General features: G+C 54.0%; 46 protein-coding genes (1 of these 46 running past the window's edge). 18 read left to right on the forward strand and 28 right to left on the reverse strand.

The annotated features are described in order from the left end of the window. Window positions 1-155: 155 nt before the first annotated feature. The 9 genes from ptrA to rppH form a co-directional block, all read right to left on the reverse strand. Complete coding sequence (ptrA, locus tag AC0Z7K_RS17420; protein ID WP_485615306.1) at window positions 156-3,041, reverse strand: pitrilysin; 2,886 nt, start codon at window positions 3,039-3,041, stop codon at window positions 156-158. 274 nt (window positions 3,042-3,315) lie between these two features. After that, window positions 3,316-3,675 carry a prepilin-type N-terminal cleavage/methylation domain-containing protein gene (locus AC0Z7K_RS17425; protein WP_413530873.1) on the reverse strand — a complete coding sequence of 120 codons (360 nt, stop codon included), beginning with the start codon at window positions 3,673-3,675 and terminating at the stop codon, window positions 3,316-3,318. Next, window positions 3,668-4,105 carry a YgdB family protein gene (locus AC0Z7K_RS17430; protein WP_485615308.1) on the reverse strand — a complete coding sequence of 146 codons (438 nt, stop codon included), beginning with the start codon at window positions 4,103-4,105 and terminating at the stop codon, window positions 3,668-3,670. The genes AC0Z7K_RS17425 and AC0Z7K_RS17430 overlap by 8 nt, the downstream gene beginning before the upstream one ends. Window positions 4,106-4,161: 56 nt before the next feature. Beyond that, window positions 4,162-4,743, reverse strand: a complete 582-nt coding sequence (locus AC0Z7K_RS17435) for a prepilin peptidase-dependent protein (RefSeq protein WP_413530875.1) — start codon at window positions 4,741-4,743, stop codon at window positions 4,162-4,164. Beyond that, entirely contained in the window at window positions 4,740-5,234 is a 495-nt protein-coding gene (locus AC0Z7K_RS17440) for a prepilin peptidase-dependent protein (RefSeq protein ID WP_485615309.1), read from the reverse strand. Before AC0Z7K_RS17440 ends, AC0Z7K_RS17435 begins: the two co-directional genes overlap by 4 nt. A 240-nt stretch (window positions 5,235-5,474) precedes the next feature. Continuing rightward, window positions 5,475-6,269 carry a thymidylate synthase gene (thyA, locus tag AC0Z7K_RS17445; RefSeq protein WP_485615310.1) on the reverse strand — a complete coding sequence of 265 codons (795 nt, stop codon included), beginning with the start codon at window positions 6,267-6,269 and terminating at the stop codon, window positions 5,475-5,477. Between the two features lie 6 nt (window positions 6,270-6,275). Further along, window positions 6,276-7,145, reverse strand: coding sequence for a prolipoprotein diacylglyceryl transferase (gene lgt, locus AC0Z7K_RS17450; protein WP_112165953.1), 870 nt, complete (start codon window positions 7,143-7,145; stop codon window positions 6,276-6,278). 181 nt (window positions 7,146-7,326) lie between these two features. Next, a complete protein-coding gene (ptsP, locus tag AC0Z7K_RS17455; protein ID WP_485615311.1) occupies window positions 7,327-9,573 on the reverse strand; it encodes a phosphoenolpyruvate--protein phosphotransferase in 2,247 nt (748 codons plus the stop codon). An 11-nt stretch (window positions 9,574-9,584) separates the two neighbouring features. Next, window positions 9,585-10,112: an RNA pyrophosphohydrolase gene (gene rppH / locus AC0Z7K_RS17460; RefSeq protein ID WP_112165949.1), complete on the reverse strand. Its 528-nt coding sequence runs from the start codon at window positions 10,110-10,112 to the stop codon at window positions 9,585-9,587. Window positions 10,113-10,808: 696 nt separating this feature from the next. Here rppH and mutH point away from each other — a divergent pair. From mutH to AC0Z7K_RS17475, 3 genes are all read left to right on the forward strand, one after another. Next, window positions 10,809-11,495: a DNA mismatch repair endonuclease MutH gene (gene mutH, locus AC0Z7K_RS17465; protein WP_112165947.1), complete on the forward strand. Its 687-nt coding sequence runs from the start codon at window positions 10,809-10,811 to the stop codon at window positions 11,493-11,495. A gap of 138 nt (window positions 11,496-11,633) precedes the next feature. Next, window positions 11,634-11,852 carry a YgdI/YgdR family lipoprotein gene (locus AC0Z7K_RS17470; protein ID WP_413530942.1) on the forward strand — a complete coding sequence of 73 codons (219 nt, stop codon included), beginning with the start codon at window positions 11,634-11,636 and terminating at the stop codon, window positions 11,850-11,852. Window positions 11,853-12,028: 176 nt separating this feature from the next. Then, window positions 12,029-13,069 (forward strand): NADP(H)-dependent aldo-keto reductase, encoded by a 1,041-nt coding sequence (locus AC0Z7K_RS17475; protein ID WP_485615312.1) that lies wholly within the window; start codon window positions 12,029-12,031, stop codon window positions 13,067-13,069. 67 nt (window positions 13,070-13,136) lie between these two features. Here the strand turns inward: AC0Z7K_RS17475 and lplT are convergent, their stop codons facing one another. The 3 genes from lplT to AC0Z7K_RS17490 form a co-directional block, all read right to left on the reverse strand. Continuing rightward, a complete protein-coding gene (gene lplT / locus AC0Z7K_RS17480) occupies window positions 13,137-14,345 on the reverse strand; it encodes a lysophospholipid transporter LplT (protein WP_485615314.1) in 1,209 nt (402 codons plus the stop codon). Beyond that, window positions 14,342-16,507, reverse strand: coding sequence for a bifunctional acyl-ACP--phospholipid O-acyltransferase/long-chain-fatty-acid--ACP ligase (gene aas, locus AC0Z7K_RS17485; protein ID WP_485615316.1), 2,166 nt, complete (start codon window positions 16,505-16,507; stop codon window positions 14,342-14,344). Before aas ends, lplT begins: the two co-directional genes overlap by 4 nt. Window positions 16,508-16,832: 325 nt before the next feature. Then, the gene (locus AC0Z7K_RS17490) at window positions 16,833-19,103 is read right to left on the reverse strand and encodes a molybdopterin guanine dinucleotide-containing S/N-oxide reductase (protein WP_485615317.1); all 2,271 of its coding nucleotides are present in this window, start codon (window positions 19,101-19,103) and stop codon (window positions 16,833-16,835) included. Between the two features lie 252 nt (window positions 19,104-19,355). Here AC0Z7K_RS17490 and galR point away from each other — a divergent pair, with 252 nt between their 5' ends. Next, window positions 19,356-20,363 (forward strand): HTH-type transcriptional regulator GalR, encoded by a 1,008-nt coding sequence (gene galR, locus AC0Z7K_RS17495; protein WP_413530883.1) that lies wholly within the window; start codon window positions 19,356-19,358, stop codon window positions 20,361-20,363. Here galR and AC0Z7K_RS17500 read toward each other — a convergent pair. The 5 genes from AC0Z7K_RS17500 to AC0Z7K_RS17520 form a co-directional block, all read right to left on the reverse strand. Beyond that, window positions 20,356-20,808, reverse strand: a complete 453-nt coding sequence (locus AC0Z7K_RS17500) for a GNAT family N-acetyltransferase (RefSeq protein WP_485615318.1) — start codon at window positions 20,806-20,808, stop codon at window positions 20,356-20,358. The genes galR and AC0Z7K_RS17500 overlap by 8 nt on opposite strands. A 5-nt stretch (window positions 20,809-20,813) precedes the next feature. Further along, window positions 20,814-21,587, reverse strand: a complete 774-nt coding sequence (locus tag AC0Z7K_RS17505; RefSeq protein ID WP_112165934.1) for an FCD domain-containing protein — start codon at window positions 21,585-21,587, stop codon at window positions 20,814-20,816. A 94-nt stretch (window positions 21,588-21,681) separates the two neighbouring features. Further along, window positions 21,682-21,999: a PTS sugar transporter subunit IIB gene (locus AC0Z7K_RS17510; protein ID WP_413530885.1), complete on the reverse strand. Its 318-nt coding sequence runs from the start codon at window positions 21,997-21,999 to the stop codon at window positions 21,682-21,684. 14 nt (window positions 22,000-22,013) lie between these two features. After that, the gene (locus AC0Z7K_RS17515; RefSeq protein ID WP_485615319.1) at window positions 22,014-23,450 is read right to left on the reverse strand and encodes a glycoside hydrolase family 1 protein; all 1,437 of its coding nucleotides are present in this window, start codon (window positions 23,448-23,450) and stop codon (window positions 22,014-22,016) included. 35 nt (window positions 23,451-23,485) lie between these two features. Further along, entirely contained in the window at window positions 23,486-24,823 is a 1,338-nt protein-coding gene (locus AC0Z7K_RS17520) for a PTS sugar transporter subunit IIC (protein ID WP_112165928.1), read from the reverse strand. Between the two features lie 286 nt (window positions 24,824-25,109). On the opposite strand from AC0Z7K_RS17520, the gene AC0Z7K_RS17525 reads away from it, so the two are divergent. After that, window positions 25,110-25,427: a PTS lactose/cellobiose transporter subunit IIA gene (locus AC0Z7K_RS17525; RefSeq protein WP_112165926.1), complete on the forward strand. Its 318-nt coding sequence runs from the start codon at window positions 25,110-25,112 to the stop codon at window positions 25,425-25,427. A gap of 128 nt (window positions 25,428-25,555) precedes the next feature. Here AC0Z7K_RS17525 and lysA read toward each other — a convergent pair whose 3' ends face one another. Then, window positions 25,556-26,815 (reverse strand): diaminopimelate decarboxylase, encoded by a 1,260-nt coding sequence (lysA, locus tag AC0Z7K_RS17530; protein ID WP_485615320.1) that lies wholly within the window; start codon window positions 26,813-26,815, stop codon window positions 25,556-25,558. A gap of 134 nt (window positions 26,816-26,949) precedes the next feature. Here lysA and AC0Z7K_RS17535 point away from each other — a divergent pair, with 134 nt between their 5' ends. Continuing rightward, window positions 26,950-27,879, forward strand: coding sequence for a LysR family transcriptional regulator (locus AC0Z7K_RS17535; protein ID WP_485615322.1), 930 nt, complete (start codon window positions 26,950-26,952; stop codon window positions 27,877-27,879). Between the two features lie 54 nt (window positions 27,880-27,933). Here the strand turns inward: AC0Z7K_RS17535 and AC0Z7K_RS17540 are convergent, their stop codons facing one another. Continuing rightward, the gene (locus AC0Z7K_RS17540; protein WP_413530889.1) at window positions 27,934-29,097 is read right to left on the reverse strand and encodes an MFS transporter; all 1,164 of its coding nucleotides are present in this window, start codon (window positions 29,095-29,097) and stop codon (window positions 27,934-27,936) included. Window positions 29,098-29,433: 336 nt separating this feature from the next. Continuing rightward, on the reverse strand, window positions 29,434-30,351 hold the full coding sequence (locus AC0Z7K_RS17545; protein ID WP_485615323.1) for a LysR family transcriptional regulator: 918 nt from the start codon (window positions 30,349-30,351) through the stop codon (window positions 29,434-29,436). 116 nt (window positions 30,352-30,467) lie between these two features. Between AC0Z7K_RS17545 and AC0Z7K_RS17550 the strand changes: the two genes are divergently transcribed. Continuing rightward, the gene (locus AC0Z7K_RS17550) at window positions 30,468-31,343 is read left to right on the forward strand and encodes an MBL fold metallo-hydrolase (protein WP_413530891.1); all 876 of its coding nucleotides are present in this window, start codon (window positions 30,468-30,470) and stop codon (window positions 31,341-31,343) included. Between the two features lie 133 nt (window positions 31,344-31,476). Here AC0Z7K_RS17550 and AC0Z7K_RS17555 read toward each other — a convergent pair whose 3' ends face one another. Next, window positions 31,477-32,193, reverse strand: coding sequence for a tetratricopeptide repeat protein (locus AC0Z7K_RS17555; protein WP_413530892.1), 717 nt, complete (start codon window positions 32,191-32,193; stop codon window positions 31,477-31,479). A 130-nt stretch (window positions 32,194-32,323) separates the two neighbouring features. Here AC0Z7K_RS17555 and AC0Z7K_RS17560 point away from each other — a divergent pair, with 130 nt between their 5' ends. Both AC0Z7K_RS17560 and AC0Z7K_RS17565 read left to right on the forward strand, forming a co-directional pair. After that, the gene (locus tag AC0Z7K_RS17560; RefSeq protein ID WP_485615325.1) at window positions 32,324-34,078 is read left to right on the forward strand and encodes an ABC transporter ATP-binding protein/permease; all 1,755 of its coding nucleotides are present in this window, start codon (window positions 32,324-32,326) and stop codon (window positions 34,076-34,078) included. Between the two features lie 172 nt (window positions 34,079-34,250). Further along, window positions 34,251-34,991: a GntR family transcriptional regulator gene (locus AC0Z7K_RS17565; protein ID WP_413530894.1), complete on the forward strand. Its 741-nt coding sequence runs from the start codon at window positions 34,251-34,253 to the stop codon at window positions 34,989-34,991. Here the strand turns inward: AC0Z7K_RS17565 and AC0Z7K_RS17570 are convergent. Beyond that, complete coding sequence (locus tag AC0Z7K_RS17570; RefSeq protein WP_485615326.1) at window positions 34,988-36,589, reverse strand: PTS transporter subunit EIIC; 1,602 nt, start codon at window positions 36,587-36,589, stop codon at window positions 34,988-34,990. The genes AC0Z7K_RS17565 and AC0Z7K_RS17570 overlap by 4 nt on opposite strands. Window positions 36,590-36,980: 391 nt before the next feature. Between AC0Z7K_RS17570 and AC0Z7K_RS17575 the strand changes: the two genes are divergently transcribed. The 4 genes from AC0Z7K_RS17575 (at window position 36,981) to AC0Z7K_RS17590 (ending at window position 41,884) form a co-directional block, all read left to right on the forward strand. Further along, window positions 36,981-38,891 (forward strand): NAD(P)-binding protein, encoded by a 1,911-nt coding sequence (locus AC0Z7K_RS17575; protein WP_485615327.1) that lies wholly within the window; start codon window positions 36,981-36,983, stop codon window positions 38,889-38,891. Continuing rightward, window positions 38,888-40,066, forward strand: a complete 1,179-nt coding sequence (locus AC0Z7K_RS17580; RefSeq protein WP_485615328.1) for a c-type cytochrome — start codon at window positions 38,888-38,890, stop codon at window positions 40,064-40,066. Before AC0Z7K_RS17575 ends, AC0Z7K_RS17580 begins: the two co-directional genes overlap by 4 nt. 207 nt (window positions 40,067-40,273) lie before the next feature. After that, window positions 40,274-41,293 (forward strand): DUF6973 domain-containing protein, encoded by a 1,020-nt coding sequence (locus tag AC0Z7K_RS17585; RefSeq protein WP_485615329.1) that lies wholly within the window; start codon window positions 40,274-40,276, stop codon window positions 41,291-41,293. Window positions 41,294-41,359: 66 nt separating this feature from the next. Further along, window positions 41,360-41,884 (forward strand): hypothetical protein, encoded by a 525-nt coding sequence (locus AC0Z7K_RS17590; RefSeq protein WP_485615330.1) that lies wholly within the window; start codon window positions 41,360-41,362, stop codon window positions 41,882-41,884. A 61-nt stretch (window positions 41,885-41,945) separates the two neighbouring features. Here the strand turns inward: AC0Z7K_RS17590 and AC0Z7K_RS17595 are convergent, their stop codons facing one another. The 4 genes from AC0Z7K_RS17595 to AC0Z7K_RS17610 are packed head-to-tail and all read right to left on the reverse strand — an operon-like array spanning window position 41,946 to window position 51,007. Further along, window positions 41,946-43,394 carry an efflux transporter outer membrane subunit gene (locus AC0Z7K_RS17595; protein WP_485615331.1) on the reverse strand — a complete coding sequence of 483 codons (1,449 nt, stop codon included), beginning with the start codon at window positions 43,392-43,394 and terminating at the stop codon, window positions 41,946-41,948. Further along, a complete protein-coding gene (locus AC0Z7K_RS17600; RefSeq protein WP_413530898.1) occupies window positions 43,384-46,512 on the reverse strand; it encodes an efflux RND transporter permease subunit in 3,129 nt (1,042 codons plus the stop codon). The genes AC0Z7K_RS17595 and AC0Z7K_RS17600 overlap by 11 nt, the downstream gene beginning before the upstream one ends. Continuing rightward, complete coding sequence (locus AC0Z7K_RS17605) at window positions 46,509-49,718, reverse strand: efflux RND transporter permease subunit (protein WP_485615332.1); 3,210 nt, start codon at window positions 49,716-49,718, stop codon at window positions 46,509-46,511. Before AC0Z7K_RS17605 ends, AC0Z7K_RS17600 begins: the two co-directional genes overlap by 4 nt. After that, a complete protein-coding gene (locus AC0Z7K_RS17610; RefSeq protein ID WP_413530900.1) occupies window positions 49,715-51,007 on the reverse strand; it encodes an MdtA/MuxA family multidrug efflux RND transporter periplasmic adaptor subunit in 1,293 nt (430 codons plus the stop codon). The genes AC0Z7K_RS17605 and AC0Z7K_RS17610 overlap by 4 nt, the downstream gene beginning before the upstream one ends. 472 nt (window positions 51,008-51,479) lie before the next feature. Here AC0Z7K_RS17610 and AC0Z7K_RS17615 point away from each other — a divergent pair, with 472 nt between their 5' ends. From AC0Z7K_RS17615 to AC0Z7K_RS17625, 3 genes are all read left to right on the forward strand, one after another. Continuing rightward, the gene (locus tag AC0Z7K_RS17615; protein ID WP_485615334.1) at window positions 51,480-52,298 is read left to right on the forward strand and encodes a gamma-glutamyl-gamma-aminobutyrate hydrolase family protein; all 819 of its coding nucleotides are present in this window, start codon (window positions 51,480-51,482) and stop codon (window positions 52,296-52,298) included. Next, window positions 52,295-52,837, forward strand: a complete 543-nt coding sequence (locus tag AC0Z7K_RS17620; protein WP_485615335.1) for a M15 family metallopeptidase — start codon at window positions 52,295-52,297, stop codon at window positions 52,835-52,837. Before AC0Z7K_RS17615 ends, AC0Z7K_RS17620 begins: the two co-directional genes overlap by 4 nt. Before the next feature lie 184 nt (window positions 52,838-53,021). Beyond that, window positions 53,022-54,206, forward strand: coding sequence for a sugar transporter (locus AC0Z7K_RS17625; RefSeq protein ID WP_485615336.1), 1,185 nt, complete (start codon window positions 53,022-53,024; stop codon window positions 54,204-54,206). A 61-nt stretch (window positions 54,207-54,267) separates the two neighbouring features. On the opposite strand, the gene AC0Z7K_RS17630 is transcribed toward AC0Z7K_RS17625, so the two are convergent. Together AC0Z7K_RS17630 and AC0Z7K_RS17635 are read right to left on the reverse strand one after the other, a co-directional pair. Further along, window positions 54,268-56,097, reverse strand: a complete 1,830-nt coding sequence (locus AC0Z7K_RS17630) for a methyl-accepting chemotaxis protein (RefSeq protein ID WP_413530904.1) — start codon at window positions 56,095-56,097, stop codon at window positions 54,268-54,270. Between the two features lie 247 nt (window positions 56,098-56,344). Continuing rightward, window positions 56,345-56,761: a DUF2000 domain-containing protein gene (locus tag AC0Z7K_RS17635; protein ID WP_485615337.1), complete on the reverse strand. Its 417-nt coding sequence runs from the start codon at window positions 56,759-56,761 to the stop codon at window positions 56,345-56,347. Window positions 56,762-56,893: 132 nt separating this feature from the next. Here AC0Z7K_RS17635 and AC0Z7K_RS17640 point away from each other — a divergent pair, with 132 nt between their 5' ends. Both AC0Z7K_RS17640 and argG read left to right on the forward strand, forming a co-directional pair. Further along, window positions 56,894-57,361 carry an Lrp/AsnC family transcriptional regulator gene (locus tag AC0Z7K_RS17640; protein ID WP_485615338.1) on the forward strand — a complete coding sequence of 156 codons (468 nt, stop codon included), beginning with the start codon at window positions 56,894-56,896 and terminating at the stop codon, window positions 57,359-57,361. Window positions 57,362-57,566: 205 nt separating this feature from the next. Beyond that, window positions 57,567-57,671, forward strand: partial view of an argininosuccinate synthase gene (argG, locus tag AC0Z7K_RS17645; protein ID WP_015689414.1) — the 5' portion only. It continues 1,257 nt past the right edge of the window; the window shows 105 of its 1,362 coding nt (coding positions 1-105); the start codon lies at window positions 57,567-57,569; its stop codon lies beyond the right edge, outside the window.

Raw genomic sequence — 57,671 nt, forward strand, 5'->3', positions numbered from 1 at the left:
GCGATGCTAAAACTGCCCTCGAGGCGCGAGCGGGAATATACAAGGGAAGTGAGAGAAAAAAGGTCGAAATATCCCTTAAAAAACAATGCCGGTCATCTTAAGTGACCGGCATTACGCTAACGCGTCCTTTTTGCTTTCTGAGTTTTCAAATCACATTATTTATCAGTCTGTGATTTCAGGGTTTTCTGCAATGTTGAAGTATCAGCGTAGGTTTTGAAACCTTCCGGCGCAGCATACTGCGGCGTCTTGCTGTCACTGCCGGAGACCTGAGACAACATCGCCAGACCTTCCGGTTTAATTACTGCCTGATGGAAGTAATCCGCCAGTTGCGTTTGTGTCAACCCGGCAATCACACGGATAACATTGGTGCGCGTATCAAATTGCGCATTCCCCCGGCTGAAATCATTACCTAATCTGTCCGCTTCTTCATCCAGCGTTTGCGGGCGTTGCTGCATTTCATTTACCAGCCCTTGTTTATACTGATTAAACTCCGCGTCTTTCATTTCACGCAGACGTTTTTCGGCTTGTGGGTAAAAGGCCAGATAGCGCTGATACAGATAGTCCGGCTGCTTGCTGTTACTTTGCAGTAAGAAACCGATACCCCATTGTTTACCGACAGGAATGGGGAACGCAAATACCGCGTAACCGAGTTGCTCCTGCGTGCGAAGCTGGCTGTAGAACCACGGTTGAATAATTTGCCCGAGTAATGCGCTGTAGCCCATGCTCTGGACTTCGTCATAACCGGTCGGCACATACACGGCGGCCAGCGCCGAGTCAGAACTGCTGCCGACACGCTGGATGTTGGCTTTCAGAGGCTCAGTCACAACGGCCTGCGTGCCGCGCCACCAGTCTGTTCCGTGCGTACCAAGTTTGTGCATAATCTGCTGCGACATAGCTTTCACCTGATCGCCCGTCATATTGCCCACTACCATGATTTCCACAGCGGCGTGGTGAATAAGCTGCTCACGGTAAGCATTCACATCATCGAGTGTGATATCCGCAACCAGCCTCTCGCGTTCTGAACGCTCGGTATAAGGCACGCGCGAAAGTAACTGAACCGGCTGGAGTGCTAACTCGAAGGCTTTGCCTTTATCCGCAGAGGCTAATCGCTCCCGATACCATGATTTAGCCTGATCAAGCTGTTGCTGCGTGGGTTTGAAATCAGGATAGCTGTCCACCAGTGCGGCCAGTAAGTCCGGCAGACATTCGGTGAAACCGCTGGCGGTAAACTGCAGCCCGTTGTCAGGCGACGTACCAAAGCTCAATCCGCCGATAGAAGCCTGATAACTTAGCTGATCGTAAGCTACGCCGGTAAGATAATCCGTCAGGCCGTAAAGTACCTGATTTTTCGCCGTGCTTAACGCCTGTTCATTGCGAAAGGATACCGTCACGCTGGCTTTCGGTTCATCAGCGAAGAAGCGGCTTGGCATGTAAAATACCCGCAGGCCTTTATCTTCAACCAGCAGTTCAGGTTTTGTCGCTTTAGAATCTTTGGTTACCAGCGCCAGAGAGTTCGGAATGTATGGGTTCAACTCAGGCAGAGTGAGTTTGATTCCCTTCCCCAGGGATTTCCAGTACTCGAAGGTTTGTGGCAGGACTTTATCGACCTGATAAGGTGCATTCACAAAGTAAGCGACTTTATTGTGTGGCTCATTCGGACTGATGATCCAATAACGCGCATTTTGCGGCGTCATTTCATCCAGCCTGGATTCGATCGCTTTCGGATCGTATTGGTCCGTCAGATAAGGGGAATCCAGAACGTGCTCGACCGGCACTCGCAACATGGTATCCACCAGCCATTCGACGTAATCCATATCCCTCGTCAGCGCCGGATAGCGGAAGTCGAGCGCCATCACGTGGGCAATTTCATCGAAATAGGGTTTCTTTATGCCCTGCTCGCGCATTTCACGCAAATAACTGAAAATGGCGGCAATGACCGTATCGCGCTCGGCGAGACCTTTATCCGTCAACGAAACTGAAATATTAAACACGCCCTGATTCCGGTTGACCATCGGGTCCGCACCGGCACTAATACCGTCGGCGTAGCCTTGCTTTTGCAGCCAGTCAGACAATGTATTCAGACTGCGGTTACCAATCAGGTAGCTGATATAGGTATCCGTCTTACTGCGAAACGCGGCGCTGTTGTTATCAATGGCGAACTCAACGCGTAATTCTTTGCGCGGCTGTGCGGGAACAAAACGGATATATTCGCCTTTCTGTTTATCCGTTAAGGTCGGCACGGTAATCGGCGGTACGGCGGCATGATGATTGGCAATCTGCCCGAAAGTGTTTGCGGTCAGTTGCGTCAGTTCCGGCAAAGGTTTATTGCTGTAAATCACGCCGACCATCAGATTGGCAGAGTAGTAACGATGATAAAAGTCCGTCAGCTGATCGTGCAACTTGCTGCCCGGCTTGTCCTTTAGGGTATCGAGATTACCGCCTGAAAAGCGCGAACCAGGATGTTCCGGGTTCAATGTTTCAGCGCGTACCTGTGCCATACGCATTCCATCACGGGAACGCGCCATGGTCAGTTCAGCATTCACCGCGTTGCGTTCGCGGTCACCATTGGCGGGGTCTAACAGGGGTTCACCGATTGCATCGGAAAGGCGATCTACTGCTTCAGGAAGAGCGTCATTTTCAACTTCCAGATAGAATGCCGTGCGATAGGAAGCGGTGCTACCGTTATGGCTGCCGCCATGTTTTTTGAGAAATTCGGAAAGGCTTTCAGGCTGAGGATATTTTTTGGATCCCATCAGCAACATGTGTTCAGTGTAGTGAGCCAGACCTAACTGTGAGTCCGGGTCTTCCAGCGAGCCTACGGGAATAGCCAGAGCAGCGAGGGATTTAGGCGCATCTGGATCAGAAACGAGCAAAACCGTCATGTCATTCGCCAGCGTTATCGCCTGATACTGACGCGGGTCGTTCTGACTTTTATTGATAGCTTGTGCATAAGGCTGCCAACCGGCGGCACTTGAAACAACAGGGGCCCAAAAGGTCAATAACAACAGTAACCCTGTAACTCGGGTAACCTGTTTAAACATTGCCACTCTCCCTCAATCCAATAAACGTGCCACACGGGCAAAAATAACGGTTCATCCACTGATGAACCTCAACCTGCTGTTTTATGCCGTTGAGTCTTTTCAGACCCCGCAGTTGCAGGATAGTTGTCAAAAAATCAGTCTCGGGATGTACGTTCTGGTGCTGTTTCACATTTTGCACCCGGACACGACACTCCCCTCCCGGATAAATCACCTGTTTAAACCACTCTATGCAGTTGGGCTGCCATTGCAAGCGGCTTGACAGTATTTCTCCCGCCTAACCGGAAGATGTGGGCGTATCTGGCTCGCAAAGCAAACGCTGCAACTGCGCCTGATAGTGCGCCGGTGTACGGATAATCGCGCCGATCACTTTGCATCGTTGCCCGGCAGTAAAACCCGAGATCTGATACTCCCAGCCATTAATTACCGGTTCAGTGCCGTTTCCGCTGACCGAATAGGCTTCTAACTGTGAGTGCGCCTCTGACCACGCCTGCTGCACCTGCCACTGACGCATAAAACCCTGGCTCAGAGACTGAAAATAGTTGAGCAATCCTAGAACCGATACCGACAGCAGCAGCGCGGCGATCAGCGCCTCAGGCAGGCTAAATCCTTGCTGTTTGGCTTCTTTCTCAGTCATCACAGAACTGCTCATCGGCTTCGGGACAGAAATCCAGCCAGCCTTGCCTGAGTGGAAAAAAAATCAGCGAGCCATCGGCTTGTATTTGCGCGCTGACCTGCTGGTAAATGGTCATGGGCTCTCCCCCTTCCGACACTCTCCCTTCCCCGCGCACCACAAAAACATCTTCACGTAGTGAAGGGCGGACACAGGTACGTCCTGACCCCACAGCCAGGATCCCGGAGGTCAACGCCTGACATTGCCACTTCGTCTGTGCCGTTAATTTCCACCGTTCGCTGATTCCCCAGCTCAGTGAAGACGCGGCATTCTCCCAGGCAATCGCATACCGGTGCTGATGAGAAGTCAGTGCCAGCCCGGCAGAAAGCTGTTGCTGTAGCGAATTAAGGGCAATCATTCCCAGCCCCATCATCACCATAATACTCAAGATCATGGCACTGCCCTGCTGATGGTATTGAGAGGAATGCCTCCTGATTTTCGCCCGGAATTTCATAAGGAATGTCCCGCAACCTGGACAATAATTTTGCGGTGGATCAGGGGATCTTTGCTCCAGCTGGCCTCAAGTTCCAATGAGAAAAGGCGTCCGGCATTCAGGCCTGAATGTTCCGTCACAGCAAACTTCGTGACGTTAACTTCTGCCGGGTCGAGCAATTTCTCCCAGCCAGAACTGTTGCATGCATCTGTACCACGCTGGATTTCAATACCGCCCTGACGCAGGCGATAACCAAAGTATTCAGATTCTGCGCTACCCGGTTTTTCCCAATGCCCGTTTCTGTTCAGATCATAAATCGCGATAACACAGGAACCTGCGGTTTCTCCTGACGCATTGCCGAGAATGACCGTTTTACCATCACACACGCCATTGCAAAACCCAGCGCGTCGTAAATCCTTTTCGACAGTAAAGCTGGTCTGGCGCAGCAGTTGATCCAACTGATAATGTCGCCCGAGACTTTGGCTTCGCTGGCGCATCAGCGGATAAATTTGCGCCGCACTGAGCATCAACATGCTGCCGACGCCCATCGCCATCATCACTTCAGGCAGTGTGAAGCCCTGCGTCCGACGGGAAATCACTGGCAGACTCCGATGCCCAGCATCGGCTTATTTTCACTGCACAGACGCAAACGCCCTCTGGCTGATAGCACCACACGCAGACTCCCCGCCGCATTTTTTAGTGTCATATGCCCGGCCAGTGCGGCATTTCGCAGCCCGTAAAAACCCATCGCTTTGCCGGTAAAATCGATTAACTCCATATCCGGTTCACTGACCACAAACACTCTTCCGACCGCTGCACTGCAAACTGCCGGACGCGCACCTGCCCCAATGCACCCGCCGGTACCGTTTATCATCCACAATATGGCGGAACGGTTGTAATTGTTGGCTTCAGCCTGCAAATCATGAAGATACAATCGCAGATGCTGCGCCTGCTGTTCGAGTTTAAGCGCCTGCTGATACCCGCGCCAGCTGTGCAATCCCCACAGGATGCACATCGCGACCAGCGCAACGACCACCATCATTTCAATCAGTGACATTCCCTGCTCTCCTGAACGATCGGTTCTTTTCATACGCTCAGGGTAGGCATTTGAATTTTCACCACCAGTGGCAAAGTGGTTTTCTCCATGACATCCCCAGAATAAAAAGTGCAAAAGAATGCACGCGACAAAAATGTTGCGCGACGTCTCGCAAAATCAAAATGTGGGATGCAATAGCGGTGTGAATCGTTGAGGGGAAAGCGTAAAAAGTGTCGCAGAGGGAAGTCAGGATAATGGCTGCCTGACAAACGTCAGGCAGCAAACAGCGAAGAATCAGATAGCGACGGGCGCTTTTATTGCTGGGTGCGGATCGTATCCCTCAATCTCGAAATCTTCGAAGTTGTAGTCAAACAGGGAGGCAGGCTTGCGTTTGATAATCAGTTTAGGCAACGCGCGTGGTTCACGGCTCAGTTGCAGATGCGTCTGTTCCATATGGTTGCTGTACAGATGGGTATCCCCACCGGTCCAGACAAAATCGCCGACTTCAAGAGAGCACTGCTGCGCCATCATGTGCACCAGAAGCGCGTAACTGGCGATGTTAAACGGCAGGCCAAGGAAGACATCGCATGAACGCTGATACAGCTGGCAGGACAACTTACCGTCCGCCACGTAGAACTGGAAGAAAGCATGGCAAGGTGCCAGTGCCATCTGATCCAGCTCGCCGACGTTCCACGCAGAAACAATGATACGGCGCGAATCGGGATCGCTTTTCAACTGGTTCACGACGTTGGTCAGTTGGTCGATTTGCTTTCCATCAGCAGCCCCCCAGGCACGCCATTGCTTGCCGTACACGGGGCCGAGATCGCCGTTTTCATCGGCCCACTCGTCCCAGATGCTGACATTGTTTTCACGCAGATAGGCGATATTGGTTTCGCCTTTCAGGAACCACAGGAGTTCATGAATGATGGAGCGTAAATGACAGCGTTTGGTGGTGACCAGCGGGAAACCATCCTGCAAATTGAAACGCATCTGATGACCAAAAATCGACAACGTGCCGGTACCCGTACGGTCGGCTTTAGGGGTGCCTTCATCGAGCACTTTCTGCATTAAATCCAGATACTGTTTCATGTTACCTCACGACAATTGTTTCTGCGGACGGCGGTATGCCCAGACCATCATAATCAGGCCGATGACCACCATCGGAATGGACAGTACCTGCCCCATGCTGATCACGCCGTCGAACAAACCGAGCTGCGCATCCGGCTGGCGGAAATGCTCAACAATGATGCGGAATAAACCGTAACCGATCAGGAACAAGCCTGATACCGCGCCCATCGGGCGTGATTTGCGAATAAAGACGTTCAGGATGATAAACAGCACGATGCCTTCAAGCAGCAGTTCATACAGCTGGGAAGGATGGCGTGGAAGAACACCATACTGGTTCAGAAGCGGCTGCCATTTAGGGTCAGCGGCAGCGATGGCGATATCTTCCTGACGGGAGCCGGGGAATAACATCGCCCAAGGCACATCAGTGGTCACACGCCCCCACAGTTCGCCGTTGATGAAGTTACCCAGACGCCCGGCACCCAGACCAAACGGGATCAGCGGCGCGATGAAATCCGCGACCTGGAAGAAATTACGTTTGGTACGGCGGGCGAAGACCAGCATTACGACGATCACACCGATCAGGCCGCCGTGGAAGGACATACCGCCGTCCCACACTTTGAACAGATAAAGCGGATTGTCGAGGAACAGAGGCAGATTATAGAAGAATACGTAACCGATACGGCCACCGAGGAACACGCCAAGGAAACCGGCATACAGCAGATTTTCGACTTCGTCTTTGGTCCAGCCGCTGCCCGGCTTATTGGCACGGCGCACCGCCAGCCACATCGCAAAGACAAAACCGACCAGGTACATCAGTCCGTACCAGTGGAGGGATACTGGTCCGATAGAGAAAATCACCGGATCAAACTGGGGAAACGCCAGATAGCTGTTGCTCATCTATCACCACAAATTGTTTATTGTTTTAGCCCGGTTAGGGGTCAGCAGGGTGCGAATAGTAGCATAGCCGGGAGGATTTCCGGGGCTATGGCCGGGGAAAAGTTCTGTAAAAAAACGTCTCATTCTGCGCCGCATTGGGGGCAGGCAGGAATGACGCGGTGGTAAACGCCGCGCCTGAGTCCTATTTACCGCCGCGAATCAGCCCGCCCAGACCGCGCCTTTCCATGAATGCTGCCGTCATATGACGAACATCCGTAGTGAAATGTGCCTGCAAAACCCGACTGGCAAGCTCTTCGGCATCCACCAGATCGATACGGCGCAGCAAATACTTCACGCGCGCCACGCTGCGCCCGTTCATGCTCAGATTACGGTAACCCATACCGGTCAGCAGCAATGCGCCCATCGGGTCGCCCGCCATTTCACCGCACAGGCTGACGTCCAGCCCGATCGCTTCAGCGCTGGTGATTATCTGCCTGAGCACCCGCAGCATCGCCGGATGTAAGCTGTCATAAAGCCCGGCAACGCGAGTATTGTTGCGATCAACCGCCAGCAGATACTGAGTTAAATCGTTGGTGCCAACCGAGATAAACTCCACTCTTCCCGCGAGAGCCGGCAACATAAAGATCATCGACGGCACTTCAATCATCACCCCGATACGCGTGCGCGGCAGTTGGTAACCAAGCTGCTCCTGCACTTCACGTCCGGCGCGGTCTATCAGACGGCGTGCCTCATCTATCTCTTCGAGGCTGGTGACCATCGGCAGCAAAATACCCAGATTCCCCGTCGCCGCATTGGCACGCAGCATGGCGCGCACCTGAATCAGAAAAATTTCCGGCTGATCGAGCGTAATACGAATACCACGCCAACCCAGACAAGGGTTTTCCTCGCTGATCGGCATGTATGGCAGCTGTTTATCAGAACCGATATCCAACGTTCGCAATGTCACCGGCTTTTGCGGGAACAGCTGCAACATGCCCTGATACTGCGCCACCTGCTCCTCTTCGGAAGGGAAACCGCTTTGCAGCATGAACGGAATTTCAGTGCGGTACAGACCGACGCCGTCCACACGACTGCCGAACAGTTTTTCGTGATCGGCACTCAGACCGGCATTGAGCATCACCTTCACTCTTTCGCCGCTTTTCAGCGCCGCAGGCTGATCAACATCATCTTCAGCGCGCTGGCTCAGCTCCATTTCTTCGCTGATGAGCCGCTTATATTCAGCGACCAACACCGGTTCCGGGTCAATCAGCAGTTCGCCACGATAGCCATCAACAATCAATTGTCGCTGGCTGAGCAGCGCAGGTTGAATATCCGCGCCCATAATCGTCGGCACGCCCATCGCGCGCACCAGAATGGCCGCGTGGGAATTCGCCGCACCGTCGCGCACTACCACGCCCGCCAGCCGGTCCTGCGGGACTTCGGCCAGAAGCGTTGCGGTCAGTTCATCTGCGACCAGAATGAAACGCTCCGGCCACTGAGTATTGCCCTGAATGGTATCATCGAGATGGAAAACCAGCCGCTGCCCAAGCGCGCGCAAATCGCTACCGCGCTCGCGCAGATAGGTATCCTGCAGGCTGGCAAACTGCGCAGCAAATTCTTCAACGACCTTTTTCACCGCCCATTCAGCAACCGCACCCTGATCGATCTGCGCAAACAGTTCACGCTTGAGACGCGCATCGTTAAGGAGGTGGGAATAGAGGTCGAAAATTGCGGCACTTTCTTTTTGTGCGCTGGCGGTAAACCGTTTACTGAAACGGCGGAACTCTGCACCGGCATCTTCGAGCGCACGGGTCAGCCGCTCGCGTTCCCGCACCGTATCGAGCGTGGACGCCATAAAAACGTGTTCAAGGGATGGCTGTGAACTGTCCTGCCAGCCGATACCGATGGCAACACCCGGTGAAGCCGCCAGCGCGCGGACGCGGGTCTGGCGAAATCGGCCGTACAGCACGTTCAGCTGGGCTTGTGAAAGGATCGCCGCCAGCTGAGTCGCTAACGTAACTAAAAAGGATTCTTCACTTTCGTCGAACTGTCGATGTTCGCGCTGCTGAATAACCAGCACGCCGAGTAGCTGACGACGGTGAATGATCGGCACGCCTAAAAAGGATCGGAAAAGATCTTCTTTTACGGCTGGAATGTATTTAAAGCTGGGATGACTCTGCGCGTCGGCGAGGTTGATAGGTTCTGCCAGCCGGCCTACCAGACCGACGATCCCCTGATCAAACGCAAGCGTAATGGTGCGCCCGCGAGGTTTTTTCAAACCTCGCGTCGCCATCAGGTAATAACAACGACGGTCATTGTCAGCGAGATAAACGGAACACACTTCGGTGTCCATCGCCAGGCAGGTTTCATTGACCAGTACGTCCAGCGCATCATTCAGGCTGGCCGCCATTGCTACCTTTTCAACAATTTCTCGCAAACGCGTGAGCATCTCTTCGCGACTTAGCCTCTTTTACGACGATAAGCGGGCGATGTCTTGGGAAGGGAAATTTCCTGCATCGGCATAATAGTGGTCGAAAACTCTTTCATCACGCGACGATACACATCGCGCTTAAATGACACCACCTGACGAACCGGATACCAGAAACTCACCCAACGCCAGCCATCAAATTCAGGCGTACTGCTGCGCTGCATATTGATATCAGCATCGTTACACATCAGTTGCAGCAAGAACCATTTTTGCTTTTGGCCGATACAAACCGGCTTTGTGTCCCAACGCACCAAACGTTTTGGCAATTTATAACGTAACCAGTTGCGGGTGGACGCCAGAATACGCACATCTTTGCGGCCCAGACCCACTTCTTCAAACAGCTCGCGGTACATTGCCTGCTCAGCAGTTTCCCCTGGATTAATGCCTCCCTGAGGAAACTGCCAGGAGTGCTGACCGTATCGTCTGGCCCATAATACCTGGCCCTGCTTGTCACAGATTACGATACCAACATTCGGGCGGTAGCCATCATCATCGATCACCGGACTACCTCAATAGCTTAAAATCATAGATGTTCTGATTGTTTCACACTACCAACAGGCGGTAAACCACTGGTTAGCGCTGATCCACACGAATAAAAATGGGATAACTTTCACTAATTGGCAAAGTTATAAACAGATTCGGGCCAGCACTCGCGATTTTATTCACTTTTTCTGTGGATAGATGTGTGCAGAACTTAAGAGTAAGCAGGGTAAAACTCTCGTGAACTTATCCCCAGTCTGAAAATTAACATTTATAAAATACATATAAAGCATTCAGTTACGATGCATAAACCGCGTTATCACCCACCTAAAAAAGTGAGGTACGTCACACGCAGACATGATCTGGCGAAAGATCCACCAATGACGTTTTTATCCACAGCGATCGTCTAAAAGTTGACGTCGTCGGGGTAGAAATTGGATAAAACACTGTCCGTCAAGCCTGTAAATCGAACCAGTGATCGGATTTATCCAGGGTTATCCAAGAAATCTGTGGATAAGTAGGGGGAAGATCCTGTTCATTGTCGCCTTCAACAGGTGGTCAACCTAAAAAATGCTTGTGATAAACCGGCCAGAACCCTAAAAAAAACCAAATTAAATCATGCTATTATTCATCCATCTCACGGGTATAACTTTTTATGCACTGCATTACGCAGGGTGAGGTTAAAAATTAACCTAAATTCATGAGTGTTGTTTTTTATGTCTATTCCGTTACCTGCAACTGAACCGCCCCGTCACGAAGATGAGCTGCTGCACCGCGCGCAGTCGCTGGCCGGTCACACCTTAGGCGAGCTCGCAGCCCGCGCAGGGTTGCCGATCCCGGCCAACCTCAAACGAGAAAAAGGCTGGGTAGGAATGTTATTGGAAGTCTATCTTGGCGCGATTGCAGGCAGTAAGCCGGAGCAGGATTTCGCCGATATTGGCATTGAGCTAAAAACTATTCCCATTGATTCGCACGGCAAGCCGCTGGAAACCACGTTCGTCTGCGTTGCGCCGTTAACCGGTAATAGCGGCGTGACCTGGGAGAGCAGCCATGTACGCCATAAACTGGCGCGGGTGCTGTGGATCCCGGTTGAAGGCGAGCGCCAGATCCCGCTTTCTGAGCGCCACATTGGCGCACCTTTATTGTGGCAGCCCTCCAAAGAAGAAGATGAGCAGCTGCGTCAGGATTGGGAAGAGTTGATGGATTTGATCGTCCTGGGCAAAGTTGAAAGTATCACTGCGCGCCACGGGGAATTCCTGCAACTGCGCCCGAAAGCGGCTAACAGCAAAGCGTTAACCGAAGCGATCGGCGAATTCGGTCAGCCGATCCTGACGTTGCCACGAGGTTTCTATCTGAAAAAACGCTTTACCGGCGCGCTGCTGGCCCGACATTTTCTGCTCTGATGGCACTCATTTTAAAAATTTCACGCACCTTTTGTGCCACTTTTTCAACCCTTTGCTACGATAGAATGTGATTATGTCCGGACAGAATAATGTCAGACTTTCTAAAACGTCGCGTACACACAAGGAATGATAAAAATGATGAAGAAAACATTGATGATGACCAGCGCCGCGCTGCTGGTATTCGGGCTCGCAGGCTGCGCCAGTGATTATGTGATCTCAACCAAAGACGGCAATATGATCCTGACAGACGGCAAACCGAAGCTGGATAAATCTACCGGCCTGTTGAGCTATACCGACGAACAAGGCAACGAGCGTCAGATCAACAACGACAACGTCAGCCAGGTGATGGAACGCTAATTCAGACCTGCACCAACCGATAAGAGCCGGTTTTGGACTGGCTCTTTTGCTGCTTCCCCCGCTCTCTCTGATTATCGGCACTCTCTGCCACTTCCACCTGATGTTTCCCTTGTATATAGTCAGATAAGGCACTTTTTCTATCAGCCTGACATTCTCAGAAGAAAGGAAGACCGGCAATGCAATATCACCGTATACCCCACAGTTCTTTAGAAGTGAGCTTACTGGGTCTTGGCACCATGACTTTTGGTGAACAAAACAGCGAAGCCGACGCCCATCAGCAGCTCGATTACGCCGTTGCAGCGGGCATCAATCTGATTGATACCGCAGAGATGTATCCTGTTCCGCCACGCCCGGAAACCCAGGGTCTGACCGAAAGCTATATCGGCAGCTGGCTGAAAGCCCGTGGTAACCGCGAGAAGATCGTGCTGGCGAGCAAAGTCTCCGGCCCTTCCCGTGGCAGCGATAATGCGATTCGTCCGGCGCAAATGCTGGATCGTAAAAATATCCGCGCGGCGCTGGATGCCAGCCTGACACGTCTGAATACCGATTATCTGGATCTCTATCAGCTGCACTGGCCACAGCGTCAGGCCAATTTCTTCGGCAAGCTGGGCTATCAGTACACCGAAGAGCAATCTCCGGTGACGTTGCTGGAAACGCTGGAAGCGCTGAACGAACAGGTTCGCGCCGGTAAAATCCGCTACATCGGCGTTTCAAATGAAACGCCGTGGGGCGTGATGCGCTATCTGCAACTGGCCGAGAAACACGATTTACCACGTATCGTTTCCATTCAAAACCCGTACAGTCTGCTGAACCGCAGCTTTGAAATCGGGCTGGCAGAAATCAGCCAGTACGAGGGCGTTGAACTGCTGGCCTACTCCAGCCTGGCGTTCGGTACGCTGAGCGGGAAATACCTGAATGGTGCGAAACCGGCCAATGCGCGTAATACGCTGTTCAGCCGTTTCACCCGTTATTCTTCTCCACAAGCTGAAGGCGCAGTGGCGGAATACGTGGCATTGGCGAGGAAACACAATCTGGATCCTTCGCAGATGGCGCTGGCCTTCGTGCGTCAGCAACCGTTCGTTGCCAGTACTTTACTGGGTGCGACCACGCTGGAGCAGCTGAAGATCAACATCGACAGTCAGGATTTGACGCTCGATGCCGAAATCATGGGCGAGCTGGAAAACATCCACAAACGCTTCACCATACCTGCACCGTAACTGCGTATTTCAGACATAAAAAAGGGCGCTCAGCGCCCTTTCGTTTTTTCGGGTAATGCAAAACGCCTCAGATCTGACGGCGCTTTTGCATGACCTGCCAGATCCACAGCGCAGTAATGGCCAGCGCGAAGACCACACCGAAGCCAATACCGATCGCAACGACCGGCGCACCCGCCATCACGACCAGCGAATACAGGCCAAGCATCAGCAGCATCGCGGTATTCTCGCCGAGATTTTGCACCGCAATCGCATTACCGGCACCGACAGAGGCTTTCCCGCGATGCTGTAACAGCGCATTCAGCGGCACCACGAAGAAGCCACCGAGAACCCCCACCAACACCAGGACGATATACGAACTCAGCATGCTGGTTTGCAGCGCGAAGACTATTACGGCGATACCAATCGCTACGCCCGCTGGCAGGCAACGCTTGACGGTTTCGAGACGGATCAACTTCGCAGCCGCACCGGCTCCGAAGACAATCCCGATGGCCACCATTGCGTTGAGTAACGTCGGCGTTTTGTTATCGGTAATCCCTAACGCCACCGGCACCCACAGCACCAGCAGGAAACGCAACGTCACGCCTGCGCCCCAGAACAGGCTGGTACCGACCAGCGAAAAGCGGGTTTCACCATCATTCCACAACGTTTTACACGCCGAGAAAAACGTCCGCGTCATTTTAGCCGGATGCCACGACTGTCCGGCGCGCGCCGGAGTCAGTTTTGGGATAAACCAGTTGGCTATCACGGCAGCTCCGTAGGCAAGAACGCAGATGCCTAACGCCGCCAGAATATTCCAGTCTGCCAGCGCGCCACCCGCTACTGACCCGAGCAGGATCGCCGCAATCGTCGAGGCTTCCATCAGACCGTTGGCTTTAACCAACTGCTCGCCGCTGGCGATTTCCCCCAGAATGCCGTACTTGGCCGGTGAATAGGCGGCAGCACCGATGCCAACCAGCGTGTAGCCGAGGAACGGATTCAGACCGGCGCAAATCACCGCCGCACCGCCGAGCTTCAGCAGGTTGGCGACCATCATCACGCGGCCTTTGGAGAAGCTGTCAGCGAACTGCCCGACAAACGGCGCGAGAATGATGTAAGTCGCGACAAACGCCATCTGCAAAACCGGCTGGCTCCAGTCGGGATAAAGCTGTTGTTTGATCAGCGCCAGTGCGGCAAACAGCAGCGCGTTATCGCCGAACGCCGACAAGAACTGCGCGACGATCACCGCCGTCATGCTTTTTGACATCAGCGGCGATGCCGCCACTAAAGGTTTACTCATGCCTCAGTCTCCGGTTTTTCTGCCATCTCGCGCAGGGTGACAAAATCAGGTTTACCGCTGCCGAGCAACGGCAGGGCTTTGACCAAGCGAATATCACGCGGCACGGCAAGTTCCGGCAGTCCCAGTTCGCGGGCGGCTTTGCTCAGCGCATCACGACGAAGTTCTGCATCGGTAGTAAACAGTACCAGCGCTTCACCTTTGCTGCTGTCGCTGCGCGACGTCGCGGCATGCTGGCCGTCTGGGGAGGCTTTAATCGCCAGCTGTTCGACGCTTTCCAGCGACACCATTTCACCGGCTAGTTTGGCAAAACGCTTCACGCGGCCACGAATGGCGCAGAACCCTTTTTCATCCAGCGTGACGATATCGCCGGTGTCATACCAGCCCGCCTGCATGTCGCCGTCGGCATTTTCAGCCTGTGGTGTTTCGAGTACGCCCGGATTTTCGACGCGCAGATAGCCTTTCATGATGTTCGGGCCGCGCAGTTGCAGGCGCCCCCCCTCTTCAATACCCGGCACCTTCATCAGACGCGCCTCCATCCCCGGTAAGATCTTCCCGACGGTATTCACCCTGGTCGCCATCGGCACGTTGATTGCCACCACTGGCGCACATTCGGTCACGCCGTAGCCTTCAAGAATGCGGATACCAAATTTGTTCTGCCAGATTTCCTTGGTGCTTTCCGCCAGTTTCTCCGCACCGGCCACCACGTAGCGCAACCTTGCAAAATCATAAGGATGAGCAAAGCGGGCATAGTTGCCGAGGAAGGTCGAGGTGCCAAACAGCACGGTACAGTTCTGGTCGTACACCAGCTCCGGTACGATGCGATAATGCAGCGGGCTTGGATACAGGAACACGCGCGCACCGGTCAGCAGCGGCGTTAACAGGCCGACGGTCAGACCAAAGGCGTGGAACAGCGGCAGTGAGGACATGAAGCGGTCACGCGGCGTGAAATCCGCCACGGTGCGGATCTGCTCGACGTTTGCCAGCAGGCTGGCGTGTGAATGCACCACGCCTTTTGGATTGCCTTCTGATCCGGAGGTGAACAGCACCAGCGCGGCGTCGTCAGCCTTTTGCGGCAGCATCGCGCGACGCGGGAAGATCAGGTGGAACAAGATCCACAGCTTGTCTTGCGTGGTGACCGTGTCCTTTAAATCTTCCAGATACACCCAGTTGGCTTCCGGCACGTTCTCCGGCAGAGGGGTCAGTTTGCCTTTCTCAAGGAACTGGCGGGAGGTGATGATGGTTTTGATCTGCGCCGCTTTCATCGCGCTTTGCAGGCCCTTCGCCCCGGCGGTATAGTTGAGCAGCGCCGGAATACGGTTACGCATCGACGCGCCAAACAGCGCAGCCGCCATGATCGTGGCGTTCGGCAGCAACATTCCGACGTGCTCACCTTCGCGGGTAAACCTTTGCAGGATCCGGCTCACGCCAAGGGATTTTTTCAGCAGCCCCTGATAGGTATCTTCTTTAAACGCGATATCAGCGATGCAGGGTTTGCGGCGGCCATAACGGGTTTGCGCGGACAGCAGCGCTTCATACAGCGTTTCCGGCTCGCGGGTGGCCATGCGCGCCTGCATCATCACTTTATGCAGTTGCTCACCGGCCAGGATCCGGCGGTCTCGTGAGCGTGGCGCATCCGGCATCGGAATCGTCAGCGGCGGCAGCACGTTGATGGTGATTTTCGGGAACCAGCGGATTTTAAAACTGCCGAACAGACGGCCAAACGGTGTGTATTCCGCGCCGTCGATGCGTATAGGAATAACCGTTGCCTGAGACTTCGCCGCCACAAAGGCCGCGCCGTCGTAAATCTTCATTAATGAACCGGTGACCGTGATACGCCCTTCAGGGAAGACCACCACCGGACGGCCCTTCTCCACTTCGCGGATCAGATGTTTGATTGCCATCGGCTTGGTCGGATCCAGCGGCATGAAGTCCACATACGGCTTCAGCCAGCGCATAAACCAGGTATCAGTGATGTTGGAATAGACTGCAAATACCGGTTTAACCGGCAGGAAAAGCACCAACAGCATGCCGTCAATAAATGAAACATGGTTGGGTGTCAGCAGTAAACGCGGATAATCAAATGCTGGTTTCGCCGGTGTCACCGTGACCCGGAACGCGATGCGAAACAGCCACCTGAACGCGGCGAAAAGAAAGTTATACATGTTTGCCATCTCCTTATGTGTCATCCCTGATCCTGAAAGAAAAAGGTTGGGGAAACAGCATACTATAAGCCGCTGAATAATGACGACAGTCAGAAGTGAGTTTAGGAAGACGCTGAACGAGTTGTCAGCATTGAGGCAAAAAAAAACCTACGCATCCGCGTAGGTTGGTGCAAATTTAATCGGTATCAACATGCAGAGCACGTTGATGATTCACCAATCAATACCTCTGGGACGTTCAATCTATCTGGTTTGTAGTAATCACAGCCAGCAGGCAATCGAAACATAATTCCGCAAAGTGTAACCAGTGGTGAAAATGCTCCCGGTTTTAATCATTTAGTGCTGATTGCGTCACTTCAACCAGGCAACTCATGGCATTAGGTCCCTGCGTTAAACGCGAAGTACCGATATCAAGCGTAAGCACATTCGGATTCCCGGCTTGTTCCGTTTCCTGCCAGTTAGCGCCAAAGCCCGGATTAAACCACGCACCGGTGGACATCAGCACCACACCGCGCGTAATCCCGTCGTTGAACGACACACCGGCCAGACAGCTGCCGCGCGCATTATGCACTTTGACACGATCGCCGTCGTTCAGCTGGCGGCTGGCTGCATCCTCAGGGTGCATAAACAGCGTCTCTTTTCCGGCAGTCTTGTTCGACTGCGCCAGCGGCGACTGATCGAGCTGGCTGTGCAAACGGTCTTTCGGCTGGATGGAGATCAGGTGCAGCGGCCACTCTTTGGCCGTTTCTGCGCCCAGCCATTCGACCGGTGGCTGCCATTCAGGGTGGGGTGCGAAATCGGCATAACCGTATCCGGCGATAGTTTCCGAGAACAGTTCGATCTTACCGCTGTGCGTGCCCAGCGGGTTTGCACGCGGACTTTTGCGGAACTCCTCGAAGAACACAAAATCTTTTTCCGGCATCGGCAGCTCCACAAAGCCGCGTTTCCAGAAGGATTCGAAATCCGGCCATTCCACGCCGGTGCCTTTTTGCGCTTCACCACACTGACGGTAAATGTGGCGCAGCCATTGATCTTCATTGCGTCCCTGCGTGAATTGCTCGCGATAACCCAGACGGTCGGCGATGTCGGCGAAGATATCAAAATCGTTACGCGCCTGATGCTGGGGTGCAATCGCCTGATGCATCGCCAGTACGAAGCGGTCACGTGAGGATCCGCCGATATCGTTACGTTCGAGCGAAGTGGTGGCAGGCAGCACGATATCCGCCATCTGCGCCGCCGGTGTCCAGACGTTATCCTGCACAATGATGGTGTCCGGCTTCTGCCAGCCTTCCACCAGACGGTTCAGCTGTTGATGATGATGGAACGGGTTGCCGCCCGCCCAGTGCACCAGATGGATATCGGGATAATGCTGTGTTTCACCCTGAAACTCGTATGGCTGCCCCGGATTGAGCAGCATGTCGCTGATGCGCGCAACCGGGATCGCCAGGCCGGAAGGATTCGGCCCCGCACTGACCGCAGGACCCGGCGTGTCATAACGCGGATTGCCGACGCTGTTCATCGAACCGTGGCCGAACGAGAAGCCACCGCCCGGCAGGCCGACCTGTCCGAGCATCGCCGAAATAGCAATCATCATCCAGTAAGGCTGCTCGCCGCGATGGGCGCGCTGCACGGAATACGAACAGGTAATAAAGCTGCGCACGCCGATCAGATCATCGGCCAGACCCGCGATACGCTCCGCCGGAATGCCGGTAATGTGACTCGCCCAGTCAGGCGTTTTAGCCACACCGTCTTTCTCACCGCGCAGATAAGCGGCGAGCTGCGGATAGCCCACGCAGTGACTGGCAAGAAACGCATTGTCCTGCGCCTCTTTACGCTGAATTTCATAGGCAATCGCCATCATCAGCGCCGCATCTGTGTTAGGCCGGATCGGGATCCACTCGGCATTGAGGAATTCCGGGCAGTCATCGCGCATCGGGCTGATGTTGATGACCCGTGTGCCTTTCTTCGCCAGCTGTTCCAGCGCCGGTTTCAGGGTATGTTCCACTGCGCCGCCGGAGGCCACCTGTGAATTTTTCAGCGCCAGACCACCGAAGGCCAGCAGGATTTCAGCGTGTTCAACCACGCTCGGCCATGAGGTCACGCGGCCGGTCAGCGGCGTGAAAGTGCCGATAACATATGGAAGGAAAAACTGCGCCGAGCCCCAGCTGTAGTTGCCGAGCTGATCCACCCCGCCGCCGCCGGTGAAATAGAAACGGCGCACCAGCGAACGGGCATGATGCAGGCGGCCAGCGGAAGACCAGCCGTAGGAGCCGTTGAAAATGCCGGAGGCGCCGTAACGGTCACGCACGCGGCGGTTCTCTTCAGCCACCAGATCCAGCGCCACATCCCAGTCCACTTCGACAAAATCTTCGCGCCCCCGCAGCGAGCGATCGCTGTTTTCGCGCTTTTGCAGCCATGAACGGCGCACCGCCGGTTTACGGATCCGTTTATCGGAATAGACCAGCGGCACAATGGAATCGAGTAAAGGCGAAGGATCGGCATCCGCAGAATAGGGTTCGCAGCGGATCAGCCGTCCGTCTTCTACGACGGCAGTGTACGCGCCCCAGTGAGCCAGTTGCGGATAGCGTTTTATGGACATGTTTTTTTATTTTCTCAGCGCAGGTGTTTGACCTTAAAAATACCATTCACGTCGCGCTCATTTCAAAGAACAAATAATCTTAATCAATGTCATTTCCATCCTTTCCGACTGCGAATTCCGTTAAAGCCGGGGTTCTTTTGTCGTTACATCTGTCTTGCATCAAAAAGTTGCGATCGTCATCCTTGCAGCCACCTGTCTTTTCCGCAAGACTGGCGGTGTAAACGATTACCCTCACGGAATAGCGGAAGCGTTATGGCAACGATTAAGGATGTAGCAAAACTGGCAGGCGTATCGGTTGCGACCGTTTCACGCGTGATAAATCATTCCCCGAAGGCCAGCGAAAGCTCGCGGGAAGCGGTTCAGAGCGCCATGCAACATCTGCAATATCACCCGAATGCCAATGCCCGCGCACTTGCCCAGCAGGCAACGGAAACGCTGGGGCTAATTGTCGCTGACGTCTCCGATCCGTTCTTTGGCGCGATGGTCAAAGCGGTGGAACAGGTGGCCTATGCGACTGGCAATTTCCTGCTGATCGGCAACGGCTACCACAATGTAGAAAAAGAGCGTCAGGCGATTGAGCAATTGATCCGTCACCGCTGTGCGGCGCTGGTGGTTCACGCCAAAATGCTGCCGGAAGACGAACTGACCAGTCTGATGCAGCAAATTCCGGGCATGGTGCTGATTAACCGCACGCTGCCTGGCTTCGAACAACGCTGTATTGCGCTTGATGACCGTTACGGCTCCTGGCTGGCGACCCGCCATCTGATTCAGGCCGGGCATAAACGCATTGCCATCCTGTGCTCCAACCACGGTATTTCGGACGCCAGCGATCGTCTGCAAGGCTATATCGATGCACTGACAGAGAATAATATCCCGGTGGATGACAAACTCATTGCCTACGCCGAACCTGATGAAATCGGGGGCGAGAAAGCCATGGCGGATTTGCTGGGGCTGGGGAAAGGATTCACGGCGGTCACCTGCTACAACGACTCCATGGCGGCGGGTGCGTTATCAGTGCTAAGCGATAACAGCATTGATGTGCCTGGCGAAATTTCGCTGATAGGTTTTGATGATGTGCTGATTTCCCGCTATTTGCGCCCGCGTCTGACCACGGTGCGCTATCCGGTCGTGGCGATGGCGAATCAGGCGGCGCAGCTGGCGTTAGCGCTGGCAAACGGTCAGCCATTGCCGGAAACCACCCACATGTTCAGCCCGACGCTGGTTCGACGTCACTCGGTGAGCGGGCCAGCGATCAGCTAAGAGACTTTTTGTAAACGCGGACTGTCTTATCAGGATAGTCCAGCGCATCGCCAATATAGCGCCAGCCCAAACGTTCGTAATAGCCGGTGAATTCAGCGTAAAGATAGAGTTCGGAAAAGCCGCTGCGGCGGCTGTGCTCCAGAAGAAATTCCTGCAACTGCTGCCCCAGCCCGCGTGAGCGATAATTCTTATCGACGTACAGCGCCGCCAGCCACGGCGTGAGATCCTGACGGCTTATCAAATCGCAGCGCCATAAACCCACCGTCCCTGCCAGCCGTTCGCCGTCCAGTGCGATAAAAGTCTGCGGCAGATCAGCCCCCGACAGGCTGCTTTGCACCACGCTGGCATAAAAATCGCGGCTGTTTTCGCTGCCGAACGCCTGCCACAGCCAGTCAGTGACCTGTTCTTTACACTCGGGGCGTGCGCTGAGATTGATGATATTCATCGCGTTCAGACCATTTTACCCTGAAAAATCGGCACTGATTCAAACAGATAGCCGTCGAACTCCGGCGCATCGACGTCGGAAAGTTCCATCAGAGTATTTTTTACGTTTTCCATGTGCTGCCACATCGCCTGATAGGATCCCATCACGTCGCGGCGGCGCAGCGCGGCCAAAATATTCTGATGATCAGCCAGCCATTTCAGGCGGTATCCACGCGTGGCGATATGGCTGTGTAACTGTTTCCACAGCGGGCTGGAGTCGCGGTGCATCCAGATATTTTTCACCGAATCGAGCAGCATCTGATTTTGCGTGGCACCGGCAATCAGCAGGTGAAACAGGCGGTCATTGTCGCCACTTTCATCGTTAGCCACGATGGCGGTTTGTTCCTGCTCCAGCGTGCGGCGCAGATTTTCGATATCAGACTTGGTCGCCATTTTGGCGGCAAACGCGGCAATATTGCTCTCGAGTAGCTGCCGCGCCTGTAAAATCTCAAACGGGCCAATCTGCCCCTGATACATCAGTTCATCTTCGCCCTCTTCCTGCGAAGGAATGCGGATCACGTACACGCCCGAGCCCTGGCGGATATCCACCGTGCCTTCGAGCTCCAGCATTAGCAAGGCTTCGCGCACGATAGTCCGGCTGACGCCATAGGTTTCCGCCATATTGCGCTCCGGCGGCAGGCGTGATCCCACGGCGAACTGGCCTTGCTTGATTTGCTCACGCAGGTCATGCCCGATTTCCTGATACTGTTTTCTGTCCTGCGAAACCACACCTTTTTCCACACGCTCACCTTGCTGCAAAAACGAAAATGAAAATCCAAAATAATCCGGGCTGCAGGCTGATGAACCCCATACCTGCAACCTGAAGTATGAGGGATTACTTTATCAGACTTAATGCCTGATCCAGCACTTTCGCACCATTGAGCGTTCCGTAAGCCATCATATCAATGACGTCGATCGGAATATTGTGTTCATCGGTCAGCTTTTTATTTTCCGTCAGTTTGAATCTCACCTGCGGCCCTAACAGCACCACCTGAATATCGCGACCATAGGCTTCGAGTTCATCACGCAGATTATTTTCCGGGATGGCGTAGATCTGAAATTCCAGGCCACGGGCGGCGGCTTCTTTTTCCATTTTGGTGACCACAAGGGAAGTGGACATCCCTGCCGAACAGGCTAAAACGATACGTTTCATAGTGTTTCCTCGGGTTATTTATCTTCGTCATCCAGCGTCAATGACAACACGCCATTTTCACTGAGCGATTTAAACCAGCGGGATGATTTCTTTTGATGGCGATTCCGGTTGTCATCGAGATCAATTTCAATCAGCCCGTAGCGATTTTTAAAGGCATTCATCGGCGAAACGTTATCGGTAAACGCCCACAGCATATATCCCTGACAATTCGCGCCGTCTTCCCGCGCTTTTAATGTCCAGTAAAGATGTTCGGCGATAAATTCAATGCGGTAATCATCCTGAATTTCACCGGTTGCATCATCGCGGAATTGACCTTCATTTTCGATGCCCATGCCGTTCTCGGCCACAAACCACGAAATATTGCCGTACTCCGATTTGATACGCATCGCCATGTCATACACCACGCGGGGATATATTTCCCAGCCGCGGGATTTATTCATCCGGCGCCCCGGTAGCTCAAAATGCTCGTAATAATACGCCGGGTGGAAAGGCGTCTCTTTATTCCATTCGCGGGACGGCGCTTTCACACGGTGCGGGTAATACAAGTTAATCCCCACTTCATCCACGGTATTATTGCGGATGATTGCCAGCTCCTGTTCGGAATAATCAAAATCAACGCCATGCTTTTCGAGCAAATCCAGCAATTCCTGCGGATACTCGCCTTTGATCATCGGATCTAAAAACACGCGGTTATAGAAGAGATCGTATAAATGCGCCGCCTTCTGGTCATGCGCCGCGCTTGAACGGGCGTAGGTGACTTCAGGATTTAAAATCACCCCGACGGTGCCCGTAGCGTTATAGCCTTTGCGGTAAAACAGCTCGACCACTTTGGCCGTCGCCAGCACTTTGTGGTGATTCCATTGCATCCATTTGGCGGTGTTCTGCTCGAACGGCCAGCGGATCGCATCCAGATACACGCGGGTTTGCACCACCACCGGCTCATTGAACGTAAACCAGCGGTCGACTTTATGGGCGAAGCGCTCAAACACCTTTTCGGCGTACAGCACGAACAGCTCGACGACTTTTTTCGAGCTCCAGCCGTCATATTTTTCAATCAGATAGGCCGGAAGTTCGTAGTGCTCAAGGCACAGCATCGGCACGATACCCTGGAGTTTCATCTCGTCGAGCAGCGAGTCGATGTAAGCGGCGTACTCCTCATCGACGGTGCCCAGTTCATAATCGGTGAGAAAACGCGACCAGTTGATCGACGTGCGGTAATGGCTCAGCCCGCTGGCTTTCATCAGCGCCACGTCTTCTTTATAACGGTGGATGAAATCCGTGGCTTTGGCCGGGCCGTAGCCGTTGTGCCAGACGTGACGGCTGTTTTTGTACCAGAGATCCAGATACGAATCCTGCCCGTCTTTCTTGCCGCTCCAGCCCTCGGTCTGCCAGGCTGAAGCCGCGGCACCGAGGATAAATCCGTCAGGAATGGCGATGGAAACCTTGCTCATAACAGTCCTCTTTAATCCGAATAATTTTGTGAGCTTCATGCCGTCGCAGCTTGTTTCTTCTGCATCGCCTCAAGCTGCGCCTGTTCGGCGCGGCGCGAGGCCACTTTCACAAACGGCAGATAAATCAGCACTGACACCACGATGCAACCGGCCTGGGTGATCACCGCGCCCATCGACCCGGCGGTGGAGAGCCAGGCGTTGATGATCGGCGGCGTGGTCCACGGCACCATTACCACGGCGCGTCCGGCAAAACCGAGGCTGGTGGCGAAATAGCCGATAGTGCCGGTGATAAGCGGCGTGATGATAAACGGGATCGCCAGAATCGGGTTGAGCATGATTGGCATCCCGAAAATCACAGGCTCGTTGATGTTGAACACGCTTGGCCCGAGGGAAAGCTTGGAGATTTCGCGCATCTCTTTGCGGCGGGTGGCGAGCATCACTGCCAGCAACAAACCGATGGTGCAGCCTGAGCCGCCGATGCTCATATACACATCCCAGAACGGCATGGTGATGATGTTCGGTACTTCATGACCCTGCTCGAATGCCGTCATGTTTACCATGATCGCGCCCAGCAGCAGCGGTTCACGGATAGGTTTGATCATCTGATTACCGTGAATGCCGATCACCCAGAAGAGTTGCGCGACAAACATCAGCAGCAGAATACCCGGCAGGCTTTGCATCACGGATTCCAGCGGACGCTGGATCACCTGATACACCGCATCGTACAGATACATGCCGGTGACCTGATGGAACACAAATCCGAAGGTAGCAATGATCACCACGGTAATAATGGCGGGAATTAACGCCGAGAACGACGCGGAGACATTTGGCGGCACACTTTCCGGCATCTTAATTCGCAGGCCGCTGTAGCTCTCGAGTTTGGAATAAATCTCCACGGACAGAATCGCAATAAACATCCCGAGGAACAGACTTTTGGTATCAGAGAATTGCTTTGCCAGTACGTCTTTCACTTCCTGCATCTGACCATTCACCATCATATCGACGGTGGTGGGCGTCACGGCAATAAAACAAATCACCGCCAGCAGACCGGGAAATAACGATCGCGAGCCATTGATTCTGCCTAATTCAATACCGATTAAGAAGACGGCACCAATTGTCAGGAAACTCAGCGTGGCGTAGTTAATACTGCTCATGATCGGTTTGAGCGTGGCCAGCCACGACAGCATTTCAAAGTGAGCTAATCCGTTTTTCGGATCCATCACCATGTTAGAAATTAAAACTGAGAATGCCCCCACAATAATGACGGGCATTAATGTGATAAAAGCCGCCTTGATAGCCATAATGTATCGGTAGCTATTGAAGGTATTGGCGAATCCCCCGAGAGAATCGATAAAACGGTCTTTAAATGACATGACACCACCTCTTTTAATTTTGTGTAAAACTGTACAGGTGTTTGTTTCGCATTGACCTTTTATACCGCTGGAAGAAAAGGTGTCGCGCGAAGTAGAGCCAGATTCCGTTTCTGAGAGTGATCCTGTCGGCCCGCATTTCGCATTACTTCTTTCATAATGCGAAATGTGGCATGCCAAAAAATAGCGGAATGAGAATTAATTTCTGTGACAGCGTTCTCACATGTGAATATTGGAATTCCAATATGATGAATTCACACTTTTCTGGTATACCAATTTGGAGTTTTCGATGGAATTCGATCTGGAACAAACGGTGATGGAGTTATTGATCAACGCCGGAGAAGCACGATCCAACGCGATGATGGCGATTCAGCACGCGCGTAAAAGAGAGTGGGCAGAAGCCGATGCGATGCTCAAAGCCTCCGACGACGCGGCGCGTGTGGCGCATAAAGTGCAGACACAGCTGATTGGCCTGGATGAAGGCGTGGGCAAAATACCGGTGAATTTGATCATGGTGCATTCTCAGGATCACCTGATGACCGCCATGCTGTGCCGCGAACTGGCCGAAGAGATCGTGTTACTGAGAAAGGAAATGTTTGATAAGTAAGTGTTCTCTCCCGCGAAGAAAAGGAAGCCTTCCGTTTTTTTAGGTTTGGCTTTTGCTCCTCCCCCTGCGAACTGTCTCTTGATCAGGAGATCTGATCAAAAGACAGTCGCAGCGGAGGGAACTACAAATTACAGCTCCAGAGCCAGCAGCTCTTCTATTGTCTGACGACGACGAATCACACGCGGTACGCCATTCTCGAACAACACTTCCGGCAACAGCGGACGGCTGTTGTAGTTGGATGACATTGATGCGCCATACGCGCCGGTATCGTGGAATACCAGATAATCGCCGATGGTAACCGGTGGCAGCGGGAAGGTTTCAACGCCTCCGCCTGCCTGCTGGGTAAAGACATCGCCGGATTCACACAGCGGGCCAGCGATGACTGAATCCGTCAGCGGTTGCCCTTCCAGCTCGCGGCCGTCGGCCGGTAACAGCGAAATGTGGTGATAGCTGCCGTACATCGCCGGGCGCATAAGGTCGTTAAAACCTGCGTCGCACAGTACAAAGTGACGGCTGCCCATATTTTTCACCGCACGGATTTGTGCCACCAGAACGCCGGATTCCGCCACCAGGAAGCGCCCCGGTTCGATTTCCAGTTTTACTTCATGCCCCAGATGCGCGGCGATTTGCTCGCGGGCGCGGTTCCACAGCCCAAAGTAATGATCCGTATCAATGGATTCTTCCTCAAAATGGTACGGAATCGACAAGCCACCACCGGCGGAAATCGCTTCAATATCCTGTCCGGTTTCAATCACCTGACGCACCATCGCATCACACACCTGCTCCAGATGACCGTAATCTACGCCGGATCCGATATGCATGTGGATCCCAACCAGTTTCAGGCCGTAACGGCTGATTTCTGCCAGCGCCTGCGGTAAATCGGCATACCAGATCCCGTGTTTACTGTTTTCGCCGCCGGTATTGGTTTTCTGGCTGTGACCGTGGCCGAAGCCCGGATTCACGCGCAGCCACACCGGATGCCCGGTTTTTTGCTGCCCAATCTGGCTCAGCATATCGATGGAACCGGCATTGACCGGGATATCCAGCGCAGTTACCCGTTCAAGCGTCGCCTGATCCATCACGTCGGCGGTAAAGACAATTTCACTCTGCTCGCGGCCCGGAACGAAACCGGCCACCAGCGCGCGTTCGATTTCACCCAGAGAAACAGAATCCACCTTCACGCCCTGCTCACGCATCAGGCGCAGAATGTGAATATTCGAACAGGCTTTCTGCGCAAAACGGATGACGTCGAACTGACGCAGTTGCGCAATGCGCGCTTTGATGATTTCCGCATCATACGCCCAGACAGGGCAGCCAAACTGTTGAGTCAGAGCCAGTAAATTTCCGGCGTTAAGCGCGGTGGTGGTGTCGTTCAGGGCGCGTGGCATAAGGTTTTCCGTCAGGTGAAATCATTTCTATTTCCCTACAGTATGCCGTGAGACAGAGGGCCGATAAAATATCTATTTCAGGCAAGTCTATTCATTTATGATATGGCTTATTGATCCCGATCCGGATGAGAATCATGCCTGCCATTTCCCTGCGCCATATCGAAATTTTTCATGCGGTGATGACCACCGGTAACCTGACGGAAGCCGCCGCATTGCTCAACACCTCGCAGCCGACCGTCAGCCGCGAACTTGCGCGCTGTGAAAAGCTGCTGCATTTGCAGCTGTTTGAGCGTCTGCGCGGACGGTTGTATCCGACGGTGCAGGGATTACGTTTATTCGAAGAGGTTCAGCGATCGTATTACGGGCTGGACAGGATCGTCAGCGCGGCAGAGGGTATCCGCCAGTTTGAGCAGGCGCAGCTGTCCATCGCCTGTCTGCCGGTGTTCAGCCAGTCGCTGTTGCCGGCGGTCTGCAAACCCTTTCTGGATAACTACCCTGACGTCAGTTTCAATATTGTGCCGCAGGAATCGCCACTGCTGGAAGAATGGCTGTCGGCGCAGCGCCATGATTTAGGGCTGACCGAAAATACCCAGACGCCTGCGGGCACCGAACGCCAGACGTTACTGACGCTCAACGAAGTTTGCGTGTTGCCTCCAGGGCATCCGCTTGCGGCAAAGCCATGCCTGACACCGCAGGATTTTAGCGGACTGAATTTCATCAGCTTATCGGCGACAGACAGTTACCGTCAGTTGCTCGATACGCTGTTCGCCGAACAGCACGTCGCGCGGCGGCTGGTGATGGAGACGCACAGCGCCGCCTCGGTATGCAGCATGGTGCGCGCCGGCGCGGGTGTGTCGATAGTCAACCCGCTGACCGCCTTAGACTATGCCGAAAACGGCGTAGTGATCCGTGAGTTCAGCGTCGCCGTGCCCTTCACCGTCAGCCTGATCAAACCCTTGCACCGCCCCGCTTCCGCGCTGGTTACGCTTTTTACCGAACACTGTCATCAGCAGGCGCAACGCTTTGCTGAGCGGCTGGACGTCGCGGTTTCAGCGATCCGATAAAAAAGGCCACACAGAAGAGATTCTGTGTGGCCTGTTCATTGCGTCAATCAAATATTACGCGACGGCTTTCTCTGTCTTCTTCGCCGCGCGACGGAAGGTGATTACGCACAGCACGAAGCCAATGGCACCGAGGCCGCCCGCCGCCAGAGGCACGCTGCTAAGGCCCATTCCGCGTTCGATCACCGCGCCGCCTACCCAGGCACCCAGCGCGTTGCCGACGTTAAATGCCGCAATGTTCAGCGTCGAGACCAGATTCGGCGCGTTTTTGCCGTAGGTCACCACGTTCACCTGCAATGCCGGAACCGCCGCGAAGTTGACCATCGCCCAGATAAACAGCGTGATTTCCGCCGCCACCAGATGAACGCTGGTGTAACTGAACAGCACCGAGAACACCGCGATCAGCAAGAATGTGGTGGTCAGAGAAACACCCAGTCGCCAGTCAGCCAGACGCCCGCCGACCACATTGCCGATGGTCAGGCCGAGACCGATCAGCAGCAACGTCCAGCTGACACCGTGCTCTGAAACGCCGGTGATTTCGGTCAGGATCGGCGCGATATAAGTAAACAGCGCAAACATCGCCGCCGCAAAGAAAATGGTGATCGACAAAGACAACCAAAGGCCAAGACTGCCCAGCGCGCGAATTTCTTTGCGCAGGTCCGTCGGTTCTTCTTCTTTTTTATCCGGCAGCTTTTTATACAGCGCGTACAGCGACGCCACGCCGATCACGGCGACGACCCAAAACGTTGAACGCCAGCCAAATGCCTGGCCGAGTGCGGTACCCAGTGGGACGCCCAGCACGTTCGCCAGGGTCAGACCGGTAAACATCAGCGCCACCGCAGAGGCCCGACGGTTCGGTGCCACCAGACTCGCCGCCACTACCGCGCCAATCCCGAAGAACGCACCGTGGCACAGTGCAGTTATCACGCGTGCCAGCATCAGGAAACCGTAACTGTACGACAGGGCGCACATCACGTTGCCGAAAATAAAGATGCCCATTAACAGCAACAGGGTATTTTTGCGCGGCAGTTTCGCGGTCAGCACCGCCATGATCGGCGCGCCGATTGCCACGCCCAACGCATATCCACTGATCAGCCACCCGGCCGACGGAATACTGACATTCAGATCACCCGCCACGTTGGGCAGCAGCCCCATGATGACGAATTCGGTGGTTCCGATAGCAAACGCGCTTAGCGCCAGTGCCAGAAGTGCAACAGGCATAACAACTCCCCGATATTATATTTAACCAAATTTTGAACGACGCTCAGCCGGACGGACTTTAAAAAGTCAGTCTGGCGAAACAAAAAAATAAGAAAATCAGACAGGAAATCAGCAGCGACAGGAATCGATAACCTTGTGTGTTTTATGGTTTTTATGCTGTTTTCCCTTTACAGAAATACCATGCAGATCACACTTTTGACCATACGCAGTCTGTGCCCTGCCCTCTGGAAAGGGCAAACAATTTAGTTAAGATTATGAATATCAAAGTATTAAACAAATGTGAGTAAAGATGTCAAAAAGGAACCGTTCCCAGTGAGCTGAGGTCTTTTCCGTAGCTCAGTCCTCCTGACCGCTCAATGACAGCCAGCGCGGATGGCCTTTAAACCATTCCACCAGAAAATCGAGCAGTGCGCGCAACGCCGCAGGCATCTGCCGCCGCGAGGCGTAAATCGCATAAATCCCCATCTCCTGCGGCTGCCAGTTTTCCAGCAGTGAAACCAGCTGGCCGCTGGCGATCAGCGGAGCCGCCGAATAGTAAGGCTGCATGACGATCCCCGCACCTTCCACCGCACCGGTCAGCAACACCAGTGATTCATTAGCGCTGAGATTGCCGCTTACCGGGACTGAGATTTTTTCGCCCTGCCGCTCAAACTGCCACAGGCTTTTGCCGAAATAGGAGTACGTCAGGCAGTTGTGAACGCTTAGATCCTGCGGATGCTGCGGCGCGCCGTGCGTGGCAAGATAGGCCGGAGACGCACACACCACCGACGGACAGAGCGCCAGCGGGCGGGCGATCAGGTTTGGATCCAGATCGTTAGTGATGCGCAGCGCCAGATCGATGCGATCTTCCACCAGATTAATCGCCCGACTCTCCAGCTGAAGATCGATACTCACCTGCGGATGTCGCCGCAAAAATTCGCTGACGGCAATCACCACCGCGCCCTGCCCGAACGACTGCGAACAGCTCAGGCGCAGCAAACCGCGCAGCGCTTCGTCGGAGGTATCTGCCACGCTGCCCATCTCCGCTGCCACCGCGAGCATCTTGCGGCAGCGCGCCAGCGTATTTTCACCGGCATCGGTCAGGCTGAGCTTGCGGGTGGAACGGTGCAGCAGGCGCGCGCCTGACCACTTCTCCATCTCCGACAGATAACGTGTCACCATCGCCCGCGACATATTCAGCGATTCGGCGGCGCTGACCATACTTTTGCGTTCAACAATGGCAACAAACACTTGTGCAGCGGTAATTCTGTCCATGATTCGTCCGGTTTATGCAACAAACAGTTGCGCATTATCCTGTTTTTCTCGCGGATTATGCAACGTACAGTAGATGCTTACTGAACGTGATTATTTTATGCCTCTGAGGAAATGTTATGCGTCTTAAACTCTTAAAACCACTGACCCTGATTGCTGCCCTGCTAGGTACCAGCCTGTCCGCTCACGCCGCTACTGCGCTGAAAATGGACGTCTACAATCCGGGTGAAAACGCCATCTTCCCGGTGTCTTCAGAAATTATCACCGGCGAGAAAGAAGCCGTGCTGATCGACGCCCAGTTCCAGCGCAATGATGCGCAAAATCTGGTGGAGAAAATCAAAGCTACCGGTAAAAAACTGACCACGGTGTACATCAGCCAGTCAGACCCTGATTACTATTTCGGGCTGGACGTAATCCACGCTGCGTTCCCGGACGCCAAAATTATCGCGACGCAGGCGACCATTGATCTGATCAACGCCAGCAAAGATGGCAAAGTGGCCTTCTGGGGGCCGCAGCTGAAAGAGAACGCACCGAAATCCGTGATCGTTCCGCAGCCGCTGAAAGGCAGTACGTTTGAACTGGAAGGTCATAAATTTGAAGTGAAAGGCGTTGATGCCGCACGCACGTTCGTTTACATCCCGTCACTGAAAGCCGTCGTTGGCGGTGTGCTGGTCAATGGCGACAATATGCACGTCTGGACCGCAGATACCCAGACCGCAAAATCCCGCAAGCAGTGGGTGGAAGCGCTGGATGAAATCGCTGGTCTGAAACCCGACGTCGTCGTGCCGGGACATTTCCTGCCGGGCGCACCGCATACGCTTGAAGCGGTGAAATTCACCCGCAATTATTTGCTGACGCTGGAAAAAGAGCTGCCGAAAGCGAAAGATTCCGTCGCACTGGTTGCCGCGATGAAAAAACATTATCCGCAGCTGAAAGACGATTCTTCATTACAACTGAGCGCGAAAGTATTGAAAGGGGAAATGCAGTGGCCTTAATACTGGTTGAAGCTGCGGCCAACCGCAGTTTGGGTATTACAGAATAAACTTTAGCTATCAGCGGATTACACCGACTGGTCTTAACGCTAAACCCGCATAACGCGGGTTTTTTAATAGCGGGTCCAGGCAGAACTTACGGCGTTACCCGCACAAATTCCCCTTCGGCCTGAACGTTATGCCCGAATCCGCAGTCGCCGGTAGTGTGCAATCTGACATTTTCAGTGGCGAAATTCATGTCCACCGAACATTGCCCCTCGCCCGCTGAGGCGTCATCGGCTTCATGATAAACCGCGTGATGGTCTTTAATCGCGGTCACTACCGAGAATTCGCCGATGTTCGGGCCGTAATACAGCGACATCTGCCCCATGTACTGCCCGGAGAAATCAATTTTGAACTGCGCCTCTTCGGCTTTGACGTCCACCAGATTCCAGCTGCCGAAACCGGCATATTGCCAGTATTCCCCGGCTGCGCTTTCGGGCTGCGGTAGCGCGTCAAGTTTCGGCTGGATCTGACTCAGATTGTATTGTGATTTTTTGTCAGCAGGCGCCAGCATCAGCCAGGCTTTGGCTTTACGGTAATTGCCCTGACGAATGTAGGTCAGCGCGATGTTGTTATACGCCGTGGCGATCTGATCCTGCGGCTTGTGGCAGAACTCGCTCCAGGCCACCTGATTGCGGAAAATTTCCCGCGCTTTGGCAAATTCCCCCTGCTGGTACGCGACTTTTCCGGCAGAGGCGTAAATACCCGCTTTCACGCAATCGGCATTAATGTCCGGTTCATCAATCTGAGCAAGCGCCTGAACGCTGGTAAAACATCCTGCCACCAGCAGAAAATTCACTGCGACTTTCATCAAACATCCTTCTACTTTTGTGGTCTACAGAGCTTCGTGCTGGAAAAACATCCTTACAAGTACTTTATTGCCCTATCGCACTAAGGCACTCATTCTGGGATGATTAGGCTTCACAACATATCGATTAAACATGGCAATTATGACTAAAAAACCTGGTAAATCGGCGCAATGGGGCGCCGTCTGGCAGTTGATTAAGCCTTATTGGCGCTCAGAAGAAAAGTGGCGAGCCTGGGGCATGTTGGCCACGATCGTTATCCTCTCACTGGCAACCGTCTACATCAGCGTCCTGCTTAACGAATGGAATCGCGTATTTTACGATGCGCTGCAAAACAGAAACTACCCGGTTTTCAAAGCTCAGCTGTGGAAATTCACCTGGCTGGCACTGCTTTTCATCGTCATTGCAGTGTACAGGGTTTACCTGACGCAGGGCCTGCAAATGAGCTGGCGACGCTGGATGACCGAAGAGTATATGGAGAAGTGGCTGACCAATCACGCCTATTATTACACGGAGTACCAGCATCAGGTGGATAACCCCGATCAGCGTATTTCCGATGACCTCAATGCCCTGACCAGCGGCACGCTTTCACTGGTTCTCGGGTTGCTGTCGAGCGTCGTCACGCTGTTCTCTTTCGTGTTTATTTTATGGTCGATCAGTGGTCCGCTCAACTTCGTGTTCGCCGGCCATCATTTCGATATTCCCGGCTACATGGTGTGGTTCGCCCTGCTGTACGCAGCACTGGGTTCCTTCATTATCTGGTGGATCGGTAAGCCGTTGGTCAAACTTGGTTTTAATCAGGAATGGTTCGAGGCGAACTTCCGTTTCGGGCTGATCCGTATCCGTGAAAATAGCGACGCTATTGCGCTATACCACGGCGAGAAAAACGAACGTGACCAGCTTTCCGGCAAGTTTGATTCGATCAAAACCAACTGGTGGTCGATCATGCGCGTCACCCGTCGCCTGAATATTGCCTCCAACTTCTACGGCCAGTTTGCCAATATCTTCCCGATTCTGGTTGCTTCACCGCGCTATTTCGCCGGTGCGATCCAGATGGGTGCGCTGATGCAAATCGCCTCGGCGTTCGGTCAGGTGCAGGGCGCGCTGTCATGGTTTATCGATGCCTTTACCGATCTGGCCAACTGGAAAGCGACCGTTAACCGTCTGGCAGGTTTCAACGCCGCGATTGATCAGGTTAACGCTCAGCCACGCGGCATCAAAGTCGGTGAAAGCGCGGAACATGCGCTGAAACTCGATAACCTGACGCTGAATCTGCCGGACGGCAGCCCGCTGTTCTGTAACGTTTCCGCCGAGATGAAACCGGGTGAACGCGTGCTGATTGCCGGCCCTTCCGGTTGTGGTAAATCGACGCTGCTACGCGCCATTGCCAGTATCTGGCCTTACGGCGCAGGCAATATCTCGCTGGCTCAGGGCAAGCGTTACCTGTTCCTGCCGCAACGCAGTTATATTCCAATTGGCACCCTGCGCGATGCGTTGAGTTACCCGGACGCCAGCCGCGAATATACCGATGAGCAGCTACAGCACGTACTGGAACAATGTCGCCTGCCGCATCTGGCATCGGTCGCCATGCTGGATGATTACGCTAACTGGAGCCAGCGCCTGTCGCCGGGAGAGCAGCAGCGTCTGTCATTTGCCCGCGCCCTGCTTATCAAGCCGGATACGCTGTTCCTTGACGAAGCTACCAGCGCAATGGATGAAGAAACTGAGCATCGGGTTTATGCGTTGTTGCTGAGCGAACTGCCGGAAACGTCGGTCATCAGCGTTGCGCACCGTAACACGGTTGCGCAGTACCATCAGAACTGCTGGCGTTTCAAAAACCAGGAAAACGGTCCGTGCGGATTTACGTCGAGCGCGGTTTTGCCTCAATAGCGTCTGACGCCCGCGTAATAAACTAAGCGCATAAAGGTTGCTGATAACAGCAACCTTTTTTTTTGCTTTCATAACCCATTTCAGCGCACAAAACCCGCAACACAATTTGTTCGAATGTATACCCGGCTATACAATTATCCTTAACAGCTATTATTTAGTGACCGGAGGTCTGATGAAAATTGATAAGAATTCGTTCACGCCGCTCTACCTGCAAATTGAGCAGCAGCTGACCGAAAAAATCAGCGCAGGCGACATCAGACCCGGTGACCCGATCCCTACGGAAGCCGCGCTGTGCGAGATATATGGCGTATCGCGCATGACCGCGCGAAAAGCAGTGGATTATCTGGTGCGTCAGGGCAGAGTAGCGCGTTTTCGCGGGCGCGGAACCTTTGTGGTTGAGCCGCCAAAACAGCAGAAAATCATTCTGCCATTGGACCGGCACCTTACCGCCAGTGAAGTGGCGCAGGAAAATAATCAGCGGATTGAAAATCAGGTTCTGGATTTTCGCCGCATTCCTGCGAGTGAGAGTATTGCTACTGAACTGAACGTCGCCGCAGGTACGGAAGTCTATTTCATGATCCGCCTGCGCCTGCTGGGCGATGAGCCTTTTGTGTATGAACAGTGCTGGATGTTGTGCGATCGCTTCCCGGATATCACCCGCGCGGCGATGACGTCCTCGAAATACGCCTATATCCGCTCGAAAGGTTTTCAGCCTTCGGGAAGCACCAAGCTCATTTCAGCAGAACTGCCTTCTAACGAGATCCGCCTCGCGCTGAATCTGTCACGCGACCAACCGGTGTTGCATTCTCACGCCATCGTCACCTTTACCGACGGTTCGCTGTTTGAAGTTTCCGACGTCTACTACAACCAGAAAAACTACGGCTTCAGCGTCCATGCCAAAGTCAAAAGTTAGGCGATACCGGAAAGCTCCGCCTTCACCAGATTTGCGACCTGTTCAACCTGCGGACCGTAAATTACATGCACGTCAGTGTCAGTGATCCGTTTCACGCCTGCCGCCCCGGTTTTCATCAACGTGCCATCCTGTACCTGTGACATATCTTTCACCTTCACGCGCAGACGGGTGAAGCAGCAATCGACCGCCGTGATATTCCCTTCGCCGCCCAGCCCGATAATAATATTTTTGGTTTTTTCACCGGTACCCTGCGCCGGTTTAGCGCGCTCCTCGGCATCATTTTCATCCTCACGGCCCGGTGTTTTCACCTGCATGCGCAGGATCACCCAGCGGAAGCTGAAGTAGTACAGCGGTGCATAGATAATCCCGAGGATCAGCGGATACCACCAGTGCGTTTTGCTGCCGCCAAGCACGCCGAAGATCAGGAAGTCGATCGCGCCGCCCTGCACGTTACCGATCATCACGTGGAACATTTGCATCAGCACGAAAGAGAGTCCGGTCAGTACCGCGTGCAGGATATACAACACCGGCGAGACAAAGATAAAGCAGAACTCCAGCGGCTCAGTGATGCCGGTAGTAAACGACGCCAGCCCACCCGCCAGCATCAGCGCTTTTACGCGCCCTTTATGCTCGGGGCGCGCGCAGTGATACATCGCCAGCGCCGCCGCCGGTAAGCCAAACATCATTACCGGGATTTTTCCCTGCGCCAGAAAGCGTGTCGCCTGCTGGGTTACGGCGTCAGAGATCATGCCCGGATTAGCCAGCGCAGCGTTGAAGATATTCAGCGCACCGACGATGCTTTGATTATCCACCGTCGTCACGCCACCAATCGGCGTGAAGCGCACGGTTTCGTTGATGATGTGATGCAGGCCGGTCGGGATCAGCAATCGCTCGGAAGTGGCATAAATAAAGGTGCCAACTTCCCCGGTTCGCCCGATCAACTCGCCGACCCACTGGATCCCCTGCGCGACGGTCGGCCAGATAAGCGACATCAGCACCCCGACGATCGGCAGTACCAGAATGGTCACGATCGGCACAAAACGACGCCCGCCGAAGAAGGCGATCGCCGTGGGTAATACAATGGTATAGAACCGGTTATGCAGCCACATGGTGATAAGCCCGACCAGCACACCGCCAAGCACGCTCATGTTATAGGTGAAAATCCCCAGCGTGTTGGTGAACTCCGCCGCGTAGATCATCGCATCGCTTTCGGTCATGCCTTTCGCCGTGAGCTTCGCAACGGTAATGGTTTCCGGGCTAATCCCCTGCGCCAGCAGGCTATAATTAACCCCGACGTGCAACCCGACAAAGCCGATCACTGCGGAAAAGGCCGCTGTGGCCTTCTCTGCATTGGCCAGACCCATCGCGGTCGCCACCGCAAAGAACAGCGGCAGGTTAGCAAACAGTGCGCCGGACACCTGCCGGATAAACCCGATCACCAGCTGTAACGTTTTCATCTGCGTGAACGCTTCACCGGTCACCGACGGGTTCTGCAACGCCGCGGCCAGCCCCAGGAAAATCCCGGCGGCGGCGATCACCGAGATAGGCGTCATCAGGGCTTTCCCCAGATCGTGGATCTTGCTGCCAAGTTTCATCATCTGTATCCCCTCAATTCACTGGCTAAAAAACACGCTTTCATTGAGTTAAGTCACAGAATGTATAGTTGTATAGACATAATGGTCAGGAGTATGAAAGAGATCACAGTTTTGCGGGAAGATGAGGAAGGGGTAAGACGTTTAATAACTGAACAAGCCAGCAAATATCTCTGATCATCCTAACCCTTAAATTCAGCTCCTGATACCTGCACAACGACTTCCAATCAGTTCAGCCCTCTCGGCAAAATTTCCTCCTTCCTCATTTGCGCCCGCCATCACGCTCTAAGTCGCTCTTTATGTTAAAATTGTTAAAACATTGATAATTTTTTTTAGCGTAAGACTTTTGCCGCGCTGCTTCAGTGCGGGTTGATAGTGGGCAATTTAAGGAAACAATATGGGCATCACTCGTCGTGATTTTTTAAATGGTGTGGCGATTACCGTGACCGCTGGTATGACGCCGTTTGAGGCGCTGAAAGCCTCGCCGCAAACGGCGGCGCAGACGCTGTATTATCCGCCTTCCCTGACCGGGTTACGCGGTAATCATCAGGGTTCTTACGAGGCGGCGCATATACTCGGGCGCGAAGGTAAAAAGGTCGATCCGTCCAGTTTACCGGTGGAGGATGAGTTTGATCTGGTGGTCGTCGGTGCCGGGATAAGCGGTCTGGCGGCGGCGTGTTTCTGGCAGGAACAACATGGCAAGCAGCAGCGGATTTTACTGCTGGACAACCATGATGATTTTGGCGGGCACGCCAAGCGCAATGAATTCCATGTCGAGGATAAAACCCTGCTCGGTTACGGCGGCAGTGAGTCTTTCCAGTCGCCGCGCACCAACTTCAGCCCGGTAGCGATGGGGCTGCTGAAAACGTTGAACGTCGATATAGAAACGATGGCGAAGGACTTCGATCAGACGTTCTATCCGGATCTGCACCTGAGCCGTGGCGTGTACTTTGATCGCAAAAACTTTGGCGTCGATAAAATCGTCAGCGGCGATCCGGGCCGCGCGGTGGCCGATGATATCCCACCGGATCGCCTCAACGGGCGCGATATCCGCGATTTCATCAATGATTTCCCACTACCAGAATCTGACCGTAAGGCGCTTATCGCCCTGCATACCGAAGAAAAAGATTATCTGCACGGGATGAGTCAGGAAGATAAAGTCGCCTGGGTGGACGGGCACAGTTATACCCAGTTCCTGCGTGAAAAAGTCGGGCTGAGTGAGATGGCGATCCGTTATTTCCAGCAGCGCACCAATGATTTTCAGGCGGTCGGGATCGATGCCACCTCATGCAGCGATGCGCGCATCTGTGCCCTGCCGGGGCTGGAAAGCATGGGATTACCGCCGCTGGACGCAGAATCGCTGGAAGATCTCGATCAGCCTTACATTTTCCACTTCCCGGACGGCAACGCCGGTCTTGCGCGCCTGATGGTGCGTCATCTGATCCCGCAGGTCGCGCCGGGCAATACGATGGAAGATATCGTGCTGGCGAAATTCGATTACAGCCAGCTCGATAAGAGCGGGCAACCGGTGCGCCTGCGTCTGAACAGCACCGGCATGCACGTCGCCAACGTGGAACATGAGGGGAAACCGGCGGTTGAGGTGACTTACATGACCGGTTCACAGCTGCACCGCGTCCGCGCCGGACAGGCGGTGATGGCCGGTTACAATATGATGATCCCCTATCTGGTGCCGGAAATTGCCGACGCCCAGAAAGCCGCGCTAAAGGAGAACGTCAAAGCGCCGCTGGTGTATACCAAAGTGGTGATCCGCAACTGGCAGCCGTTTATCAAACTCGGCGTTCATGAAATCTACTCCCCCGGCGCGCCTTATAGCCGCGTGAAGCTGGATTATCCGGTGGATATGGGCGGTTATCAGCATCCACGCGATCCGAATCAGCCGATTGGCCTGCATATGGTCTACGTGCCGACGCTGCCAGGCAGCGGCCTCAGCCCACGCGAACAGTCTCGCAAAGGCCGCGCGCTGTTACTCGGTACGTCGTTTGATGCGCATGAAAAAATGATCCGCGATCAGCTACAAGGCATGTTCGGCGAAGCCGGTTTCGATCATCAGCGGGACATCATGGCGATCACCGTCAACCGCTGGTCACACGGCTATTCCTACTTCCTCAGCGGGATGTTCGACGACGAAGAGCAGTCGCAGAAAACCATCCAGCTCGCCCGTCAGCCAGTCGGGCGCATCACTATTGCGAACTCCGACTCCGACTGGAGCCCGTATGCTAATTCGGCGGTGGATCAGGCCTGGCGCGCAGTGAACGAACTGACAGCCATGAAGAAGGTGAACGCATGAAACAGCTGATGATTTTCGCCACACTGATGGCGACGGCAGGCTCTGCGATGGCGATGTCCGAAGGAGAATATGTCGCTAAGTCCGCCGACTGCGCGGCCTGTCACACATCATCGACAGGCGCGGATCTGGCGGGTGGCGTGCGTTTTGCGACGCCGCTTGGTGAGATCTATTCGACCAATATCACGCCCGACGTGAAATCTGGCATCGGTGGTTACAGCTTTGAAGAGTTTGACAAAGCGATGCGTCAGGGCATCGCCAAAGACGGGCATCCGCTTTATCCGGCTATGCCGTACACCTCTTATGTGAAAATGAGCGGCAAGGATATGCGCGCGCTGTACGACTATCTGATGAAAGAGGTGAAGCCACAGCCAGTCGCCAACCGCGACAATGACATCAGCTGGCCGATGTCGATCCGCTGGCCGCTGCACGTGTGGAACAGCATTTTCCTCGAGGAAGGCGAATACACACCGCAGGCCAGTCAAAGTGCCGAATGGAACCGGGGTGCGTATCTGGTGCAGGGCGCCGGACACTGCGGTGCCTGCCATACACCACGCGGCTGGGCGCAGCAGGAGAAAGCGGTCGATGAGCAAAGCACGGCGTTTCTAAGCGGTGGTGAACTCGATGGCTGGTCTGCGCCTTCACTGCGCGGCCTCAACATCAGCCAGCCGGAGCTGGTCACATTGCTGAAAACGGGTCGCAACGCACACGACGCCGTCAGTGGCCCGATGGGGGAAGTGATCACTAACAGCACGCAGTTTATGACCGATGCGGATCTCAACAGCATGGCGGTGTATCTGCTGAGTCTCAAAACGGAGACACCGGATAAACCCGCAAAAGTTGCCGTCGCGACGCCTGCCGGGCAGCAGACCTTTATGCGCTACTGCTCGACCTGCCACGGTGTGAACGGCGGCGGGAAAGACTATACGATCCCGGCGCTGGCGGGCAATCTGACCGTCAACGCTGAAAATCCGCAAACGCTGTTAAGGGTGATCCTCAACGGTGGCCAGACGCCGGTGACGGCAGAGCATATGTCCAACACCATGCCCGCCTACGGCTGGACACTGACCGACCAGCAGGCTGCAGAGTTAACCAACACCCTGCGCGCCAGCTGGGGGAATCACGCGGCCGAAGTTACTGCGGAGGATGTGGCGAAGGCGCGGAAAGCCGGGAAATAGGTGAAAAAGGTGAAAAAGCTCCTTCTTGACGAAGGAGCTTTTGGGTCCTGTAAATTCCTACTTCTTATTAGCTTAATTCGCATAGCTTATATTTATTATTCCGCCGACCTCACAGTTTTTCATCCTTTATTCATTTAACTTATCGAATTACTTGCAATCAACCAAACTACTTCAATCAATGCAGTAATAATTAAATGGAACATTAAAATGTCACATGGACCGTATAAAGAATATGTCGTGGATGGCGCAGAAATGTCTTGCACTGCCTGCAGTGCAGGACGTTTGATTGTTCCACCCTCTTTGCCAGCATCAATACATGGTGGGTTTTATATTCATAGAGTTGATACTGAGAGGGTCAAAATCCAAAGCAAGTTAGTGTGTACCGAAGAGGATAAAAAACTTATTACCAAAGCCCCGCTTTATTGCATGAATACAGGAATGAACTGCACTCCAGTCTTAGATGAATGGTTAAATCCAAGAGGAAGGGCAGCTAATGTAAAGACCAGGGGATACCATTTTCTCCTCGATGATGCAGTGGTGAAATGTAAAAAAGGAAATGGTACACTCAAATTTATTAATTCAGGGCAATACATCAATAAAAACCCGCAAGCTATTAGAGTTACACCTGTGCCCTCTAAGGTGCGAGAAATTGGATTTGCGGTTTTGAACCCTTATAAAGCTCATGCTATCGGAGAATATAAAAGAGGTGGTGATAATATATCTACGATAGCAGTTTTGTTTGCCAGCAACATAAACCTTCCAAAATCAGTAAGAAAAGAGGGAACTCAGGTCAACGCTTTTAGACATGCTTTATGGCAAGCCATCATTAGCAGTGAGTATGGAGAAAATGTTTCTGAAAAAGTTGGGAGTGCTCATGAAGAAAATCCATCTTTATTATGGCAATTGGAAATTGTTTCAGGTGGAGAACTGGTTGTAAGCCATCTCATGGATATTGAAATCGCTGATGAGATAGTGGATCTACAAAACAATATCATTGGCCGTAAATTAGGTTGTGATAACTCAAATTTGAACAATAGCGAATTAGCAAAAAAATTGCTGCAGGTATTTAAAGAGAGTGGTTTATATGTTGCAGAAAATTACGCAGACACACATTACTATAAAATAAAAAAAGTTACTATTGATCAAGAAACATATGATACCGCCATTGACTTGATAGAAAATGGATTAGACCCTAATGACAAGGATCGACAGAATAAAAGAGGCTGACATTATTCAATCTCAACGGGGTAACACATTTGACGTTCATGCAAGATTTCAAGGGAGAATTTAAAAATGATAAAGAAAATAAAAAATATAATTATCAGAAAGAAATACTTATTATTGCTTCTATCTATTGCTGCAATAGTATACTTTCAAAACAATGGTTATAATGCCATGAAGAAAATTAAAAAAACTTGTGTCATTGAAAACACCAGGATTTCATTAAAAGACCTTATCCCTATACAATGGGATGACTTATATATCATCTATGGCCCTTATAACTCAGACGATTTTTATCGTAATTATCACTTAACAGGAAATAAAAATGACACCAAGGATAGGGGGATTTCATTATACTTTATATCAAAAAATAAAGTGGTGTATCTGGAAAACAATAATAATCACATGGAATTCAGGTTAGGACTTTCTTTTTTCGACGAACCTTATATTGAATTTCAGGATAATAACTCCCATCCGACATTGATAAAAGATCATGGTGTCGTTGCTATATATCATTATGACACCATACTTATATCGCCTTCATTTGACCAATTATTTGAACCTTGTACACCCACTCCAGCAGATCAATTACATTAAATAGAATTCTCTACATCAAAACCGATAAATTAGTTTTGACATAGAGGAATCCAATTTTGATTTATTTCCCCACATCCCCATCCCAGCCACCGCCCAGTGCGGCGATAAGCTTAACGCTGGTGACCATCTGAGTGCTGACCAGCGACAGGACGCTTTGCTGCTGGGTCAGGCTGGTGTTCTCGGTACTGGCGACGTCAAGGTAGTCAATCATCCCGGCCTGATACTGGTTGTACGTCACGCGCGCGGATTCTTTGGCGGAATCGGCGGCGTTCTGGCGGGCGATGAGTTCGTTATCCAGTGTGTGCAGTTCGACCAGATAATCCTCCACTTCCTGCATCGCGGTTAACACGCTCTGGCGATAACCGGCGACGTCGGCATCATAGGCAGCTTCGGCCTGTGCGACTTTGCCACGGGTCGAACCAAAATCCAGCACCGTCTGGCTAAGTTCCGGGCCTAAAGACCAGACGCGGTTCGGCAGTGAGAACAGGTTATGGAACGCTGAACTGGCGAATCCACCGCTGGCGCTCAAGGTCAGATCCGGATAATACGCAGCGGTCGCGACACCGACGGCGGCGTTGGAAGAGGCCATGGTGCGTTCAGCGGCGGCAATATCTGGTCGACGCTGCAACAGCTGCGAAGGTAAAGCATCAGGGATCTGCGGCAGAGTCAGTTTGACATCGCGCGCGGCAAGGTTGAACTGCGCCGGCGGTTTACCGATCAGCACCGCGATAGCGTGCTCCAGCTGGGCGCGCTGCCATTGCAGATCGAGCGCCGAGGCTTTGGTGCTTTCCAGCTGCGTCTGCGCCTGCGCCAGCGTGGCGCGTGAGGCGTTACCGCCTTCATACTGATTCTGGATGACGGTCAGATAACGCTGATACGCCTCGATGCTGCGCTGATACAGGGCGATCTGCTGATCCATCACCCGCAGCTGAAAGTAATCCTGCGCCAGTTCGGACTGCGCACTGAGCGTGGCGTCGGCAAGATCGGCCTTGCTGGCCTGCGCGCTGGCGTCCTGCTCTTCTGCCGAGCGGCGCAGTTTGCCCCACAGATCCAGCTCCCAGCTGGCGCTGAGTTCAGCCGACTGTTTTTTGGTGACGGTCGATGACGTGCCGCTGCGCGTGCTGCCAACAGAGGCATCGACGGAAGGATAGAGATCCGAACGCGCCTGGGTGACTAACGCCTGCGCCTGACGGTATTGCGCGGCGTACTGCGCGACGTTCTGGTTGGAAATCTTCACCTGACTCAGCAGCGAAGACAGCTCCGGGTCCTGATACACCGTCCACCAGTCACCTTTGCTCTGGTTATCTTTAGGAATCGCCGCCGTCCAGCCTTTGGCTTCTTTAAACGCCGTCGGCATGGCGACGTCAGGCCGTTGGTAATCCGGCCCGACGGTACAGGCGCTGACGAATAATGCCAGCGCCAGCGGAACAAGACGGAACGCCATAGTACGGGATTTTTGCAAAGTCATCAGATTCGCTTCAGGGTAAGAATTCATTGTTTTATCGGTCATGTGAACTAACCTCCGGCGACGTAGTGTGCGGGCGCAGACGATGCCATAGGCGATGCGTCGCGCGGCTTGTGCGATCCATGTACAAGTACACCACCGGCGTGGTGAATAACGTCAGGATCTGGCTCAGCGCCAGCCCACCGGCGATTGCCAGCCCCAGCGGGCTGCGCAGATCTGCATCGCCGCCGCTGCCAAGCGCCAGTGGCAATGCGCCAAAGAACGCCGCCAGCGTGGTCATCAGGATCGGGCGAAAACGCATCAGGCAAGCCTGAATGATCGCCTGCTGTGGCGAAAGGCCGAGGCGGCGTTCGGCGTCGAGCGCGAAGTCGATCATCATGATCGCATTCTTCTTCACGATGCCGATCAGCAAAAGGATCCCGATCAGCGCGATCACCGTCAGCTGCGTGCCGGTCATCAGCATCAGCAGCAGTGCGCCAAGGCCGGCGGACGGCAGCGTTGAGAGAATGGTCAGCGGATGAATGTAACTTTCATACAGCACGCCGAGGACGATATACACCGCCGCCAGCGCCGCCAGAATCAGCCACGGCATGGAGCTTGCCAGCGCCTGGAACGCCTGCGCCGTACCGGCATAGCTGCCCTGAATGGTATCCGGCAAACCAATTTTCGCCATCGCGGTTTTCAGCGCGGCCTGCGCCTGTTCCAGCGCGTAACCGTCGGCCAGGTTAAAGGCGATGGTCGTGGTTGCCGTCTGCCCCTGATGCGCCACCGAGAGGGGTGCATTCGCGCCGCTGAACGAGGTAAAGGCCGACAGCGGGATCTGCTTACCTGCGTCGGTCACTACATACAGCTGGTTCAGTACATCAGGATTGCCGGTGTAATCCGACGTCAGGTTCATCACCACGTGATACTGGTTAAGCGTTTTGTAGATTGTCGCGATCTGCCGCTGGCTGAAGGCGTTGTTGAGCAAAGTATCGATCATCTTCACGTTAACACCGAGCTGCGTGGCGCGGTCGCGATCGATATTAAGCATCACTTCCTGCCCGCCGGTCTGCGAGTCCGAATCGACGCCGGTCAGCTCCGGCAGTGCTGCCAGCGCGGCTTTCACTTTCGGCGCCCACTCGCGCAGCAGGGAAAGATCGTCGGCCTGTAAGCTGTACTGATACTGGGCGTTGGCGCTGCGCCCACCGATGTGCAAGTCCTGCGCCGCCATCAGAAACAGCTGCGATCCCGGCACTTTGGCGGTTTCCATCATCAGGCGATTAGCCACCTGATTGGCGTTGGCGGTGCGTTTATCGAAATCTTTCAGGCGCACGAAAAACGTCGCGGTATTGCGTGACCCAAACCCGCCGCTGCCCGCAGAACTCATCACTGCCTCCACGGCCGGATCGTCCTGGATTATCTTGCTGTATTTCAGCACCTGCGGCTGGATCGACTGGAACGACGTGTTCTGATCCGCCCGCAACATGCCCATCAACATGCCGGTGTCCTGATCCGGGAAGAAGCCTTTTTCCACCACGGTATACAGGTAAAAGTTGAGCAGCACCGTCAGGAACAGCCCGACCAGCGTGATCAGCTGATGGCGCATCACCCAGCCGAGCGCCACAGAATAGGCGGCCAGCAGTTTGTTGAGGCCGCGTTCGATCATGCGATAAATGCGCGGCTGACGTTTTTCCACCGGCGGTTTACGTTTCAGAAAACGTGCGCAGAGCATCGGCGTCAGGCTGAGCGAGACCAGCATGGAGATGATCAGTGAGACGCTGAGCGTCACCGCAAATTCGCGGAACAGACGCCCGACGATGCTGCCCATCAGCAGGATCGGGATAAATACGGCGATCAGCGACAGCGTCATTGAAAGCACGGTAAAGCTGACTTCCTGTGCGCCTTTGATAGCCGCACGCACCGGCCCCATACCTTCTTCGATATGCCGCGTAATATTTTCGAGCACCACGATGGCGTCATCGACCACAAAGCCGGTGGCGATAATCAGCGCCATTAGCGACAGGTTATCGAGGCTGTAGCCGAGCAGATACATCACCGCACAAGTGCCGATCAGGGAAACCGGCAGCGCCAGCGCAGGGATCAGCACCGCGCGCCAGTTGCGCAGGAAAACAAACACCACCGCGATCACCAGCAGCGTGGCTTCCAGCAGGGTCATTTCTGTATCGCGCAGGGACGCGGAGACGTTCGGGGAGCGGTCTAGCGCCAGATTGAGCTGGACGTCGCCCGGCAGGCTTTCTTTCATCAGTGGCAGTGCGGCTTTGATCGCCTCGATGGTTTCCAGCATGTTCGCGCCCGCCTGACGCGTCACGCCGATCATCACCGACGGCGTGCTGTTGTAATAGCCGACGTTGTATTTATCTTCGACCGAATCATAGACGTTGGCGACGTCGCTGAGGCGGATCGCCGCGCCGTTGATATAGGTGATGATCAGCGTTTTGTACTGTGCTGCGGTACTTTGCTGACCGTTGCCTTCGATCATCCATGACTGGTTCGAGCCTTGCAGCAGGCCTTTAGGCAGGTTACTGGTGCTGTTGGCAATGGCCGAACGGATGGTGTCGAGGGAAATGCCGTAGGACGTGACCGCTTCCGGACGTAAATCAATCCGCACGCCCGGCAGCGCGGAGCCGACCAGAGACACCTGTCCGACGCCGTTCACCTGCGCGATTTTCTGTTGCAGCTGGCTGGAGGCGATATCGTACAGCTCGCCTTTGCTGCGCGTGGCCGACGTCAGCGCCAGCATGATAATCGGCGCATCCGACGGGTTGGCTTTGCGATAGGTCGGCAGCGACGGCATGCTGCTCGGCAGCAACGCGCGGGAAGCGTTGATCGCCGCCTGCACGTCACGCGCTGCGCCGTTAATGTCACGATCTAAATCGAACTGCAAAATCACGCTGGTGGAGCTTTGCGAGCTGCGCGAGGTCATCTCCGTGACGCCCGCAATCTGCCCGAGCGCCCTTTCCAGCGGCGTGGCGACGGTAGCCGCCATGGTTTCAGGGCTGGCACCCGGCAAACTGGCGCTGACCAGAATGGTCGGGAAATCCACCTGCGGCAGCGGCGCGACCGGCAGCAAACGGTAACCGAGCAGACCAAGCAGCAGAACCGCCAGCGTCAGCAGCAGGGTGGCGACCGGCCGCAGGATGAAGAAGCGCGAGATATTCATCGGTTGTCCGCCCGCTGCGCGGCACGACGGTGGCGCGGATTAAAGCGGTGCGAAAGGTTGTCGAACATCAGGTAGATCACCGGCGTGGAGAACAGCGTCAGGATCTGACTGAAGATCAGACCGCCGACGATCACAAGCCCCAGCGGCTGGCGCAGTTCCGCGCCGGATCCGCTGGCCAGCATCAGCGGCAATGCACCGAGCAGCGCGGCCATGGTGGTCATCATGATCGGGCGAAAACGCAGTAAACAGGCCTGATGAATTGCCTCACGCGGCGATAACCCCTGCTTATTTTCCGCTTCCAGTGCGAAGTCGATCATCATAATGGCGTTCTTTTTGACGATCCCGATCAGCAGGATCACCCCGATCAACGCGATCAGGCTGAACTCGGTTCCGGCAAAGATCAGCGACAACAGCGCGCCCACCGCCGCCGACGGCAGGGTGGAAAGAATGGTCACCGGATGGATAAAGCTTTCGTACAGAATGCCGAGCACCACGTACATGGTCAGCAGCGCGGCGAGGATCAGCCACAGCGTATTGCCGGTCGCGCTTTCAAACGAGGCTGCCGCCCCCTGATAGCGCAGCGTGATGTTGTCCGGCATCGCGATATCCGCTATGGTCGTTTTGATCGCCTGCTGCGCCTGCTCCAGCGAATAACCGTCGTTAAGGTTGAAGGAAACCGTTACCGCCGGGAACTGGTTAAGGCGTGCCTGCAACAGCGCACCGGTCCGCATGTGGATTTTGGCGATCGACGTCAGTTTCACCATGCCATTGCTGGAACTGCTGGTGCTGGTGGATGACGTGGAACTGCCTGATGCGGTGGTCGTTGAGGACGCCGCGTTGCTGTTTGAGGTTGTGCTGCTGGTCGCTGATGTCGTGGCGTTGCTCGCCAGATAGATGTCATCGAACGAAGCAGGCGACTGCTGGAACTGCGGCGCAACTTCCAGCACCACGCGGTACTGGTTAGCCTGAGTAAAGATGGTGGACACCAGACGCTGACCGAAGGCGTTGTACAGCGCGGTATCGACGTCAGACGCTGTAATGCCGTAACGCGCGGCGGCGTCGCGATCTAATTCCACGTAGGCTATTTGCCCCTGATTTTGCAGGTTGCTGACCGCATCGCCAAATTCCGGCTGCTCGCTGAGTTTCGCCAGCAGTTTCGGCGTCCACTCCACCAGATTTTCGCTGTCTGAATCATCGAGCGTGAACTGGTATTGACTCGGCGTCACCTGATCGTCAACGGTCAGATCCTGCGATGCCTGCAAATACAGTTCGATACCCGGCACACCGGCGGTTTCCTGTTTCAGACGCTCGATGATCGCCGGCGCACGTTCGCTGCGTTCATCAAAAGATTTCAGGCTGATCTGCAACCGGCCGCTGTTCAGGCTGGTGTTATTGCCGTCCACGCCGATGGTTGACGCGACGCTTTCGACATCCGGATCTTTGAGAATCGCGGCAGCCAGTAACTGCTGACGGCGCCCCATTTCGCCAAAGGACACGTCCTGCGACGCCTGCGTAATGCCCTGAATCATCCCGGTATCCTGCGACGGGAAGAAGCCTTTTGGCACAATCACATACAGCAGCGCGGTGAAAACTAACGTGGCGGCGGCAACCAGCAGGGTGAGTTTTTGATGGTTAAGCACCACGATCAACATGCGGTCATAACCGGCGATCATCTTATCGAAGAATTCGCCGCCTTTGCGGTAGAACTTACTCTGTTTTTCTTCCGGCGTATGGCGCAGCAAATAGGCACACAGCATCGGGGTGAGCGTCAGCGAGACGACCATCGACACCAGTATCGACACCGCCAGCGTGATGGCAAATTCGCGGAACAGGCGCCCCACGACGTCACCCATAAACAGCAGCGGGATCAGTACGGCGATAAGAGAAAAAGTCAGGGAGATGATGGTGAAACCGATCTGTTTCGAGCCTTTCAGCGCCGCCTGCATCGGGGTTTCGCCCTCTTCCAGGCGTCGCGAAATGTTTTCCACCACCACGATGGCGTCATCGATAACGAAGCCGGTGGCGATGGTCAGGGCCATCAGCGATAAGTTATTCAGGCTGAAGCCGCACAGGTACATCACACCGAAGGTGCCGATTAGCGACAGCGGCACCGCGACGCTTGGGATAAGGGTCGCCGCCACGTTACGCAGGAACAGGAAGGTCACCATCACCACCAGCGCAATCGACAGCAACAATTCGAACTGAACGTCGCTGATCGAGGCACGGATGGTCTGGGTCCGGTCAGACAGAATGCTGACTTTGACCGAGTCCGGCAGCGCTTCCTGCAATTTCGGCAACTGGGCTTTAATCGCATCCACCACCTGAATCACGTTGGCACCGGGCTGGCGCTGAACGCTGATAATGATCGCCGGTTCTTTATTCGCCCACGCGGACAGATACTGGTTTTCAGGCGCTTCGGACAGCGTGGCGATATCGCGCAAACGCAGCGCAGCGCCGTTTTCGTAAGTCACAATCAGGTTGGCGTATTCGGACGCGGTGCGCAGCTGATCGTTAGCATCAATGGTGATCGAATGATGCGGGCCGTCGAAACCGCCTTTAGAACCGTTGACGTTGCTGTTACCGATCAGCGTGTTAATGGATTCCAGCGTGAGGTTATGCGCCGCCAGTTTGCGTGGATCTACCTGGACGCGGATGGCAGGCTGATGCCCGCCCGCCAGCGTCACCATGCCGACGCCGGAAATTTGCGAAAGCTTCAGCGCTACGCGGGTGTTCACCAAATCCTGCACTTTGGTCAGCGGCAGCGATTCGGAGGTGACGGCCAGCGTCAGTACTGCGGCATCCGCCGGGTTCACTTTTTTATAGGTCGGCGGATTGGGTAAATCTTTCGGCAGCAGGCTGTCGGCGGCGTTGATTGCGGCCTGCACTTCCTGCTCGGCGACGTCGAGAGAGAGATCCAGCGAGAATTTCAGCGTAATGATCGAAGAGCCGCTGGCGCTGGTGGAATACATCTGGCTCAAACCGGCCATCTGGCCGAGCTGGCGTTCAAGCGGCGCGGTAATCCCCGACGCCATCACGTCCGGACTGGCACCCAGATAGAGCGTGGTCACCTGAATAGTCGGATAATCGACCTGCGGCAGCGCCGAGGTAGAGAGCATGTTGTAGGCAAAAATGCCCGACAGCAGCACGGCGACCATCAGCAGAATGGTCGCAACCGGCCTTTGAATAAAGAGGCGTGAAGGATTCATTTCGGCCCGCTGTCTTTGCCGGTCGTGGCTTTATCGACACCAGCGCCTTGCTCACGCGCTTTCGAAGAACCGGCAGCGGCGGCATCCTCGGTATTGGCGGTCACCACCTGCACTTTCGCGCCGTTTGTCAGACGATCAATGCCGGTCGTCACCACTTGTTCGCCCGGCTTCACGCCCGACAATATCGCTACCTGGCTGTCACCAAAGTCCGGCCCGGATTTCACCGCGCGGCGCTCGATGGTGTTATCAGCTTTGATCACGTACACAAAATCGCCGTTACTGCTCAACTGCAACGCCGCTGCCGGAATAACCGTGGCGTCTTTGAGCGTAGAAACCTGTAAGCGGGCGTTCACAAACTGGTTTGGATAGAGTTTTTCATCCGCATTGTTGAACAGCGCTTTCAGCTTGATACTGCCGGTGCTGCTATCAATTTCATTACTGATAAATTGCAGCTGGCCCTGATCGAGCACTTCGCTGCCGTCCTGATTAAAGGCGGTGGTCGGCAGTTTATTGCCGCCGCGCAGCGCTTTGAGCAGGGTTTGCAGATTGCTTTGCGGCACGCTGAAGGTGACGGCAATCGGCTGCGTCTGGGTAATGGTGACGATACCGGTCGTTGAGCTGCTGGTGACCATATTGCCCGGATCGACCAGACGTAACCCTACGTGGCCGCTGACCGGCGCGGTGATTTTTGCGAACTCAAGATTCAGTTTGGCGGCATCTATTTGCGCCTGATCGGCTTTCATCGCCCCGGCGTACTGCCCGGCGGTCGCAATCTGGCTTTCCAGATCCTGACGCGCTAAAGAGTCCTGCGCATACAGTTTTCGGTAACGCGCCAGCGTCAGCTCAGCGCTTCTCGACAGCGCCTGATTCTGCGCCAGTGAGCCCTGATACTGCTCAAGCGTCGCCTGATAGCTGCGGGGATCAATTTGCGCCAGCAACTGCCCCTGCTCGACTTTCTGCCCTTCGGTGAAATACACCTTCATCAGCTGGCCATCGACCCGGCTGGTGACCGTCACGGTGGCATTCGCCACCACGGTACCCAGCGCACGCAGATAGACCGGCACATCCGCCTGCGTGGCTTTTCCGGCCTGCACCGGCGTATCCATCCCCATCATCATCTGGCCGCGCATCGCGCGCATACCGCCGCGCCCTGGTCCTTTTTTACCCGCGGATTCGGACGAACTCTGATGGAAAGCAAAGAACCAGACCAGGATCGCCGCAATGATGATGGCGATGATAACCCACACGAAGGTGCGTTTTTTAGAGCGAGATGAGGCAGTCGGCAGCATAAATTTCTTGATTTCGCAGTATTGATGAGGAGAAAACAGCTGAAAATTGACCTTCAACCAGAGATTTTATTGTTCGGCAAAAAAACCATTATCCCTGAAAACCACGGGTGGCTGTTTTTAGGACAACGTAAAGATTTCGTGAGTAATTAAGAATATGTATTTCAATCATCCGGATGAATTATACCCGCTAATTTAGCCTTTAGAGGTAGCCAATGTTAAGGACTAAATGAGAATGAAAGTTGAAGAAGGAAGCAGAAAATTTTCAGGAACTGTCAACGCCGCCCGGAATTTTGTCAGGAATACGCTGATTTAGCATGAAAAATAAACAACCACATCACCCAAATGGTTTAAAAAAGTAGAGGTAAATCCTGAAAATTGCATTCATTGATAATTTATATTGTTTGAGCTGACCGCCCCTTGATATGGTTAATTTTCTGGTTGTTTTTCATCTTCATGGCAGGGAATCGGGAGAATGCATACAAAATTTCAATCCAGACCGGTAATCGGGGTCACGCTCGACAGCGAGGAAGCCGGGGGCTACGCCGACTTTCCGTGGTACGCCTTACGTCAGAACTACATGGAAAGTCTGGCAGAGCTGGGGGCTGTACCGCTGGCATTGCCGCATCATGCCGATCTGGCGGATGAGTATCTTGTGCTGTGCGACGGGATTGTTGTGACCGGCGGCGCGTTTGACGTCCCACCCGAGTTGTTCAATGAGCAGCAGACCAGCAGTCAGGTGCGACTGAAACCTGGGCGCACCGAATTCGAAAAAGCCATTGTCAAAGGCGCGATGCAGCGCAACATGCCGCTGCTGGGCATCTGCGGGGGTCAGCAACTGCTGGCGGTCCTTACCGGCGGCACGCTGCATCAGCATATTCCCGATGCGCTGCCTGATGCGCTCGAGCACAGCACCACCGTCGATACCGAAAATGCCGGAGGCAAAAAGCGCGCTCGCCATCAGGTTGAGATCGTCGAAGGGTCGCTGCTTAGCCGCTGCGTTGACAGCCTGCACTATGAGGTCAACAGTTCGCATCATCAGGCGGTGAAATCTGTCGGCGAAGGTTGCCGCATTAATGCGTATGCGCCGGACGGCGTGATCGAAGGCATCGAGTGCGAAGGCTATGACTTTTGCCTTGGCGTGCAGTGGCACCCGGAATATCAGCAACATCAGCAGGATACACAATTGCTGAACGCGCTGGTGTCAGCGGCTTCGCGTTACAAGCATTCTATGCGCAGTTCGGCGCGGGCGATGACCGACGCAATGACGCGCAAAGGGAAAGAAGAGGCATGAATCAGGCGGTGCTGAAAACCAAAACAGACCAGATGTTGCGGGATCTGAACATCGACCCGTTGGTTATCGCGCACCGCACTCTGCCGTACTTCGAGCAAGTAAGTGAGCACTTACTGGTGGACGCAGAGACCGATGCGGACACCGGTAAAATCTACCGCCTGATCTCCCCTGCCGCGCAGGCATGGCGGACGATGAAACAGCAGGCCGCCGCCGAAGGCATCGCCATTTATCTGGTATCCGCGTGGCGCAGTCTGGAATATCAGGCGGGTCTTATCCGCGCGAAGCAGGATGCCGGACTTCCGCCCGAAATCTTCTTTACCTCACTGGCACCGCCCGGATGCAGCGAGCATCACACCGGCTGCGCCGTGGATATCAATACTCCCGGTTGTGATGAAGTCACCGGCGTGTTCGGTGAAACCGACGCTTTCGCATGGCTGAAAGCCAACGCCGCGCGCTTTGGCTTCGTGATGTCTTTTCCGCTGAACAACCCGTGGGGATTCATCTACGAACCGTGGCACTGGTGCTGGCACCCGCAATAACGCCATGTCGCGTAAACGGGTGATCTGCCTCTCACTTTCTATAACTAAAATTGTCACTAAAACATTTTTCTGTTAGGCCAATTTTCTATTTCATTTTTAGAACAAATAAAACACACTATGCCCTCAAAAGGCTTCCTGAGAAGCGAGCCTGGTCTTTACACCTTCTAATAAGTCATAAATTTCAATGCAATCAGATACCGTTTTGCGCAGGACAGCATGGCTTCGCGTTGTGATGCTGGCGGTCGCCGCCTTTATCTTCAATACCACCGAATTTGTGCCGGTCGGATTACTCTCCGACATCGCCGCCAGTTTCAATATGAAGACGGCGCAGGTCGGCCTGATGCTCACCATTTACGCCTGGGTGGTCGCGCTGATGTCGCTGCCGCTGATGCTGCTGACCCGCAACGTCGAGCGAAAGCGCCTGCTGATCGTGATCTTCTGCCTGTTTATCGTCAGCCACGCACTCTCCGTCGTGGCCTGGGATTTCTGGAGTCTGGTGGCGTCACGCGTCGGTATCGCCCTCTCCCACGCCATTTTCTGGTCGATTACCGCCTCGCTGGCTATCCGCGTGGCACCGGCTGGTAAAAAAACGCAGGCGCTCAGTATGTTAGCCACCGGCACCGCGCTGGCGATGGTGCTTGGCCTGCCGCTTGGCCGCCTCATCGGCCAGTATCTCGGCTGGCGAACCACCTTTATGTGCATTGGCGGCGTTGCGCTGCTGACGCTGATTTGCCTGATCAAACTGCTGCCGCCGTTGCCAAGCGAACATACCGGCTCCCTGAAAAGCGTCCCGATGCTGTTCCGCCGTCCGGCCCTGGTCGGCATGTATATTCTGACCGCGCTGATAGTGACCGCTCACTACACTGCTTACAGTTATATTGAGCCGTTTATTCAGACCGTCGCGGATATGGGTGAGAACTTCACTACCTTCCTGCTGCTGATTTTTGGTGGCGCGGGGATTTTCGGCAGCATTATTTTCAGCGTGTTCGGCAACCGCTTCCCGGCAGCGATGCTCAGCGGCCCGATCCTGATGGTTACACTCAGCATGTTGCTGCTGTTCGTAGCGGCGGCGTACCCGGTCAGCATTTCGATTCTGTGCGTGGTCTGGGGGCTGGCGATGATGATTATCGGACTGGCGATGCAGGTTCGCGTACTCGGGCTGGCCTCCGACGCTACTGACGTATCAATGGCGCTGCTGTCGGGTATCTACAATATCGGGATCGGCGCGGGCGCATTGATCGGCAATCAGGTGAGTTTGCATCTGGCAATGAGCGACGTCGGCTACGCCGGCGGATTCCTCGGCTGTATCGCCTTTGTCTGGTGTCTGACGATTTTCAAACGCTATCCGCAGTTAAAAACCACCAGCTGATTGCATACGGCTGTGGTAAAAAACTCACTGCGCCGCAATAGCGCAGTGAGCAATAGAAAAATTACTCAGTCACAAAACGTGAAACGGAACCCGCCAGGCTTTGCGCCTGATCACGCAGCGCGTTGGCGGCGGCAGAAGACTCCTCCACCAGCGCAGCGTTTTGCTGAGTCACGTTATCCATCTCGATAATCGCTTCCCCGACCTGAGAGATCCCGCGGTTCTGCTCATCTGACGCCTGAGCAATTTCATTCAGAATTTCAGTGACATTACCGATGGACGTCACGATGTCATGCATCGTCGTGCCTGCCTGTTCGACCAGCTCAGACCCGGCGCTGATACGCTCGACCGATTCGCCAATCAGCTCCTCGATCTCTTTTGCAGCCTGCGCGCTGCGCTGCGCCAGACTTCTTACTTCACTGGCCACCACCGCAAAACCTCTCCCCTGCTCACCGGCACGCGCCGCTTCGACCGCCGCATTCAGCGCCAGAATATTGGTCTGGAATGCAATGCTGTTGATGACGGTAGTGATTTCACCAATTTTGCCTGAACTGGCGGTGATCTCATTCATGGTTTTCACCACGTGATTGACCAGTGTGCCGCCCTTGTTGGCCGTCTCAGAGGTCTTGCGCGCCAGCTGGCTGGAGTGGTGAATATTGTCGACATTCTGTTTCACCGTCGCGGTTAACTGCTCCATGCTGGCCGCCGTTTCTTCCAGCGCAGCGGCCTGCTCTTCGGTCCGCGCGGACAGATCATTATTCCCCGCCGCAATTTCGCCCGACGCAAGACTGACCTGCGACACACCGCTGCGGATGTCGCCGATAATGCGGCGCAGCTCGTCGTTCATTGCACCTACTGCCTGCATCAGTTCACCCAGTTCATCACGACGTGTGGTCTCCAGATGAGCACGCAGATCGCCACGGGCAATTTGCTGTGCAACGCGCAACGTCGCGGACAGCGGCGTGGTGATTTGGCGAGTGATAATGAACGCGATTGCAATGCTTAACAGCACCGCCGCCACCATGATCATCGACATCCATAAAATCGCCTGATTGATATCCGAATGCGTCGATTTCAGCTCTTCCTGAAACAGGGAACTGCTGGCCGTCGTCAGCGCCATGCCAGACTTCGCAAGCATTTTCGTTGCCTGCTCTTCGGCAAGATAAGAAGCCAGATACGCCTGTGCACTTTCTTGTTTCGCGCCCACCGAACGCACCACGTCGCTTAACGCATTAGCATCCGCCGCGCTCAGCTGCGGTTTCACTGCATCCATAAGTTGAATCGATTCAGCGATGAATCGTACCAACGCCTGCTGCGCCTCTTCGGTATTCTGGAGTTCAAGCAGTTTGACGCGCACCGCTACGCCGGTGAGGTGCTTGCCGATTTCATTCAACGCATTCGCCGTGACCGCCGTGGCGGGATCCTGCGAATACGCCTGTGCCAGACGCGTCACGTCGGCCTCTTCTTTGGTCAGACCCAGCGAACCGACAATGCTTTCACGTTTGCGGGTTTCGCTGACCGTTTCCGCGCGCTGCTCCCGATAGCCCTGCATCGCGCCCGGTAATGTCCGCAGCAACTCCAGCTGCTCAGGACGCCACTTGTAGGCCTGCAAACTTTCTATCTTGAGATCGACCTGTTTCAATCCTGCTTCGTTAATGCCGATGAACTTTTCATCATGGGTTTTGACATATTGCAGCCTTGCATCTTTCGATAAAGCAAACTGATCGGTGATCACTTTTAACTGACTGATTTTCTCGGCACGCCCGGAGATATCATTAAGGTTTTTAATGCCACAGATCGCGACCGCCACGCTGAGTAACAGAACAAGCCCGAAACCGGTTGCCAGTTTCTTTCCGACTTTAACATTTTCAAAACAAACTAATAACTTTCTCATAGTAATTAACGCTCCATTATTTTGTTTATATATGCAGGTGTTACCTAAAGCCTTTGCATTATCGGCAGGTAAGGAGAATTAATTAATGATCGTTATAATGATTAAGGGAAATATCACGTTATGTAACTATATAAAGTGCAATGGGAATAATATTGATGAATAAACACGCAGAGGATTGGAATTGGAGAAGGATTATTGATGATTACCGACCCGCGACGCGACGGGTCAGCTATTTTTTACGTTCGTATCAGCGCAGCAGCTTCAGATTTCCGGTGAGCGATTTGATCCACTTTTCCGGCCCGACCAGACCTAAGCCGTCGATCACTTCATCATGCAAATCGCGCAGCACAAACGTATTTTCGTACTCTTCAAACGAATGAAGGGACCGGGCAAACGCCGGGAACGCCACCACACCTCGCTCGCCGCCCGCATCGAGGGCTTTAAACATCAGCGCCTTAAGGTGATCCGTTGTGCCCTGTAAAACGGGGACGGGATATTTTGAACTGACATCGATCGTCGCCCCCTTCATATCGGTCAGTGAGTTACCCGCCAGCATCGGAAATTTCGCTGCCAGACCAATACCTATTGCGCCCGCCGTGTTCGCCAGCAATCCCGGCGGAAGGTCAGGATTAAGGATAATCGCCAGCCGGAGTGTGTCTGTCATTGTGTCGCCCTTTGTCATCATCAGTGATACATAAAGCATAACCATCCGCTGCTGAAAGGTGCTTTCTTTTATTGGTGAAAAATGCCCTAATCTGGTTACTCCTTTCCAAAATAGACTTCATGAAGGCAAATTATGTCCACAGAAGAAATTTTACCGGCAGACCTTCGCATCCTTAAGCAACTTCAGAATTCGGGGCGGATGACCAATCAGGAGCTGGCTGGAAAAGTTGGCATGGCGGCCTCTCCCTGCTGGCGCCGGGTAAAGCAGCTGGAAGACAGCGGCGTGATAACCGGTTATCAGGCGAATATCGACAGGAAAAAAGTCGGCCTCGGGTTGCTGGCGTTTATCCGGGTCAAAATCGACAGCCACAGCGAAGAAGATGCCCAACGTTTCGAGCAGCAGGTCGGCGCGTTACCGTCGGTGATTGCCTGCTACGCGATTGCCGGGGATGCGGATTTTCTGTTGCAGGTCGTGGCGAAAGATCTTGATAGTTTTTCGAGCTTTGCGATGGAAGTGGTGCGCCGTCTGCCGGGGATTAAAGAGATGCAGACATCGTTTGTGCTGAGGGAAGTAAAACCTCTGGATGTGCTGCCCTTGTGAGAGGAGGTGAGGCTCAGCGGGGAGCTTTGCAAAACGCCATAATATTTTGAATGAACCACCGGCTTGCTATCACGAGAATTAGATATTTATGCAATAAAATTCACATAAATATGCAAAATGTATTTTACCTGAACCCCGTTTTGCGATATCAATATAGGCATTGAAACTTTTAACAGACAGACCTAATTCATACAGGATTGAACCGATGACAACTATTCTCAAGCACCTTCCTATCAATCAGCGTGTGGGTATCGCTTTCTCCGGCGGTTTGGACACCAGTGCAGCACTGTTGTGGATGCAAAAAAAAGGG

Source organism: Rahnella sp. 1L-D-7-B-C2, from assembly GCF_057290995.1.

Excerpts from the sequence above, each read along its gene's own strand:
- ptrA (WP_485615306.1), bottom strand. The coding sequence starts at position 3,041 with ATGTTTAAACAGGTTACCCGAGTTACAGGGTTACTGTTGTTATTGACC.
- AC0Z7K_RS17425 (WP_413530873.1), bottom strand. The coding sequence starts at position 3,675 with ATGACTGAGAAAGAAGCCAAACAGCAAGGATTTAGCCTGCCTGAGGCG.
- AC0Z7K_RS17430 (WP_485615308.1), bottom strand. The coding sequence starts at position 4,105 with ATGATCTTGAGTATTATGGTGATGATGGGGCTGGGAATGATTGCCCTT.
- AC0Z7K_RS17440 (WP_485615309.1), bottom strand. The coding sequence starts at position 5,234 with ATGAAAAGAACCGATCGTTCAGGAGAGCAGGGAATGTCACTGATTGAA.
- thyA (WP_485615310.1), bottom strand. The coding sequence starts at position 6,269 with ATGAAACAGTATCTGGATTTAATGCAGAAAGTGCTCGATGAAGGCACC.
- lgt (WP_112165953.1), bottom strand. The coding sequence starts at position 7,145 with ATGAGCAACAGCTATCTGGCGTTTCCCCAGTTTGATCCGGTGATTTTC.
- ptsP (WP_485615311.1), bottom strand. The coding sequence starts at position 9,573 with ATGCTCACGCGTTTGCGAGAAATTGTTGAAAAGGTAGCAATGGCGGCC.
- mutH (WP_112165947.1), top strand. The coding sequence starts at position 10,809 with ATGTCTATTCCGTTACCTGCAACTGAACCGCCCCGTCACGAAGATGAG.
- AC0Z7K_RS17470 (WP_413530942.1), top strand. The coding sequence starts at position 11,634 with ATGAAGAAAACATTGATGATGACCAGCGCCGCGCTGCTGGTATTCGGG.
- AC0Z7K_RS17475 (WP_485615312.1), top strand. The coding sequence starts at position 12,029 with ATGCAATATCACCGTATACCCCACAGTTCTTTAGAAGTGAGCTTACTG.
- lplT (WP_485615314.1), bottom strand. The coding sequence starts at position 14,345 with ATGAGTAAACCTTTAGTGGCGGCATCGCCGCTGATGTCAAAAAGCATG.
- aas (WP_485615316.1), bottom strand. The coding sequence starts at position 16,507 with ATGTATAACTTTCTTTTCGCCGCGTTCAGGTGGCTGTTTCGCATCGCG.
- AC0Z7K_RS17490 (WP_485615317.1), bottom strand. The coding sequence starts at position 19,103 with ATGTCCATAAAACGCTATCCGCAACTGGCTCACTGGGGCGCGTACACT.
- galR (WP_413530883.1), top strand. The coding sequence starts at position 19,356 with ATGGCAACGATTAAGGATGTAGCAAAACTGGCAGGCGTATCGGTTGCG.
- AC0Z7K_RS17500 (WP_485615318.1), bottom strand. The coding sequence starts at position 20,808 with ATGAATATCATCAATCTCAGCGCACGCCCCGAGTGTAAAGAACAGGTC.
- AC0Z7K_RS17510 (WP_413530885.1), bottom strand. The coding sequence starts at position 21,999 with ATGAAACGTATCGTTTTAGCCTGTTCGGCAGGGATGTCCACTTCCCTT.
- AC0Z7K_RS17515 (WP_485615319.1), bottom strand. The coding sequence starts at position 23,450 with ATGAGCAAGGTTTCCATCGCCATTCCTGACGGATTTATCCTCGGTGCC.
- AC0Z7K_RS17520 (WP_112165928.1), bottom strand. The coding sequence starts at position 24,823 with ATGTCATTTAAAGACCGTTTTATCGATTCTCTCGGGGGATTCGCCAAT.
- AC0Z7K_RS17525 (WP_112165926.1), top strand. The coding sequence starts at position 25,110 with ATGGAATTCGATCTGGAACAAACGGTGATGGAGTTATTGATCAACGCC.
- lysA (WP_485615320.1), bottom strand. The coding sequence starts at position 26,815 with ATGCCACGCGCCCTGAACGACACCACCACCGCGCTTAACGCCGGAAAT.
- AC0Z7K_RS17535 (WP_485615322.1), top strand. The coding sequence starts at position 26,950 with ATGCCTGCCATTTCCCTGCGCCATATCGAAATTTTTCATGCGGTGATG.
- AC0Z7K_RS17540 (WP_413530889.1), bottom strand. The coding sequence starts at position 29,097 with ATGCCTGTTGCACTTCTGGCACTGGCGCTAAGCGCGTTTGCTATCGGA.
- AC0Z7K_RS17545 (WP_485615323.1), bottom strand. The coding sequence starts at position 30,351 with ATGGACAGAATTACCGCTGCACAAGTGTTTGTTGCCATTGTTGAACGC.
- AC0Z7K_RS17550 (WP_413530891.1), top strand. The coding sequence starts at position 30,468 with ATGCGTCTTAAACTCTTAAAACCACTGACCCTGATTGCTGCCCTGCTA.
- AC0Z7K_RS17555 (WP_413530892.1), bottom strand. The coding sequence starts at position 32,193 with ATGAAAGTCGCAGTGAATTTTCTGCTGGTGGCAGGATGTTTTACCAGC.
- AC0Z7K_RS17560 (WP_485615325.1), top strand. The coding sequence starts at position 32,324 with ATGGCAATTATGACTAAAAAACCTGGTAAATCGGCGCAATGGGGCGCC.
- AC0Z7K_RS17565 (WP_413530894.1), top strand. The coding sequence starts at position 34,251 with ATGAAAATTGATAAGAATTCGTTCACGCCGCTCTACCTGCAAATTGAG.
- AC0Z7K_RS17570 (WP_485615326.1), bottom strand. The coding sequence starts at position 36,589 with ATGATGAAACTTGGCAGCAAGATCCACGATCTGGGGAAAGCCCTGATG.
- AC0Z7K_RS17575 (WP_485615327.1), top strand. The coding sequence starts at position 36,981 with ATGGGCATCACTCGTCGTGATTTTTTAAATGGTGTGGCGATTACCGTG.
- AC0Z7K_RS17580 (WP_485615328.1), top strand. The coding sequence starts at position 38,888 with ATGAAACAGCTGATGATTTTCGCCACACTGATGGCGACGGCAGGCTCT.
- AC0Z7K_RS17585 (WP_485615329.1), top strand. The coding sequence starts at position 40,274 with ATGTCACATGGACCGTATAAAGAATATGTCGTGGATGGCGCAGAAATG.
- AC0Z7K_RS17590 (WP_485615330.1), top strand. The coding sequence starts at position 41,360 with ATGATAAAGAAAATAAAAAATATAATTATCAGAAAGAAATACTTATTA.
- AC0Z7K_RS17595 (WP_485615331.1), bottom strand. The coding sequence starts at position 43,394 with ATGACCGATAAAACAATGAATTCTTACCCTGAAGCGAATCTGATGACT.
- AC0Z7K_RS17600 (WP_413530898.1), bottom strand. The coding sequence starts at position 46,512 with ATGAATATCTCGCGCTTCTTCATCCTGCGGCCGGTCGCCACCCTGCTG.
- AC0Z7K_RS17605 (WP_485615332.1), bottom strand. The coding sequence starts at position 49,718 with ATGAATCCTTCACGCCTCTTTATTCAAAGGCCGGTTGCGACCATTCTG.
- AC0Z7K_RS17610 (WP_413530900.1), bottom strand. The coding sequence starts at position 51,007 with ATGCTGCCGACTGCCTCATCTCGCTCTAAAAAACGCACCTTCGTGTGG.
- AC0Z7K_RS17615 (WP_485615334.1), top strand. The coding sequence starts at position 51,480 with ATGCATACAAAATTTCAATCCAGACCGGTAATCGGGGTCACGCTCGAC.
- AC0Z7K_RS17620 (WP_485615335.1), top strand. The coding sequence starts at position 52,295 with ATGAATCAGGCGGTGCTGAAAACCAAAACAGACCAGATGTTGCGGGAT.
- AC0Z7K_RS17625 (WP_485615336.1), top strand. The coding sequence starts at position 53,022 with ATGCAATCAGATACCGTTTTGCGCAGGACAGCATGGCTTCGCGTTGTG.
- AC0Z7K_RS17630 (WP_413530904.1), bottom strand. The coding sequence starts at position 56,097 with ATGAGAAAGTTATTAGTTTGTTTTGAAAATGTTAAAGTCGGAAAGAAA.
- AC0Z7K_RS17635 (WP_485615337.1), bottom strand. The coding sequence starts at position 56,761 with ATGACAGACACACTCCGGCTGGCGATTATCCTTAATCCTGACCTTCCG.
- AC0Z7K_RS17640 (WP_485615338.1), top strand. The coding sequence starts at position 56,894 with ATGTCCACAGAAGAAATTTTACCGGCAGACCTTCGCATCCTTAAGCAA.